Here is a 55,502-nt window from a genome sequence, read left to right on the forward strand (position 1 = left end):
GCCCTACCCTTCGATTCTGGATTTTGTCGCTGATGAGGAGAGCTTGTCGATGACCATTTGGACATTTGCTGCGCAGATTTGCTCGTCGGCCTGATCAAGTTCCTGCAGTATGTCGACAAGCTTTTCGATGATTTTTTCCGACATTTTTCGACCCTTCGTGATGACGGCGAATGTTACCACCAACAAACAGATTTACCGGGTCGATCATTGATCGCCCGGTGACCGAATGTCGCCAGCATATCGCTTTTTCGCAGCTGAACGCAAGCTGCGTCATTCGGTACAAGGTTGCTGATAAATCGACCTTGGGGCGGACAAGCCCGAACCGGCTCATTCACGATCATTGCAGGCCGCTGGTCTGAGCCCTAACGTGACCCCCAGGCGAGCACGGCATTGCTAGTGAGCTCGGTGCCGTTATCGCTGACGATCATCCCCGGCTTGCCCCGCTGGGCGATCAGCCAGCTCAACTCGCGCACGACACGGTGACCCGAGATCGAGGTGTCCGGCACCGCTGCCGGGCACTCTCTGGTCACATCATCGACCACGTTGAGCACCCGGAACCGTCTGCCAGAAGCCATCTGATCGTGAACGAAGTCGAGGCTCCAGCGCTGGTTCGGAAGTGCCAGCACTGGAGCAGGTGCCCAAGTGCCGACAGCACGCTTGCGGCTGCGTCGTCGCCTCACCGCCAGACCTTCCTGCTTGTAGAGCCGCTGAGTCTTCTTGCGGTTGGCCCCAAGCCTCTGAGCCGTCAGTGCCGCGAAACGCGATGCGAGCTTAGTGAGCGGCGAGGCCAGTTCCGCTTCCGTTTTGCGGATCATGTCGTGAAGCGCTTCGATGCTCACAATTGCAGGCCGCTTGCGTCCGCGTGGTACTGGCTTGAGGGCTTTGCCCACCACAGCGGCAGGATCCCTCGCCGAAAGCCCTTCAGCAATCGCCTGCACGAAAACGGCTGACATGCGTTGGCGTACGCGATGAGCCGTCTCGATGGCCCCTCGCTTTTCAATCTTCCTGAGCACGGAAAGCACTGTCGGTTCATCAAGCTCGGCGATCGGCAAGGCGCCGATCCACGGAAACACCTCTTTTTCCAAGCTAGCGATTACGTCCCTTGCATGGACAGGCGTCCACCGGTCTTCCTAAAGTGAAAACCAGTTACGCGCCACAACCTCGAAGGTGTTCGACGCTGCCATGGCTCGCGCAATGGCTGCCTTCTTTGCTTCGAAACCGGGGTCTCTCCCTTCTGCAAGCAGCTTTCGAGCATCACACTTCCTGTCACGCGCTTCCTTCAGCGACAACTCGGGATAGGCACCCAGGATCAGCCGTCGCTCCTTCCCCGCAAATCGGTACTTTAGACGCCAGCTTCGACGGCCAGATTTGGCCACAAACAGATAGAGCCCTTCGGAATCGGAGAGCTTGTAATCCTTGTCCTTCGCCTTCGCTTGCCGGACTGCCATTTCGCTGAGCATCTGTGCCCCCAAAGCCGCGTTTCGATGCCCCCAGATATGCCCCCAATCGTTGCGGATGCATGCGGAAATATCGAAACAAATGCAGAACACTCTTTAGCACGAAATGGCTAGAAATCAAGGAAAACAGATGTTTTTTCGACGCTTGTGGAAGGGCCACTGGCGGAGAGGGTGTCCGACTTTGTACTAAGAAAACGTAATTTATATCAGCAATTTAAAAGACCATTGTAATTCTTTACCCACATTTTTCCCAACGCTCGGCACGGATCAGCTCAGCCACCTAGTGTTCGACCGCCTCCGACTTAGCAATACTGGCGTTGGCACGTCCAGCCAGAGTCCCGTTCGGATCAAAGCGGGCTGCTTGCGCGTTCAGCAGGGTCTTCAAGATGCCCAGTCATGCCTGGCGGCTATTCCGGCATGAACGTCCTTGGCAGAGACGGTGCGTCCCGCCTCGGCATCGCCAAGCCCACGTTTCGCGCGCTCTTCTCCCTCGGTCCAGATATCGTCAAGCGACCGCTCGCTTAGGCCACTGTCGATCCCTTCGTTCATTGCCTTGCGCAGTTCAGCGAGTTTGCCCTGCTCCTCCTGATCGCGGCGCACGAGATGACGGATATACTCGCTGTCGCTGGTAAATAGCCCCCGTGCAATCTGAGCCTTGATCCAGATATCCTGCGCGTGGCTCAGCGTGATGGTTTTGCGGACGGTCGACATATTTTGCTCCTCGTGACGAAGGTATCATATGGTTGGAGCAGGAGGAAACGGACCGGGACGGAATGAAACGTCGGGATAGACGGAGCGTGATCGGATCTCACCGGGCAAACTTGGCGCGTCCTGCCGCGGCAGGACAGCTCATCATCGCTGTATCCGATTTCCCTGCGCCAAGCGCCGGTTTGCCTCGATTTCGTGCGGCGAATACACCATCTCGCGCCAAGGAGACTCAGTACCATGCATGACCCCAAAAGCCCGGATGTAATTGACAGAGGATCGATAAATCCGCGCGCATTGGCCCAGCAGCTGAACATTTCGCTCGCCGAGCTGGCTAGAATGGTCGGCGTGAGCCGCAGCACCTTGGCGGCAGAGCCGCTTGGCAGAAAGGGTCACGACGCTTTGGCACCGCTGGTCCGCCTGCTGGCTTTCGCAACCGAAATGGCCGGCTCGCTTGAAGGTGCCGTGGATTGGTTCAAAAACACACCAATCGTATCGATGGGCACCAAGACAGCAATGGAGCACGTCAAGGACGGCAAAGTTGAATGGGTCTATCATTACCTTGAGGGCGTCTATAACGGGGCTTATGCATAACCAAGCGAGGCACCGAAGCATACCTTGGCGTGATTGTTCGATCCGTCTGTCAACCTGACACAGCGCGCCGCAGACCGACGGCAGCCCGGTTGCTTTAAGAATTCAGATGGCAGCTTGAAGCGATAGCCAGGAGGGACACGGGCTTCACGTAAAGCTCGTATCGGGACGAAATGATCCGGCACAACCTTATGATATATATAACAATAATCATCGATATCGATAAGATAATAAACATTATGTAAATTCCGATACCTTAACTGTCCATGTAAACTGTGTCCAGTGTGATGCTATGGCGCTTACCGTCATCCCTGTCTTCCAACAGCACCAGCGAGCGTAATCTGCGCAGCGTCAATGCCGAAATAGAGTTGTTGCTGCGCGAAGCACTGACACTGCGCGCGCTGAAGGTGGAACGCAGCGGAACGACGCGCCGCAATCATCTGTCGGGTGCCAATTCACAATGCGTGAGTCCGGGCGTAACCCGCAGCGCGGCAGCTAACCTCTGCTAATGTGATAGACGCGCGCAGCATCGCACGGCGCATTGAGCTGGGTCATCCGGCAGGTGCAATCGCCCGCCACCAGTCGGCAGTAAAGCCGGGTGAAGACCGCCGCATACCAGTGGAACAGGCTATCGGGCGGCATCATCGGATCGCCTGCCCTGCTCCAGTCAATGGTGAAACGCCTTGCGCTATGCGGTACAAACGTTCCCACGCCGATGAAGGTCCAGGCGTGCTTGCGGATCGCCGCCATCAGCAGCGGCGCGGCGGCCGCTGCAGGCAGGTGCAGCAGCAGCCACACGGCGGGGCGCGGAATGCGGTGGGCGATGATGTAGTCGGCAGTGCGCGCGCCCGCTTCCTCGGCGATGGCGAAGCTGCCGAGGGGCTGGTGCAGCGCCAGCCAGCGGTGCAGCCGCAGGGCCTGCACCTCGGGGATCATCGCCTCGCCCGAAGGCAAGGCAGCGATCTGGGCTGCATCAAGGATCGTGCGGGTCTCCGCCTGCCCCAGCCGCGCCTCCATCGCTGCCGCGCCTCCATCGCTGCCGCGGTCTGGAGCACTGCGTTGGGCCCGATCAATGCGGCAGGATCACCCCCCGCAGAAGACCCATGCACGGCTACAGCTCCAGCCGGTCTTTGGCGCGCTCTTGCGCGCGTTCCTTCATCTGCTCGCGCACCGCTTCGCGCCGAGCCTTGGCCTGCGCGGCCTTGTCGGCGTTGGTCTCCCAGTCGGTCGCGGCATCGGCAGCGGCGAGGCGGCTTTCGTCGAAGTGCCAGTCGAGCTGCTTCTTGGTCTGCGGGCCCCAGTATCCCGCCTTGCCGAGATCGTAGAAGGTCCGCTTGAAACCCGCACGCAAAAACGCCCACAGGCAGCCGAGCAGATAGCGTCGCCGGAACCCCGTGCCGCGCCAGGGATAATGGAACAGCGCCTTCCTCATGTAAAAGCGCCGGTAATTCTTCATCACCCCGTCGAGCAGCTCCCCGCGTTCCATCGCGGCGGGTTTCATGATCGGGGTGACGAAATTGTATTTCGAGAAGTCGTGGACCTCGACCTTGTCCTTCAGCGTCTCGAACAGCGGGGTGTAGGGCCAGGGCGTGTACATCGCCCAGTTGGCAAGATCGGGCTGCCAGTCCCAGGCCATCTGGAAGGTGTCCTCCAGCGTTTCGGGCGTTTCATTGTCGAGCCCGACGATGAACTGCGCTTCCACGAAAATGTCCGCCTCGCGCAGCAGCTTGATCGCCTGCTTGTTCTCCTCGACCTTGGTTTCCTTGTTGAACCGGTCGAGCTTCATCTGCGCGGCCGCCTCGGTGCCGAGGCTGACATGGACGAGGCCCGCCTTGCGGTAGAAGGGCAGCAGGTCGCGGTCGCGGTAGATATCGGTGACGCGGGTGTTGATCCCCCACTTCACCTTGTCGGGCAGGCCGCGATCAATCAGCTCCTGACAGAACTTGACGAAGGTCTTGCGGTTGATGCTGGGTTCCTCGTCGGCGAGGATGAAGAAGCCGACGCCGTGTTTCTCGTGGAGCTCCTCGATTTCGTCGACGACGTCCTTGGGATCGCGCACGCGGTAGTCGCGCCAGAACTTCCACTGCGAACAGAAGGAACAGGTGAAGGGGCAACCCCGCGCGAGGTTGGGGATCGCGACGCGGGTGCCGAGGGGGATGTAGGTGTACTGGCTCCAGTCGAGCACATCCCAATCGGGCCTGATCGACGCCATGTCCTTGATCGTGGGCGCGGCCTCGGTGGCGATCACCTGCTCGCCCTCGCGGAAGGCGAGGCCCTTGATGCTCCGCGCGTTGGCGGGCCAGCGGCCTTCCTTGATCGCCGTGAAGAGTTCGACCGCGATCTCCTCCCCCTCGCCGCGCACGATCACATCGATATGCGGGGCCTCGGCGAGGACCTGCTGGTACATGAAGGTCGCATGGATCCCGCCCAGCACCCGCACCGCCTGCGGCACATGCAGCGCGGCGATTTCCAGCACGCGTTCGGCGGCGTAGATCGAGGGGGTGATGGCGGTGGTGCCGACCACATCGGGCTGAAGCGCGGTCATGCGCTGGCGCAGCTCGTCGTCCGACAGCCCCTCGGTCATCGCGTCGATGAAGGTGATGTCGTCGAACCCGGCGCGCTTCAGCGGGCCGGACAGGTAGGCGACCCATGCGGGCGGCCATGTCCCGGCAATCTCGGCCCCGCCGGAACGGTAATTGGGATGAACGAACAGAATGCGCATGGGCCGACTCCCCCCTCTGGATGCTGCCAAGGTGAGGGAGATGCGGCGCGGGGGCTTTGTGCTCGGTCAAATGCCGTCGTCGAAAGCTAACAAATCGCCGACCCTGCCTGACGGGCGCCGATCCAATGTTCACACATGGGATGCGAAGAGACATCGACAGCCCGAAATCCAGTACGCCAAGACAAAGGGAATGCCCAAATCAGGCCCAAATTGCTTTTGGACGAGGCCGATGATCACTGTTTTGACAGAATTGATTTTCCTTATGCCAATACTGCAATGATCACCGAGACAGCGATTCCGAACATTGCCACCGCTACCGGAACGACCAGGATCTGTCCGAATACGGCACCGCGCGACATTGGGCCGAAGGCAGTTTGCAGGGAGGCACCCTGCCGTTCGAGCTGGCTTGCTGCCTGACGCGGGCTTTGGCGTGCGACGGCACGGGCGGTGCCGAAGAACATGACCACATAGACTGCCGAGACAGCTATGGCGAAACCTGCTCGCCCCGCGCCCGTCGCGGCAAGGAGCGCCGCGAGAAAGACCACGTAACAGGCGATCATGCCGATCCAGATTAAGCGCGGCAGCTCAAAGGTCCGCCGCTCTCCAACCCGCGCTGGATCTGCGTGATTATCATTGGCCTCGTGCCGCGTAGCCACAGCGGACTGCGCAGTTTGATCAGTCTCAGGATCGACAGGACCATGGACAACATGGTCGGCAAGGAAATGCGGGTTGGAGGCATCAAGCATGGGGCAGGTCCTTTCCTGCGCGCCCTCCGGCCAATCCGGAGCGTCGCATTTCGATGGCGGTGAACAGGCTGTCGGCGATCATCCGCGCCCGGCCCGCGACCAGTCCGGTCGCTTCAGGATGGCGTTCAAGCTGCCGCAAGGTCGCATAAAACAGATCGAGCCAGCGGGTGAAGTGCGCGAGTTCCAGACCCGGAATGGCCAGATGCTTGAGCATCGGGTTGCCCGAAAACTCGCCACTATTGTGCAGCACCGATCGCCAGAACGCCTTCATACGGGCGAGGTGCTCGGGCCAATCATCCACACGCTCGGCAAAGATCGGGGCGAGCAGATCATCGGTGCGGATCGCGGCGTAGAAGGTCTCGACCATGGCGTCGATGAAGCCGGCATCGACCCCGATTTCCTCTGCAGCCGCCCGCTTTTCCGCGCGCTTGGCCAGCACATGGCGGCGGGCGTCGCTTGGCGGGGGTGACGGCGATGTGTACGCGTCGATCATGGTCGATCCGTTTAATAGGCAAGTGATATGCCCATTATGGCGCGTTGCAGGGAAAAGCAATATCTGATATACATATTTTCATGCAGCTCAGCCTTCACACCGATTATGCCCTGCGCGTGCTCATGACCCTTGCGACCGCCGACCGGCACCTGTCGGTCGACGAGATTGCCCAGCGCTTCCGGATTTCGCGCAACCACCTCGCCAAGGTGGTGCAGGGCCTGCAGGCCGCCGGGCTGGTCGAGACCTTTCGCGGCCGCGGCGGCGGGATGCGTCTGGCGCGGCCGGCGGAGACCATCACCGTGGGCGAGGTGGTGCGCCGGTTCGAGAACCTCGACGCCTTCGTGTCCTGCTTTGCCGCCGGATCGGGCTGCGTCATCAACGGCATGTGCGGATTGAAGCCGCTGCTGAGCGAGGCCATGGAGGATTTCCTCACGCGGCTCGACCAGCGCCGCATCAGCGAACTTGTGCCCCATGTGAGCGCTTTCCGCGAGCGCCTGTTGCGGGACCCCCAGCCCAGCCCTGCCTGATGCGCCGACGCCTGCGTTATCGCATAAAGGAGAACAGCCTATGGCCTTGCATCATGCCAGTTCAGGCGAAGTGATCGATCTTGCCGTCTCGTCTGACCAGCCCGGTACCAGAGCCATCGTCAAGACCGACAAGTTCGAAACCATCCGCCTTGTGCTGAGACAGGGAGACACGATCCCCGCCCACCGGCTTGCCTCCCAGATTACGCTCCATTGCCTCAAAGGCTCGGTCGCTGTTCAGATCGCCGGCGGCACGCTGATGCTAGACACGGATCAATGGGTGTTCTTCGATGAAGACGCGGTGCACGGGTTTGATGCAACGACCGACGCCGTACTGCTCATGACCATCATGTTGCCAATAGACACGCCCACCTAGACCGTCGGCGTGACTGCGCCCGCCAGCACGGTCTGATGCGCCAGCACGGCCAGCAGATCGGAACGGGTAACGATTCCCACCAACCGGTCGCCATCCACCACCGGAGCGGCCTGAACCCCGCCATCGGCGAGCAGCTGAACCAGCACCCCCACACCGTCATTCGGCTCTACGGTCTTTAACAGCGTCGTCATGATGTCGCTGGCGCAAAGCGCACGATTCGCCGGATGGACCAGGGCGCGCAGGCTACCCACAAACCCGCCTGCGGTCGGCAACGCCAGCGTGCGAGCGCGCTGGATCAGATCATTTTGCGAAATGATCCCCTCAAGCCGCCCCCCATCGCCCACTACCGGCAGGGTCTTGAAATGGTGCTTGCGAAACAGATCGGCCACCATGCCCAGATCAGCCTCCGGTCCTACCGAGACAATATCGCGCGACATGACCTCGCCGCAGGTCAGCCCGCCAAAGTGGCGGCGCGCCGCTTCGGCCTCGGCTGCGGCGAAGATGCGGCCAAAATCCTCGGCACCGATATTCGCTCCGAGATTGAAGCGCTCGAGCACGCGCTCCAACTCGTCGGGCGTCAGGCCGAGACGCCGGTCGGGCGCGGCATCGCCGGTCTTGTGCCCGCCTTCTTCCCCCGGCTGCCGAAACGGATAGTGGCGACCGGTCAGGCGATTGTAGCCAATCGCCAGCAGCACCAGTAACGCAGTATCGAGCAGCACAGGCGACACGGCGAAACCGATGCCGATGTCACCGCCCTCGAACGCGACCAGCACCGTTGCCAGCGCCACCGCACCACCGGGCGGGTGCATCGCGCGCAGGCTCGCCATGGCGATGATCGCGGCGCCCACCGCCAATCCCACACTGATTTCCGCAGGGAGGGCGAATTGCAGCACCGCTAAAGCCGCCAGGGCCGAAGCCGTGTTGCCGACGACTGCCGACCATGGCTGGGCCAGCGGGGAATTGGGGATGGCAAACAGCAGAAACGCGCTCGCGCCAAGCGGAGCGATCAACAGGAAGCTCGCGATATCGCCGCGCCAGGCACTGAGCACCACGAGCAGCCCGGCACTAAGCGAGAGCGCCAGCCCCGCACCCAAAGCCGCCCGCAGCGCTTCGTGCGGACGCTGACGCGGCATCGCCGGTCCGACTGCCCGCAGCGCCTGGCGCAGGCGCACATGCACGCGGATCAGGCCGGAAAGCGACAGCGGAGCCGAAGTGTCGCCTTTTTGAAGCAAGGCGTTACTGCCCGTCGGTTTGTGTGTTTTCGGCGTCATCGGCGTTCTTTCTGGCATCATGAGCGGCAATTCGCCTGCCGTTCAGGCATAACGCACCAGGCACGATCGCGCGCCGGACAAAGCCGATAGAAATTCTTTGCGGGTGAGCAGCGCGTAAGCAACCCCCCGCTCATTCGCAAGTTCAGGGCGCGTTTCCGATCACAGGATCGGACTGACCCCGAACAACAGCGGATGGATCAGAATTAGGACAAGGTAAAGCGCCCCGGCCGCTACCAGACGCAGCGGCTGTCCAAACATCACCGCCCCCGCGCCGGGCCGCACGATAACACGGTGCAGCCGCTGCCACTCGGGCCCCATCTCGCGCTGACGGCGACGGTCGATCAACCGTCCTCCCAGCAGCGCGAAGGCGGCGAAAATGCCGAACATAACGACATGGGCGAGTGTCCCGTTGGCGAAGGCATGCGCCCCCGCCCACAGCGCGAGCGCGGCCAGCAAGGGGTGGCGCATCCAACCGACGATACCCGGCCGAGCGGGGGCGAACGCGGCAGCGTTCGCGCCGCCGAAGGAAAACGGATTGGGTCTGCCTATGGCGAGCACAAGGATCAGGCAGACAACTGCCATTACCGCCAGCACCAGATGGTTGTGCCAAGGCTCCCAAGCCCACAGCATGACAAAGGGCGCCCGGCCAGCCGCCGTAATCAACCAGGCCAGCAGCGCCAGCGACAACAGCGAATAGGCGATGGTAAAGCCGCGCTGACCCACCAGGCCTACCAGCCAGGGCTTTACCGGGGGGCGTACCGGAACGGCATGCGAGAGAAGAAACGTACCGAGCGCGGCGGCAAATTCGGTCCAGCCCATGGCTCAACCCGCCGCCTGACGCGGGCGCAGGAGCATCGGGCCATAAAGCGCCGCGAAGCCGGCAAACGCCCCGATCCAGCACATGCCGGACAGGCTGTGCAATGCGTCCGCAGCCTCGGGCCAGGCGCCGGCCGCAATCCGTGCCAACACCGCAACGACTACCGCCGCATAGATGGCCATTGTCCCGCGCCCCGCGGTCAAGGCGCGGCCCGTGTGGCCCAAAGTCGCACGCGTCATCACCGCCAGCGTCATCAATCCCAAGCCACCCGCCGTCCACAAATGCTGCGCGCTGCCTGGGCCAATCCAGCCATATCCGAGAATCTCCACCGCCCCCACCAGCGCCCCCAGCGGCACAAAGGCATAGCCGACATGCAGCACCGTAACGAGCGGCTCGGCGAAGGTGCGATCCCCCGCCCAACGCGCCATACGCGCCAAATGCAGGCCCCCGGCAAGCGCCAGCGCCATGCCGGTGAAGGCCGCGAAAGGCGCCGCCACCCATGCCAGCAGGGCCGCCAGCAGCACGCCGAGCGCGGCGAGATCGAAGCTCTGCATCGGCGGAGTCGGCAGGCGGCCCTCGCCCTGCTTGGCAAGCCAGTTACGGGTGAAGGACGGCACAATCCGCCCGCCGATCACCGCGATCATCATCAACACGGCGGCCAAGCCAAGCCGCAGGCCCATTCCTTGCGCTGCAAAAGCGCCGCTCGCTGCCTCCCAATGGTACAGCGCATTGGCGCAGCCGAACACCACCAGCAGGCCGACGACCGGCAGGTTGCGCCAGTTCTTGCCGACCACGATCTCCCGGCCCAGCAGCGCGGCGAGTGCGACTGTCAGCGCAAGATCGGCAAGCGCCACAGCCAGCGGCGAGAGCTCTTGCGAAAGAGTCACCGACACCCGCCCGGCCAGCCATGCCGCGACCAGCCCCGCGAGCGGCCAACCGGTCACCGGCAAGCGCCCGGTCCAATTGGGAACGGCGGTCAGCAGGAACCCGGCGATGATCGCGCCGAGATAGCCGAACAGGAATTCATGCGCGTGCCAGCTTACCGGATCAAACGCGGTCGGCAGCGTCAGCTTGCCCGCCAGCATCGCCACCCACAGCGCCATCGCCAGCGCCGCCCACAGCGCGCCGAGCAGAAAGAACGGCCGGAACCCGAAACTCAGCAGCGCCGGGCCGCGCCAGGCGCGGTGGCGCTGCATCGTGGTGGTGGTGGCGGTCATGGGCAGTCTCCTTGAGGGGAATTTGTGGCGCGGCGGCCCACGGGTTTGCAAGCCGGACGATCCGGCCTATCGCGGCGGCTATCGCAACGCCGGATGTCGCCCACCGCATGATCGCTCCTCCTGCCCATGCCCCTGCCCCTGCTATTGTCATCGCAGCCGGAGGCGAAGGCCAGCGGATCGGTGGTGACAAGCCGCTGCGCCTGCTCGGTGGCAAGCCGCTGCTCGACTATGCGATGGGTTGCGCCAGCGCGCAGTCGGACTGTGTGGCATTGGCGGTGCGCGAACAGGGCCAGTTCGCGGCGGACGGATGGCCGCTGCTGTGCGACGCGGCACCGGGACGCGGGCCGATCAGCGCGCTTGCCAGCGCCTTCGGCTTTGCCGCCGCGCAGGGCCGGCCCGAGGTGCTGCTGATCGGCTGCGACCAGCCCTTCCTGCCGCACGATCTCGCGGCGCGGCTCGGTGCGGCGCTGGGCGCGAACAAGGTCGCCATGCCGGTCAGCCGCGGCAAGTATCAACCCCTGGCGGCGCTGTGGCGTGTGGATGAGGCGGCGCTGGCCGATTACATCGCGGCAGGCGGTGCGTCGCTGTGGCGCTTCGCCGCCGTGCAGGGCGTGGTTCATGTCGCATGGCCCGAGACCGGCGCGCTCGATCCCTTCGCCAATATTAACGATCCCGCTGCTCTGGCCGAGGCGGAAGCGCATCTCAGCCGCCTTGCTCGAAAGCCAGCGCGCTGACCGGCGCACCTGCCGCTAGGGCAGGTGCGTCGGGCGCGCGGCGGATCAACCAATCCGCTCGGGCGAGCGGACCTTGCGCGCCGCTGTCCTGATTGGTGAGCGGCACCAGCCCCTCATTCTCCCAAGCCGCGCGCACGAAGCTTTCCCGCCCGCCATTTGCAGGTAAGGGCGCGGCCAGCGGCAGGCGCCGCCAGCGCAACACGTCGCGGATCGACTGGCCTTGCAGAGCGCCGAGCAGCGGCGTCAGGAACAATCGCGCCGTGACCACCGCCGAAGTCGGATTGCCCGGCAGGCCCAGCACCCATTTGTCCCCGGCCATCCCCAGCCACACCGGCTTGCCGGGCTTGATCGCGACCTTGGAGAACACGAGGTTGAGCCCGTGGCATTCGAACATCGGCTTGGCGAGATCGTGCTCCCCGACCGAGGCGCCACCGGTGACGATCACGAGGTCGGCCTCCGCCAGCGCCGCTCCTGCAAGCTTTTCCAGATCGGGCAGGCAATCCCCGCCGATCGACTGCCGCACGATCCGCGCCCCGGCCTGTTCGGCCATCGCCACCACGCCGAAGCTGACGCTTTCGGGGATGGTGTCGGCAGCCAGATGCGCTTCGCCAGGAGCTGCCAGTTCATCGCCGGTGGCAATGATCGCCGTCCGTGGCCGCCGCGCCACGGCTATGCGCGCTCGGTCCGCCGCCGCCGCTGCAATCATTGCCCGGGCAGTGAGCCGCGTTCCGGCCTCCAGCAGCACTGCTCCGGCGGCAAAATCGCTTGCGGCGGCGCGCACGTGCCAGCCGGGGCCGTATCCTTCGGCAAAGCGCACAGTCTTGCCCTTGCGGGTGGCATATTCCTGCATGATGCAGCGATCCGCGCCGACGGGCAGGGGAGCGCCGGTGAAGATCCGCACCGCCTCGCCCGCGCCAAGCGTGCCGGAAAAACCCGCCCCGGCACGCGCTTCGCCGACCACCTTCATTGCCTCTCCGGGCCGGGTGCCTGCATCCAGCACCGCATAGCCATCCATCGCGGCGACGGCGACACGCGGGCCATCGCTGCGGGCGGTGAGCGGCTCTGCCAAAACCCGCCCGGCTGCTCCGGCTAGCGGCACTTCCTCTGCCCCCAGCCGCAAGGCCGAGGCTTCAAGCAGCGCCAGAGCCTCGTCGAAACTGATCACGCACACACATCCCTCAGACGTGGCAGCGCCCCGGCGATCGAGCACGGCTTGTGGCGGCTATCAAACTCCAGCTCCAGCAGCCCGTCCCACGCATCGCGGCATGCGCCAGTCGATCCCGGCACGCAGAAGATGAAGGCATCGCCCGCCTGCCCGGCAAAGGCCCGCGACTGCATCGAGGCAATCCCGACGCTGGTGAGGCTTTTCTGGTGAAAGGCGACAGAAAACCCGTCCATCTCGCGCCGCATCAGCGGTTTGACCGCTTCGGGCGTGTTGTCACGCGGGGAAAAGCCGGTGCCGCCGGTGGTGAGGATGATCTCGATCTCGGGCCGCGCGAGCCACGCCTGCAACTGCGCGCGAATCTCGGCGATCTCGTCACGCACGATGGCGCGGTCGTGCAGGTGGTGCCCGGCTCCCTGCAACCGCTCGCACAGCAATGCGCCCGAGGTATCGGTTTCAAGGTTGCGGGTATCCGAGATGGTCAGCACCGCCATGCCCAGCGGGTAAAAGGTCAGGCTTTGGTCAATTCCCGGCATTGTCATTCACCTTGTCGCGCCAACGCTGCGCGTCTTCCCGGTCCCGCGCGGTCGGCTCGATCCAGGTCGAGATGCCATCATGCTCCTCGCGTTTCCAGAACACTGCCTCAGTCTTGAGCCGGTCCATGAGGTAGTCCGCCGCCTCGAAGGCCGCCCTGCGGTGGCGTGCAGCAGTGGCGACGAAAACGATGGGTTCGCCCGGCGCGATCGGGCCTGCGCGGTGGATGACGATACTGGCGGTAATCGCGAACCGGCTTTGCGCGTCGGCCGCGATCGCTTTCATCGATTGGAGGGTAACGCCGCGATAGCACTCCAGCACCAGCGAGGAGACCGCCGCACCATCCGCGCCGCGCCCCCGGGCCCGCCCCGTGAAGCTGACAACCGCGCCTTCATCCTCGAGCGCCGCGGAAAACGCGGCCAGCCGCAGCGACGGTTCGAAGGGGGCCTGCGCCAATTCGACCTGCATCGTCATCCTCCCGACACCGGCGGAAAGAGCGCGACCCGATCTCCGGGGCGCACCATCGCATCATTGGCGACGATGGTTTCATTGATGCAGGCCCTGATGCGGATGCTACGAAGCGCCTCGCCAAGTGCCGGGTAGGCGCTGGCCAGATCGTCCAGCATCGCTGTCACCTGCAGTCCGTTCTCCGGGACGGCGAGCCCCAGCACCGGCCCGCAGGCGTCGGCGAGGCGCCCGCACAGTTCGATGTCGAGTTGCGCTTGTTTCATGATCATCCTCCGATGGACGCGAGATGCGGAGTTGCGCCGCTATTGCCCGAATGCAGCCGATGCGCGGGGGCCTTGGTGCCCACCATTGCGCGGATGCGGGTGATGAGAGGCGCGGGGTCATCAGCGGCGAGCAACGGGCGCAGATCGATCCCGCCATCGCCGAACAGGCACAAATGCAGCTTACCATCCGACGACATGCGCAACCGGTTGCAGCTGGCGCAGAAATCCCGTGAATAGGGCGCGATGATGCCGATCCGGCCCGTGGCGTGGGGATGGCCGAGTTCCACCGCCGGCCCCGCCCCAGCCGCGCGCGACAGTCGCTGCCAGCCCGCGGCTTCCAACCGGTCGATCACGCTTTGGCCAGCGACATGGTGACGGTCAAAGAAAGCAGCGTTGTCATTGGTGCGCATCACCTCGATGAAGCGCAGCGACAGATCGCGGGTGGTGACGAATTGGACCATCGCCGCGAGTTCATCATCATTGACCCCGCGCATCAGCACGGCGTTCAGCTTGATACTCTCAAACCCCGCATCCCGCGCTGCCTCGATCCCGCGCAGCACTTCGCCCAGGCGGTCATGTCCGGTGATCGCGGCAAAGCGCGCCGGATCGAGCGAATCGACGCTGATATTGATCGCATTCACCCCGCAATCGCGCCACGCCTGCGCCCGCTCGGCGAGGCGATAGCCATTAGTGGTCATCGCCACACGGCGGATGCCGGGCACGCTGGAGACCGCGCTGGCGACATTCTCGAAATCGCGCCGCAACGTCGGCTCGCCGCCGGTCAGCCGCACCTTCCACAACCCCAGCTGCGCGAAAGCCGTCACCGCGCGGCGAATTTCCTCAACCGTCAGTTCCGCGGGACGCTGGCACGGCTTCTGGTAGCCTTCGGGGAGGCAATAGGTGCAGCGGAAGTTGCACACCTCGGTCAGCGAAAGGCGCAGGTATTCGAACCGGCGACCGATCGCGTCAGACAGCGGCAGGACATCGGGGGAGCGAGGGATGGTCACTGCACCAGCGGCCCGTCCGCAATCGGCAGGTCAACCCCTTCGATGGTGGTCTGGCTGGCGAGGATCGACAGGTATTGCGCCACCGCCTTGCGGGTGGTGGTTTCCTCCAGATAGTCGCGGATGGTCGCCTCCACGGCTTCGAACGGCAATTGCTGCCCCTCGGCCCGGCGTCCGGCGCGGATCACGTGCACGCCAAAGCGGGTGCGCACCGGCTCTGGGCACAGCTCGCCTTCGCCAAGGTCGAACAGCGCGGCTTCGAATTCGGCGACGGTCTGCCCCTTGCCGATCTGGCCGAGATTGCCGCCCTGTCCCTTCGACGGGCAGGCCGATTTGGCTCGCGCCAGCTCGCCGAAACAGGCCGGATCAGCTTGCAGCGCCCGGATCGCCATGCGCGCATCGCCGACCGCAAGGCTATAGGCGAATTCATCCGCCGGGTTGGCCGAGAACAGGATGTGCTCGGCCTCGACCAACGTTTCGGAGGTGAAGCGTTCGCGGTGGCGATCATAGAAGCGCCGCGCCTCGGCCTCGGTAGCCTCGGGCACGCGAACTTCGCTCTCCAGCAGCGCGTCGATCTTCGCATCATCCGCGGCGAGCGCGCGGCCCTGCGCGTCCTCGCGTTCGCCAGGATCGATCCCGAGCCGCTCGGCTTCGGCCAGCAGCAATTGCCGGATGGCGAGCGCCTCGGCGGCTTCGGTCCACGCCGTGGCGGCATCAGGCGCGGGGTGGTTCTGCGCTTCGGCGGCGATGGCGGTGGCGGGGATTTCCACACCGCCGACCCGCACTGCAGCCCGTTCGATCACCTCATCCATGGCTGAGGCTCCGGCGCGAGCGCACGATCTGATAGCCGCTGCGCCACAGGTAGCGCACCGGCGCGCTCAGCATGTGCACCAGCCGGGTGAAGGGGAACAGCAGGAAGATCGTCAGCCCCAAAAACAGGTGCAGTTTGAAGATGATATGCACATCGGCAATGTGGCTTGCCGCACCGCTACGGAAGGTGAAGATGCTCTGTGCCCAGGTCATGAACTTGACCATCTCGTGCCCGTCGAGATGCCCCGCCGACAGCGGGATCGTGGCGAGGCCCAGCGCCAGTTGCACCCACAGGATGAGGATGATGGCATTGTCGCTGAAGTTCGAGGCGGCCCGCACGCGCGGGTCGAAGAAGCGGCGATGGATCAGCAGGCTTGCGCCGATGATCGCGGCCACGCCCGCAATCCCGCCAGCGACGATCGCCAGCAATTGCTTGGCCCCGTGGCTGATGCCCAGCGCATCGAATAACGCAATCGGGGTTAAGAGCCCGACAAGGTGGCCGACAAAGATGAACAGCACGCCGACATGGAACAGCACCGATCCCACCATCAGCTGCTTGCGCCGCAAGAGCTGGCTGGAACCCGAACGCCAGCTGTAGGGCTCGCGGTCGAAGCGGATGATCGAACCCAGCGCCAGCACCGCCAGCGCGATATAGGGATAGATGCCGAACAGCAGATTGTGGAGGAAGTCGGCCATGGTTCAGCTCCTTTTCGCAGGGGTTTCGGGCAGGGGTGCGCGCATCCGGTCAAGCATGGCGCTGACCTGCGGGCAGGCGGCGGTGGGATCGGGCGCGGCATCGGCGGTGAAGCGGATTTCCTCCTCCTCCCACTGCGCGTCGAGTTCTTCGAGGGTTTCGGGGTCTTCGGCGGGCGGCAGCGCGTTCGCCGCCGCTTCGTCCATTTCCAGCCCGGCGATCTCGCACAGCAGCGCGAATACAGGGGCATAGTCCGATCCCTTGTCCGCCAGCCGCGCTGCCAGCGCGATCAGCACCACGCCGGGCTCGGCCAGCGTGTCGCGAGCCAGCGGATCGGGCAGGGTCGAACAGTAGTCGAGGAACAGCGGCAGGTAATCGGGCAGCTCATTGCCCGCCGGCTCCAGCCCTGCATCAAGGTAACGGGCGCGCAGATCGACCATTGCCTGCCCCCGGTCGCGGCTTTCGCCGTGAACGTGTTCGAACAGGTGCAGGCTGTGCGCCCGGCCCCGGTCGAACAGATCGACATAGGCTTCCTGCACATCATAGATGTCAGCTGTGGCAAGCCGGGTCAGCAGCGGTTCGCACGCGGCGACGGCGGCTTGCGGCAGGGCCGGATCGGTGCTGAGCCGCTGGCGGATTTCACCTGCCACCGCCTGCAATTCAAGCGAGGGATATTGCAGCAGCAGCGAAATGAGATGAAGGCTGTGCATCAGAACACCTCCGAAGGGGTCTGGAGTTTCTTGCGGACCGGCGGGGCGCCGAACAGGTTGGTCTCGTTCGACCCGCCCGAACAGCCATTGCCGAAGCTGAAGCCGCAGGAACCGCGTTCCTCGAACATGTCCTCGGCATCCTCGCGGTGGCCGGTGGGGATCACGAAGCGATCCTCGTAATCGGCCAGCGCCATCACCTTGTACATCTCCTCGATCTGGGCGCCGGTGAGGCCCACGTTCGTGGCGATGGCCTCGTTGTGCACGCCTTCGATCGATTTGGCGCGCATGTAGCCGCGCATCGCCAGCATCCGTTCAAGGCACAGGGCAATTGGCTCCTCGTCGCCTGCCGTCAGCAGATTGGCGAGATACTTCAGCGGGATGCGAAGCGAGCGCACATCGGGCATGTTGTTGTTAACGCTGATCTGCCCGGCGCTGGCCGCGGCATTGATCGGCGAGAGCGGCGGGACGTACCACACCATCGGCAGGGTGCGGTATTCGGGGTGGAGCGGGAAGGCGACCTTCCATTCCATCGCCATCTTGTAGACGGGCGAGTGACGCGCGGCCTCCAGCCAGGCTTCGGGCACGCCGTCCTTTCGCGCCTGTTCGATTACCGCCGGGTCATTGGGATCAAGGAAGATATCGAGCTGCGCCTGATAGAGGTCCTCGACATTCTCGGCCGATGCGGCTTCCTCGATGCGGTCGGCATCATAGAGCATAACGCCAAGGTAGCGGATGCGCCCGACGCAGGTCTCGCTGCACACCGTCGGCTGGCCCGCTTCGATGCGCGGATAGCAGAAGATGCACTTTTCCGATTTGCCGGTTTTCCAGTTGAAATAGATCTTCTTGTAAGGGCAGCCCGACACGCACATGCGCCAGCCGCGGCAGGCTTCCTGATCGATCAGGACGATGCCGTCTTCCTCACGCTTGTAGATCGCGCCGGACGGGCAGGCGGCGACGCAGGTCGGGTTGAGGCAATGTTCGCACAGCCGGGGGAGATACATCATGAAGGTGTTCTCGAACTGGCCGTAGATTTCCTTCTGCACCCCTTCGAAGTTGTAATCCTCCGACCGCTTGGCGAATTCGCCGCCGAGGATTTCCTCCCAGTTCGGCCCCCATTCGATCTTCTCCATGCGCTCGCCCGAAATCAGGCTGCGCGGGCGGGCGGTGGGGAAGGCCTTGCTCTCGCCCGCCTTTTGCAGGTGGGCGTAATCAAAGGTGAAGGGTTCGTAATAGTCGTCGATCTCGGGCAGATCGGGGTTGGCGAAGATCTTCGCCAGCAGCCGCCACTTGCCGCCCATCTTGGGCCGGATCGAGCCACCGGCGGTCCGCACCCAGCCGCCGTTCCAGCGTTTCTGGTTCTCCCAGTCCTTGGGATAGCCGATGCCGGGCTTGGTCTCGACATTGTTGAACCAGGCATATTCCATGCCTTCGCGGCTGGTCCACACGTTCTTGCACGTCACCGAGCAGGTGTGGCAGCCGATGCACTTGTCAAGGTTCAGGACCTTGCCGATCTGTGCGCGGATTTTCATGCTGCGGTCTCCCCTTCAGCGAGGGCCCCTTCGAGCCAGTCGACCTTTGTAAGCTTGCGGACGATCACATATTCGTCGCGGTTGGACCCGACGGTGCCGTAGTAGTTGAACCCGTAGGCGAGCTGGACATAGCCGCCGATCATGTGAGTGGGCTTCAGCACGGCGCGGGTGACGGAGTTGTGGATGCCCCCGCGCTGCCCGGTCAAAGGTGATCCGGGCATGTTCGTGATCTTCTCCTGCGCGTGATACATGAACAGCGTGCCTTCCTTCATCCGCTGCGACACGACCACGCGGGCCACCAGCGCGCCGTTGGAATTGAAGGTTTCCACCCAGTCATTGTCGACCAGCCCCGCCTTGGCGGCGTCCACCTCGCTCATCCACACGATCGGCCCGCCACGCGACAGTGTCAGCATCAGCAGGTTGTCGGTATAGGTCGAATGGATGCCCCATTTCTGGTGCGGGGTGATGAAGTTGAGGATCACGTGCGGCGCGCCCTTGGCCTCATCGAGCATCGGCTGCACCGCCTTTGTGTCGATCGGCGGGCGATAGACGCAGAAGCCCTCGCCGAACGCGCGCATCCACTTGTGATCCTGATAGAGCTGCTGACGCCCGGTCAGCGTGCGCCAGGGGATCAGTTCGTGGACGTTGGTGTAGCCTGCGTTGTAGCACACGTGCTCACTTTCCAGCCCCGACCAGGTGGGCGAGGAGATGATCTTCCTCGGCTGGGCCTGAATGTCGCGGAAGCGAATTTTCTCCTCTTCCTTGGGCAGCGCCAGATGGGTGTGATCGAGCCCGGTCTTCCTGCCCAGATCGGCCCAGGCCTTGACCGCGACCTCGCCATTGGTTTCAGGCGCGAGCATCAGGATCATCTCAGCGGCATCGATCGCGGTTTCGATCTGCGCCAGGCCCTTGGTCGGGCCATCCTTCAGCACCGGGCCGTTGAGCTTGCGCAGCGCCTCGACCTCGTGATCGGTGTTCCAGCCGATCCCCTTGCCGCCATTTCCGAGCTTTTCCATCAGCGGGCCAAGCGCGGTGAAGCGGTTGTAGAGATTGGGATAATCCCGCTCGACCAGCGCGACATTGGCCATGGTCTTGCCGGGGATCGGCTCGGCCTGACCCAGCCCCCAATCGACCACGTCATAGGGCTGTGCGATCTCGTTCGGGCTGTCGTGCTGGATCGGGGTGAGCACCACGTCATGCTCGACGCCGAGCACCTCAGGCGCGACTTCGGAGAACTTCTTGGCGATCCCCTTGTAGATGTCCCAGTCGCTGCGCGATTCCCACACCGGGTCCACTGCCGCCGAGAGCGGGTGGATGAAGGGGTGCATGTCCGAGGTGTTGAGATCGTCCTTCTCGTACCAGCTCGCTGTCGGCAGGACGATGTCGGAATAGACGCAGGTGGTCGACATGCGGAAGTCGAGCGTCACCAGCAGATCAAGCTTCCCCTTGGGCGCTTCATCGTGCCACTTGACTTCCTTGGGCTTGACCGCGCCGGTTTCGCCCAGGTCCTTACCCTGCACGCCGTGGGCGGTGCCGAGCAGGTGCTTGAGGAAATATTCGTGGCCCTTGCCCGACGACCCGAGCAGGTTCGACCGCCACACGAACATGTTGCGCGGCCAGTTGGCCGGATCATCGGGATCAAAGCACGACATTTCCAGCGTGCCCGCCTTGAAGCCTTCGGCGACATATTCGCCCGGGGTCTTGCCGCTGGCCTTGATCGCCTTGCCCAGCTCGAGCGGGTTGGTCTTCAATTGCGGCGCAGATGGCAGCCAGCCCATGCGTTCGGCGCGAGCGTTGTAGTCGATAAGGCTCGCGTCCCAGTCGCCATCGGGCGCGGTAGGCGAGAGGATTTCCTCCACCGCCAGCGTCTCGTACCGCCACTGATCGGTGTGGGCGTAGAAGAAGCTCGTTGAATTCATGTGCCGCGGCGGGCGGTTCCAGTCGAGCGCGAAGGCGAGCGCGGTCCACCCGGTCTGCGGGCGCAGCTTTTCCTGCCCGACATAGTGCGACCAGCCGCCGCCCGATTGGCCCACACAGCCGCACATCACCAAGAGGTTGATGATGCCGCGGTAGTTCATGTCCATGTGATACCAGTGGTTGAGCCCCGCGCCCAGGATCACCATCGACTTGCCCTTGGTCACCTCGGCATTGGAGGCGAATTCGCGGGCCACGGTGATGATGTGATCAGCCGGCACCCCGGTGATCTTTTCCGCCCATGCCGGGGTGTAAGGCTCCATCGCGGCGTAATCGCGGGCGACATGCTCGCCGCCGAGGCCACGGTCGAGGCCGTAATTGGCGCAGAACAGATCGAACACGGTGGCGACGAAGGCCTTGCCGTCCTTCAATTGCACCTGCCGCACCGGGACGCGGCGCTTGAGCACGCTGGGGTGATCGGTGCCCTGGAAGTGATCGTGCTCAAGATTGCCGAAATAGGGGAACGCGACCTCGATCACCTCGTCATGCTGGCCATCAAGGATATTGGTCAGCCGCAGCCGGGTGGCATTGCCGCGACCGTCCTTTTCCTGAAGGTTCCACTTGCCTTCCTCGCCCCAACGGAACCCCGCCGAGCCCGACGGCACCACCACCTCGTCGGTCGCCTCGTCAATGGCGACGGTTTTCCAGTCGGGATTGTTGGCTTCGGCCAGCCCATCAAGGAAATCGGCGGCGCGCAGCAGGTTTTCAGGCACCCATGCGCCGTCCTTTTCCACCAGCTTCACCAGCATCGGCATGTCGGAATATTTGCGGCAGTAATCCTCGAAATATTCGGCCTGCCGGTCGAGGTGATATTCGCGCAGGATCACATGGCCCATCGCCAGCGCCAGCGCGGCATCGGTGCCCTGCTTGGGGTTCAGCCACAGATCGGCAAACTTGGTCGCCTCGGCATAGTCGGGGCTGACCACGGCGACCTTGGTGCCGCGATAACGCGCCTCGGTCATGAAGTGCGCGTCGGGCGTGCGGGTCTGGGGGACGTTCGAGCCCCACATCATCAGGAACCCGGCATTGTACCAGTCGGCGCTTTCGGGCACGTCGGTCTGTTCGCCCCAGGTCTGTGGGGAAGAGGGCGGCAGGTCGCAATACCAGTCGTAGAAACTCATGCAGGTGCCGCCGAGCAGCGAGAGATAACGTGATCCGGCCGCATAGCTCACCATCGACATCGCCGGGATGGGCGAGAAGCCGATGATCCGGTCAGGGCCGTAAGTCTTGGCGGTGTAGGCATTGGCAGCCGCGATGATCTCGTTCACCTCGTCCCAGGTCGAACGCACCATGCCGCCGTGGCCGCGGATCGCGGTGTAGCTTTTGCGCTTGGCCGGATCCTCGACGATCGAGGCCCATGCCGCTACCGGCGTGCGCAGCACCCGGGCCTCACGCCACAGTTTCAGCAGGCGCGAACGCACCATCGGATATTTCAGGCGCTGGGCGGAATAGATGTACCAGCTGTAGCTTGCCCCACGCGGGCAGCCGCGCGGTTCGTGGTTGGGAAGGTCAGGCCGGGTGCGCGGATAATCGGTCTGCTGGGTTTCCCAGGTGATGATCCCGCCCTTGACGTAGATCTTCCAGCTGCACGATCCGGTGCAGTTCACCCCGTGGGTGCTGCGCACAATTTTGTCGTGCTGCCAGCGCTTGCGATAGCTGTCCTCCCAGTCGCGGTTCTGGTTGGTGGTGACGCCGTGCCCGCCGGCGAAGGCCTGCTTGGGCTGGCGGAAGAAGGTCAGGCGGTCGAGAAGCTGGCTCATGCAGCGGCTCCTTTCAGGGGTGCAGGTTGGACGGCGGGAGCAGGCGTGCGCCCGCGTTCGATATCGTGCAGCAGGCCGCCGCGGCGGGTGTAGACGAACCAAGTCAGCGCGGCGCAACTGGCATAGAAGATCAGGAAGCCCCACAAGGCCGCCATCGGCGATCCGGTTGCGGCAATCGCGCTGCCGAAGCTCTTGGGGATGAAGAAGGCGCCGTAGGCCGCAATCGCCGAGGTGAAGCCGACAATCGCCGCCGATTCCTTCTCTGCCTGCTTGAGCGCCGCATCGGGGGTGAGTTCCGGCATCAGGCGCGGAACTTCCTGCCGCATGATATTGGGGATCATCTGGAAGGTCGAAGCATTGCCCACCCCGGTCATGAAGAACATGAAGATGAACATGCCCAGGAAGCCCCACCAGCTGGCGGCCTGGATGAAATACATCACCCCCAGCACGCCGAGCATCATCAGCACGAAAACCCAGAAGGTGACCCGCGCCCCGCCCCACTTGTCCGACACCCAGCCGGTCGCCGCCCGGCTCAGCGCGCCGACGAGCGGGCCGAGGAACACGAATTGCAGCACGTCCACTTGCGGAAACTGCTGCTTGGCGAGCAGCGGCAGGCCAGCCGAAAAGCCGATGAAACTGCCGAAGGTGCCGGTATAGAGCCAGCACATCAGCCAGTTGTGCTTGCGCTGGAAGATCACCGCCTGTTCGGCAAAGCTGGCCTTGGCGTCGGCGATGTCGTTCATCCCGAACCATGCGAGCAGGCTACTGCCGATGATGAACGGCACCCACACGAACCCGGCGTTCTGGAGCCACAGCTGGCCGCCATCCGCCGTCTGCTGTGCAGCCCCGCCGAGCGCGCCGAACACACCTGCAGTGATGATCAGTGGCACGGCGAACTGCATCACCGACACCCCGAGGTTGCCGAGGCCCGCATTGAGCGCCATCGCATTGCCCTTCCGCGCCTTGGGGAAGAAGAAGCTGATGTTAGACATCGAAGAGGCGAAATTGCCCCCGCCGAACCCGCACAGCAGCGCCAGCACCAGGAAGATAATGTAGGGCGTCTGCGGGTTCTGGACCGCATAGCCGATGCCGAAGGCCGGGATCAGCAGCGAAGCGGTGGAAAGCGTGGTCCACAGCCGTCCGCCGAAGATCGGCACCATAAAGCTGTAGAAAATGCGGAAGGTGGCCCCCGAAAGGCCCGGCAAGGCCGCCAGCCAGAACAGCTGATCGGTGGTATAGTCGAACCCGACCTGCGGAAGCTTCGCAACCACCACCGACCACACCATCCACACCGCAAAGGCGAGCAGCAGCGCGGGGATCGAGATATACAGATTGCGCCGGGCGATGCGTTCGCCCTGCGCCTGCCAGAAGGCGGGGTCTTCGGGCTTCCACTCGGCCAGCACCTTGCTCGGCTGGGCAGCAGCGTGGCGGGCTTCATCATGGAGACCCGCCATTTCCGGGAATTGCGGCAGGCTACGCGCGTCGATCCCGCTCGCCTTCTGCTCCATCTGGCGGATGGCGATGTGCATCCATGCCAGCGCCACGCCGACCAGCGCGAACAGCACCATGAAGCAGCTGGTCCAGATGCCGGTAAGATCGCTCACCGCGCCGAACACGATCGGCAGCACGAATCCGCCAAGCCCACCGACCAGGCCCACCAGCCCGCCGACCGCACCGACATGGTTGGGGTAATAGACCGGAATGTGCTTGAATACCGCCGCCTTGCCCAGCGACATGAAAAAGCCGAGCACGAACACCGTGATCACGAAGGGCACCAAACCCATCGAGGTCGAAAACGCGATGTCGCCTTCAATCCCATGGATCACGTAATCAGTCGCCGGGTAGGACAGCATGAACAGGCAGACGAGCGACACGCCGAAGGTCGCATACATGATCCGCCGCGCACCATATTTGTCCGACAGCATCCCGCCATAGGCGCGGAACAGACTGGCCGAGAGCGAGAAGGTGGCAGCCAGCATGCCTGCCACTTTCACATCGACGCCGTAAAGCCCGACCATGTATTGCGGCAGCCACAGCGCCAGAGCGACGAAGGCCCCGAATACGAAAAAATAATACAGCGAGAAACGCCAAACCTGCTCGTTGCGCAGCGGTTCGAGCTGGTCTTTCAGGCTGCGCGGCGCGATCCCGCCGACCTTGCGCGCGGCATATTCGGGATCATCCTTGGCTAAGAGGTAGAACGCCACCGCGACCACAGCGAGCACGCCGGCCCAAACCTGCGCCACACCCTGCCAGCCGATCGCCACCATTACCCATGGGGCAAGAAACTTGGTCACCGCCGCGCCGACATTGCCCATTCCGAAAAAGCCCAGCGCAGAGCCCTGCTTCTCGAGCGGATAGAACTTGGAGACATAGGCCACGCCCACCGCAAATCCGCCGCCCGCCAGGCCAAGGCCGAGCGCGGCCAGCAGCATCAGGTAGTAGTTGTCGCTATAGGACAGCAGGAAAGTCGATGCTGCCGAAGCCAGCATGGTCAGCGGAAAGACGATCCGCCCGCCAAACTGGTCGGTCCAGATGCCGAGCATCAGCCGCACCAGCGATCCTGTGAGGATCGGGGTGCCGATCAGCAGCCCGAACTGGGTGTCGTTGAGGCCGAGTTCCGCCTTGATCTCGATCCCGATGATCGCGAAGATCGTCCACACCGCAAAGCAGATGGTGAAGGCAAAGGTGCTCAGCCCCAGTGCGAGGCCTTGCTCACTTTGCGTTGCCGCATCCCCCGGTCCCATGTGCAACTCCCGTTCCCGATCCAAAGTCCGGGTTGCAGGTGCAGGGTCTCATGCGCTGACTGTTTGACCAAGATCAAAAGCGCGCTGGGACTACGGGCAAAATCGTTTCGGCCTGATCGATGCCGTGAGCAGCGCCGATCAATGTCAAGTCAGTGATTGATGTGTATCAATTCATTCACTAGCCTAGCCGCTTAACCAGACGGTCATGAGCCTTATGAGAATCGGCGAGAAGCCAGAGATTGCCCGCCTTCCGCTATTCCGCGACATGGATGACGCCATGCGCGAGCGCGTGCTGTCGGGATCGTTCCTGCAGGTCTTCCCGCCGCAGCTGACCCTGTTCGAACGCGGACAGCAGGCCGATTTCCTGCACGTGCTGGTGGATGGTCTGGTGGAACTTTATGTTTCTGGCACCGGACGCGACACCACGATGAAAATCGTCGAGCCGGTGACCAGCTTTATCCTCGCCGCGGTGATGACCGATCTGCCCTATCTGATGTCGGCGCGCACGCTGACCTCTTCGCGGGTGTTGCTGGTGCCGGCAGCTTTGATGCGCGAGGTCATCCGCAAGGATACCGCGCTGATGCAGGCGACGATGCATGAACTGGCGCTGGGCTACCGCGACATGGTGCGCGCGCTCACCGACATGAAGCTGCGCCAGTCAGCCGAGCGGCTCGCCAACCATCTGCTCGAATTCAGCGCCCAGCGCGGCAACGCCTGGGACTTCGAACTGAGTGGCGAAAAGCGTGTGCTCGCCTCGCTACTGGGGATGACGCCTGAAAACCTCAGCCGCGCCTTTGGCACCCTCAAGGAGCACGGAGTGAACATAAGCGGCGCGCGGGTGCGGATCGAAGATCGCGCCGCGCTGGCCGCCTTTGCCCGGCCCGATCCGGTGCCGGCTGACCGCTGAGCCTCGCCAGGAATGAGCGCGCCGCCCGAAACCCGGCTTGCTGTCAGCGCCAAGGAGGCGGCTCGTATCCGCACAGCGGTGCGCATGGCGGATGTGTCGTTGCTCGGCCCCGGCTACCGGGTCGCCGACGAGGGCGATGTGCCCGCTCTGATCGACCTGCTGTCCGATCCGCGCGTGTCCGATCCGATCTATGATCTGCCGCGCCCCTTTACTCATGAAAATATCGCCGGATGGGTCCGCGAGGCACGCGACCGCCAGCACCGCGGTGAGGCGGTGCTCGCCGTGCTCCCCGGTGACGGCGGCGGCATAGCCAGCTATTCCTATTTCACCATCTGGCCCGAGAATTCCGCCGCCGAGATCGGCGGAGCCTATCGCGCCGCTGCCCAGAGCCGCGGCACCGGCAAGGCTGGCGCGGCGCGCAGTTTCGGCTGGATGTTCGATCACCTCGGCGTGCGGTTGATCGGCCTGACCGCCGCGCTCGACAATCACCGCTCGGCCCGCGTGATCGAGGCGGCCGGCTTCCGCTTCATTGGTGAGCGCGACAGCATCCGCCCGGATGGCAGCCTGCGCCGCTCACGCTACTGGGAACTCACTCGCGAGGAATGGCACCGGCGGCAAGCCCTCAGAAGCTGAATTGCAGCGACAGCCAGCCCTTGGTGGTATCGGCACCAAAGCCGTCTGCCGCGTAGTGCGCAAACTTGCCGAGCAGAACGAGATTGGTGCGGACCGGGTAGACCGCCAGCAGATCAAGCTCCTGCCCGTAAGCCGCATCGCGCCGCGTCGCGGCAAAATCATGCACGATCGCACGCAGGGTTAGGCCCTTCAAAGCGCCGCCTGCAAACTTGTAGCCGACCTCGCCATACAGATCGCGCAGGCCATCCGGCGGGGTGACGAGGAACTTGTCGGCCCAGCCGTTGAAGGCGTGGAGCGTCGCCAGCGGGGTCTGCAAGGCCGCCGCGCCATTGCCCTCCAGCCGCTCCAGCCCCGCCTTCACCGCCCAACCGCCGAATGCCACGCTCGGCTCGATCAGCAGGTAATCGAGCGCGAAATTGGCGGGATTGGCCGCATGATCGGATTGCCGTGCATATTCGGCGGCGTAGAGCAGCTTTGCGCCCTTGGCCAAGGGTTGATCGCCGATCAGCCGCACTCCCATGGTGCGAGACGAACTGCCGGGGTGCGACGGAATGTCGAGCCAGAAGCCATAGGCCGACACCGTGCCGATCGGGCTGCCCGAATAGGCGATCCGCGCTGCATTGATATCGGTATCGCGGAACACCCCTTGCGGCGAATCCTCGCCGAAGATCCGGTCGACCCGCCAGGCGTTGAAATAGTCGATCGCCACGCCCTTGGCCGGGCGCAGTGTCACTTGCGCCAGATCCAGCGTCTGGTCGTTCTGGCGCCAATCGACCGAGCCGATCCAGCGCTGGTTATCGAGATTGACCGCCCGCCGCCCCGCAGCGAGCTCGACGGCGGCATGGGGCTTCCACCGGACGAACACCTGATTGAGCTGCACCGATTCCGGATCGGCGACCACCGGAAAGGCGACCTTGCCGTTGACCGTATCGTTGTAATCCTCCGGCCCGACCCGCACGATCCCCTCGCCTTCGACCTGCAGGCTGAAGCCGTGCCAGTCGCCCAGCCTGAACCCGGCCCGGATTCGCAGTGTCGAAGCGGCGGCATCTTCCGGCAACCCGTCCTGATCGACCAATTCGATCCGGTATCGCAGATCGCCATAGGGATCGAGGGTGACGGCATCGGCTTCAGGCGGCGGCGCGGTTTCGGCTTGCGCGGCAACCGGCAGCGCCAGAGTGACGATGAGGGCGAGCAGGGGGAGCGATGCTTGATTCATGCTGCGTGAAATACCCCTGCGTCCGCCAGCGTAATTGACCTGCATCAAGGATGGCGCGGCACAGGGCCGCTAGATCATCAGGCATGGACATCGACTGGTTCACTCTCGCCCGCGTGGCGCATGTCGCTTCGGTGGTTGGCTGGATCGGCGGGGTGTGGTTCGTCACTTTCGTGGTGATGCCTGCCATCGCTCGCAGTGAAGCGCCTGCCGCGCGCCTCGCCGCGTTCCACCGGATCGAGCAGGGCTTTGCCCCGCAAGCGCAATTCTGGGTGCTGCTGGCTGGGGCCTCAGGGCTGTGGATGACGTGGGAGGCGGACCTGTGGTGGCGCTTTGCAGATCCGGCGCTGTGGTGGATGCACGCGATGGTGGGGCTGTGGCTGGTATTTGCGCTGATGCTGTTCGTGGCCGAGCCGCTGGTGCTGCACCATCGCATGGCCCATTCGCCCGATCCGGCGGCCGATTGGCAGCGGATGGTGTGGGTGCACCGGGTGCTTTCAGTCGCTGCGCTGATCACGACGCTCGGCGCGATGGCCGGGGCGCACGGGCTGATCTAGGCGCGCTCAGGAAGGCGCAAATGCTGGTTCGGCAGGCTGTATAGCCGTGACAGCTTGGCGCGGTTCGACATTGCCAGCCTGCTCGGCCAGCCGCGCCAGATCATGCAGGATGATGCAGGACCGCCCGCGGGTGTCGATGATCCCGTCCTCTTTCAAATCGGTCAGCTGGCGGCTGACGGTTTCGATGGTCAGGCCGATGCTCTCGCCGATATCGCGGCGCGTCATCGGCAGATCGATGCAGCCGGGCTCGCCATCGGGGCATTCGAGCCGCTCTGCCATGCCCAGCAGAAAGCCCGCGAGCCGTTCACGCGCGGTCTTGCGACCGAGGTTTACGGCCTTGTCTCGGCAGCGGAACAGAGCGGTCTGGGTGCGTTCGAGCAGCGTCCGCATCACCCGCGGGCTGGCCGCCGCGCGGGCATAGAACGCGGCTGCCGGAAACACTGTCAGCGCGCTCTCGCACAGTCCGGTGACCACATGACGATGCAGCCCTACTGGCGGGACCGAGAAGATATCGCCGCCAAAGTGGAACGCGACGATCTGGTGCCGCCCGCGTGATGCCAGCGCGCTCAGCTTGGTCGCGCCTTCGGTCAGAAAAACCAGCGTGGCGGTATCGGGATCGGTTTCGACTTTCTGCCCGCGGGTGATCTGCACCTGCGTAGCCAGTTCGCCCAGACTGCGGGCAAGCTCGCTCCCCGGCTCGATCCCGAAAGTGGCACGCAGGAACAGGTTATACGAGCCGGGATTGGCCATGGCAGCCTCGCGCAGAAATTTCGATGGTGGACTGATGCCCGGCGGGGGCGAAGGTCGCCTTGATATATGTCAATGCCTGCCAGGATGCGAATTGCTTACACGAATGTCAGCAACGCACGGAGTCTTCTGAATGCCGATGATCACCTATGTCGAACACAATGGCACGCCGCACACAGTCGCCAGCCCCGACGGCATCAGCCTGATGGAGGCCGCCACCATGCACAAGGTGCCGGGGATCGAGGGTGATTGCGGCGGCTTTTGCGCCTGCGGCACCTGCCATTGCTACATCGCGGCAGAGGACGCTGCGCGCCTGCCCGCCATGCACGAGCTGGAACGCGCCACACTCGATTTCGCCTATGATGTGGACACTCGCAGCCGCCTGTCGTGCCAGATCCCGGTCACCCCCGCGCTCGACGGCATCATCGTCCACTTGCCCGCGCGCCAATATTGAACACCCGGACACCATAAACGGAGAGAGCGATGGAACAGGTCAAGGAACGCGAACCGGCGATTACCCTGCCGCACTGGCTGAAGGGCAAGGCACCCGACGACATCTATCGCACCCCGTTGGAGATCGCCTGGACCTTCGATTACCTGATGTCGGGCGACAAGATCGAGGACCTGTATCGCCGCGCCAAGCAGGACCAGTGGAACAGCGATGAACGCCTGCCGTGGGATCTGGCGGTCGATCCGTCGAAGCCGCTGATCAATGACGAACAGGACATCTATCACCGGATGCCGTTCTTCCGGAAGCTGTCGAAGTCGCAGCAGGAACGCTTCACCGCCCATTCGACCGCGCAGATGCTGTCGCAATTCCTCCACGGCGAACAAGGCGCGCTGATGACGGCGGCCTGCGTTACCCATTCCGTGCCCGATGCCACGGCCAAGCTTTATGCCGCGACCCAGACGATGGACGAGGCCCGCCATGTCGAGGTGTTCGCAAGGTACTGCGACAAGGTGGCGATGGTCTATCCCATGTCGGGCTGGCTCAAGCAGCTGATCGACGCGACACTGAAGGCCGATCGTTACGAGAAGATCATGATCGGCATGAACATGATCGTCGAGGGCCTCGCGCTGGGCGCCTTCAACAACATGTACCGTTCGACCCAGTGCGAGTTGCTCAAGCAGCTGACCTTCAACGTGATGCGCGACGAATCCCGCCACGTGTCGTTCGGCCACGCCTATCTCGCCCCGGTGATCGGCGCCTTGGCCGAGGACGAGGTGGAAGACCTTGCCGATTTCGCGTTCGGGGCGGTGAAGATCCTCGCCTTTGCCGGGACCGCGGGCACCATCGCCAGCCGGGTCGATCCCGGCTTCATGCTGGTGCTGGAGAACTGCGAGATTGACGCGGATGATTTCTTCACCGGCCTGAATGAGGCCGAGCAGCTCGGCATCACGCGGCAATTGCCGCCGGGGCAGATCCATTCGCTCGAACACCTGATGCTGCCCGCGCTGGCCCGCGTCGGCTTGCTCACGCCGCGGGTGCGTGCGCGGTACGAAGAGGTCGGCATTCCGCTGACCGACGACCCGCGCATCCTCCACGCGATGGAAGGCGGCCACCCGGTCGCTGCCTGACACGCAAAGCTCCGTTCACTCCCGTCCCTCCCGAAGGAGTGACCTTTCCGCCTCCTGGCCCTTGGGTCAGGGGGCGGCCTTGTATGTTGTGCAAAGGTCGCCGCGTCGTAGGAAAAATCGCGTCACGGGTAGCCCAATTGATGAATGTCAATCCATATCCCTGACGCCGCTCTAGAAGGGTTCACCACTAGATGATGTGGTCCAAACACCAATCATGCCACAAAATGTTCGGGAGTAACTTGCCATGCCGTCCACTGCCGTCGCTGATCACATCGCCGCTCTGCGAACCGCGCCTTCCTCCGGCCGCAGCATCGATTGCGGTGCCACAATCGATGAATATATCTCTGGCGCAGACTGGCGGATCAAGGCCAACGCCAATGTCGGCTATTCGCACGCTGGCCTCGTCAGTAATGTCGCGGGCAAGGTCATCGCCAACTACTGGCTAGATCAGGTTTATGCACCCGAAGAAGGCCTCGCCCACCGTCAGGGTGACATCCATATCCACGATCTGGACAGCCTCACCGGCTATTGCGCTGGCTGGTCGCTGAGAGCGCTGCTCAATGACGGGTTCAACGGGGTGGCAGGCCGGGTGTCCTCGCGCCCGCCGCGCCATTTCCGCGAGGCGCTGGGGCAGATGGCCAATTTCCTCGGCATCCTGCAATCCGAATGGGCCGGCGCGCAGGCATTTTCCAGTTTCGACACCTATCTGGCGCCCTATGTCTTCCGCGATAATCTAAGTTTCGGAGACATCAAGAAAGCGATCCGCCAGTTCGTCTACAACCTCAACGTGCCGGCGCGCTGGGGACAGTCGCCGTTCACCAACATCACGCTCGACATCACCGTGCCCGAAGACCTGCGCGATCTCTACCCGACCGCGCACGATCGTCACCTGTTTTCGGGGCTGGACGACACTGCCCTGCTCGACCGCGCCCGCCAGCGCGATCTCGGGCTGCGCAGTCTGGAAGACCTGACCTTTGCTCATTTCGCCCCCGAGATGGAGCAGATTGTGATCGCCTATTACGAGATCATGACCGAGGGCGATGCCACCGGCCAGCCCTTCACCTTCCCGATCCCCACTGTCAACATCACCGAGGATTTCGACTGGGACAGCCGTGTGGCCAGCGCGATCTTCGACAATGCCGCCAAGGTCGGATCGTCATACTTCCAGAACTTCATCGGCAGCCAGTATCTGCGTGATCCGGTCACGGGCGAGCGGCGTCCCAATCCCGAAGCCTATGCGCCGGGCGCAGTGCGTTCCATGTGCTGCCGTTTGCAGCTTGACCTGCGCGAATTGCTCAAGCGCGGGAACGGGTTGTTCGGATCGGCCGAGATGACCGGATCGCTGGGTGTAGTGACCATCAACATGGCGGCGCTTGGCTATCGGTTCAAAGGCGACATTGTTGGGCTGATGGCCGAACTCGACCGGCTGATGGACATCGCCAGTTCTACCCTGGAGAAGAAGCGCGCTTTCGTTCAGGGCCTGTATGATCGTGGGCTCTATCCCTATACCGCGCGCTACCTGCCGTTCTTGCGCAACCATTTCTCGACCATCGGGGTCAATGGCATGAACGAGATGGTGCGCAACTTCACCGGCGATGACGCCGATCTCACCGTGCCTAACGGCATCGAAATGGCGCTCGCAATTCTCGATCATATGCGCGGGCGCCTCGTCGGTTATCAGCAGCAGACCGGCAACCTCTACAACCTCGAAGCCACACCGGCAGAAGGCACCACCTACCGGTTTGCCAAGGAAGACCGCAAACGCTTTCCCGACATACTGCAAGCGGGAGGCGGCGAGAATATCTACTATACCAACAGCTCCCAAATTCCGGTCGATCATACCGAGGATCCGTTCGAAGCGCTGGAATTGCAGAACGATCTGCAATGCAAATACACCGGCGGCACGGTTCTGCACCTATACATGAGCGAGAAGCTGTCGAGCGCCAATGCGGCGCGCGGGTTCCTGCGGACCGTATTGACCCGCTATCGCCTGCCATATGTCACGCTGACCCCGGTGTTTTCGGTTTGCGACACCCACGGCTATCTCGAGGGCGAGCAACCCGAATGCCCTCAATGCGGTACGCAAACCAAGGTTTGGACGCGGGTGATGGGCTATTTCCGACCGGTCGACAGCTTCAACAAGGGCAAGGTCGGCGAACATCGCCAGCGCCGTCACTTTACCGAGGATGCGGCGATGATGGAGGACCTGTTTGGTCACGCTGGCTGAACGCGACGGGCCGGAGCGCAAGCGATCCCGGATGACGCACCCGTTCCATGCGATCACGCCCTTCACCTTGCTCGATTTTCCCGATCGCAGCGCCTGCATACTGTGGGTAGCGGGATGCAACATGCGCTGCGGTTACTGCCACAACCCGGACATTGTGCTGGGCAAGGGAAAGCTGAGTGAAGGCGATGCACTGGCGTTCCTCCGGAGACGGCGGGGGCTTCTGGAGGGGGTGGTGCTGTCGGGCGGTGAGGCGACAACCTGGCCCGGTCTGGGCGACTTTGCGGCCCAAGTGAAAGCGATGGGATTCGCGGTCAAGCTTGATACTAACGGGTTGCGCCCCGATGTAGTCGCGCAGATGCTGGATCGCATGCTGATCGATCATGTCGCACTCGACTACAAGGCACCACCGGAACGGTTCCGCGCTGTCACCGGCACTGTCGCCTTCCCCCGCTTCGCCCGCACGCTCGATCTGCTGTGCCGACAGGATCGCGTTACGTTCGAAGTGCGTACTACCGTCCACGACGCGCTGCTGGACGAAGGTGACGTACTGGCGATCGCAACTGATCTCGAGCGGCGCGGCTATCGTGGGAGGCTGGCGGTGCAGCAAGCCGTTGTCGAACCTGATCGCCCGCTGCTGGGCTCGCTGACGCCTCCAGGTCGTAAGCTTGATCGGCAGTGGCTCGCAGCGCAGACAAGTCTGGCGCTGGACTTCCGATAGGATTGCTCAGTCACCCTGCCGCCGAAACACTCTCGTGCCATCCGTGAATCGAACAGCTTAGGATCAAAGCGGGACACATTGCGCCGACCCTGCCCCACCACTGTGGTGAACACACCCTGAACCTTTGCGACTCGTTCAGGAAGCCCTTCGAAAAGGAGCGGCTCTCGGAGTCGCGCCTCCCGATGGCCGAATCTGGAAGAGTGACTGTGTTTCCGCTTAGACCTTGCTACGGCTTCCTCAGCATTCTAAACCCTCGGTGACGGGGCGAAGCAACCTCCCGTTCAGGCCGAGAAAAGCCCAAGCGTTGCCTCGTAGCCTTGCCGTTGTTGGCGAGGTCTTTTGTGCGAGGTCATCTTGGCGTCATCGGCTCTCACCCATTCCATCACCTTCACCGAGCTGCTGCGGGCGTTCATCCGTATCGGGCTGCTTAGCTTTGGCGGGCCTGCAGGGCAGATCGCGCTGATGCACCGGGAATTGGTGGAAGAGCGCAAATGGGTGGCCGAGGATGATTTCCTCCACGCGCTCAATTTCTGCCACCTGCTTCCCGGCCCAGAAGCACAGCAGCTCGCCACATGGATCGGGTGGCGGCTGCATGGATGGCGCGGCGGGCTGGCCGCGGGGCTGCTCTTTGTCATTCCGGGCGCGGCCATCATTCTGGCGCTGTCGGTGCTCTATGCCATTGCCGCAACTCTCGCATGGGTCGAAGCGCTGTTCCTCGGCGTGAAAGCGGCGGTGCTGGCGATTGTGGTGCAGGCCTTGTTGCGAATTGCCGGACGTGCGCTGGATACGGTGTTGAAGCGTGCGCTGGCGGTGGCCGCGTTCATCGGGCTGTTCCTATTCGACCTCCCGTTTCCGCTAATCGTTTTGGGTTCCGGGGTGATTGGAATGGTAATTGCGGCCTGGCGGCCCGACCTGTTGGCGCTGAAACCCACTACAACTGGCGGTGCTTTACCCGAACGACCGTGGCGCACCACGATCCTGTCGATCGTCCTTTGGGGAGCGGTCTGGGTCGCACCGATGCTGCTGATCGCGCTGACGCTTGGGCAAGATCACGTGCTGTGGGAAATTGGCGCATTCTTCTCGCAGCTCGCCATCGTGACTTTTGGCGGGGCTTATGCGGTGCTGGCCTACATGGCGCAGGAAGCGGTGCAGGGGTTCGGGTGGCTGCGTCCCGGCGAAATGGCCGATGGGCTTGGCCTTGCGGAAACCACGCCGGGGCCGCTGATCCTCGTGACGCAATTTGTCGGCTACCTTGCCGCCTTCCGCGCGCCGGAGCCGTTCTCGCCATTCGTCGCCGGGTTGCTGGGCGCGGGCCTGACGACATGGGTGACCTTTGCGCCGTGCTTCCTGTGGATCTTCGCGCTTGCGCCGTGGATCGACCGGCTTGGTAATGCCGTGCGCCTGAAGGGCGGGCTCGCAGCTGTGACGGCAGCGGTTGTGGGGGTGATCGCTAACCTCACCGCATGGTTTGCGCTGCATGTGCTGTTCGCCGAGGTGGGCCAGCGCCAATTCGGCCCGCTGCGTTTATACTGGCCGGACCCGGCGAGTTTCGATTGGCGCGCGAGCGTGCTGGCGGCAATCGCCTGCGCACTGGTGTTCGGGCTGAAATGGTCGGTGCTGCGGGTTCTGATGGCCGCCGCGCTGGGCGGCATGGTTCTGGTCTTGGCAATCTGAGGAGGACGACATGAGCATCATCACACGCAGGCAAGCCATCGGCACGGCAGCACTGTCGGCCACGGGCATCGCACTGGCAGGAACGGCAAGCGCAGCCTCGGCGCAAGACCCTGCCGCGGCCGCTTCCCGTGCCGCTGCCTTTGCCGGCAAGCACACCCCCAAACCGCTGCGGTTCAACCCGGCCAAGCTCACCGGCCTGTCCGAGCGGCTGATCACCTCGCACTGGGAGAACAATTACCTAGGCTCGGTGCGCGGGCTCAACACCATCGAGAACCGCCTCGCCGCCGCCATGGCCGATCCCGACTTCCCGACGGTCGCCTATGCCGGGCTGAAGCGCGAGGAACTGCACCGCACCGGATCGGTGGTGCTGCACGAATATTACTTCGATGCGCTGGGCGGCAACGGCAATCCGGGAGGATCGATCTACGAGGCGCTCGATGGTTGGTTTGGCAGCTTCGCCGCATGGGAAGCCGAATTCCGCCGCACCGCCATGTCACTGGCAGGCGGATCGGGCTGGTGCATCCTCAGCTACAACCGCCACACCCGGTCGCTGCACAATTACTGGGCCTTCGATCACATGCATGGTGCGGCCACCGGCGCACCGCTGATCGCGCTCGATATGTATGAGCACAGCTTTCACATAGATTACGGTGCGGCGGCAGCGAAGTATGTCGATGCCTTCATGGCAAACCTTGATTGGGAGGTGGTTGACGCAAGGTATCGGGCAGCGATTGCGTGAAGGGGCATTCTGCAAACCGGCTCTTGATCCTTACTTTGTTGGCCCTTGCCGTTGGCGGAGTTTGCCTCGCAGTGCAGGGGCCATTGCCGGGTGACGTCGGGGCCACACGCAGATTGCAATCGCTGTTTGGTAATGCGCCGCGTTGGGCTGAATGGCTGACCGATACAGCCAAGCCGCCAATGGTAATTGCGACCATGGTGGTCGGAGTCGGGCTGGCATGGCTTGCTGCTGGCTGGCGCGCAGTGCTTTCGGTCCCGCTTGCCTTCGGCCTCGCCTGGCTGATCGACAAGGGCTTGCGCGCTGTGATCTTTGCGCCGCGGCCTTCGGCGGATCTGGTTGCCGTTGCCAGCGCCAGCAGTTCGAGCGGGCTGCCATCCACTTTCGGGCTGGTCTATGGCAGTATCTTCGGAGTGGTTGCCTTGGCGGCTGCAACGGGCTGGCCGGCGAATGGGCTGCGCGCTCTCGCGCTCGCTCTGATGTTTGCCGGAGCGGCGGCCCGGGTGGTGCTCGGCGGGCACTGGTTGAGCCAGATGCTCGCCTCGGTTCTGCTGGGTCTGCTGGCGGCGGCTGTGGCACGCGAACTGGCTGATCGATTGCTCGTGAAGGAAGGTGCAAGATGACAGACGAACCGCAGCAGCACTGGGACCGGGTCTATTCCGACTAGGCACCCGGCGAGGTCAGTTGGTTCCAAGCCGAACCGCGCCCTTCGCTCGCCGCACTTGCACGGTTTGATGTGCCCCACACGACACCTTTCGTCGATATCGGAGGGGGCGCCTCCAATCTCGTCGATGCCTTGCTGGCAAACGGGTGGAGCGATGTGACGGTGGTCGATATTGCTGCCCCGGCGCTGGCGGCGGCACAGGCCCGACTGGGAGAGGCGGCAGCGGGCGTCCACTGGGAGGTCGCCGACATAACCCGCTGGAACCCGCCGCGTCGCTACAGGGTATGGCATGACCGGGCCGTCTTCCATTTCCTGACAGAGCCGGAGCAACAAGTGGCCTATCGCCGCGCCCTTCTGGAGGGGACAGCGCCCGATGCACTCGTTATCATTGCCACCTTTGCGCCCGATGGGCCAGAAAAATGCAGCGATCTGCCGGTGCAGCGCCATGATGCCGCAAGCCTCGCCGCTGCACTCGGGAGCGAGTTCACGTTGCTCGACGACTGGCGTGAGGAACACCTCACCCCGTGGGGCGCCGCGCAGAAGTTCATCTGGTGTGTGTTCCGGCGAGACAGCGACTAATCAGGTCTCTGCCTGTTCGGCGTGGCCAAACTCGTGATGAGCGACTGCAATGGGGTCGCTTGCTGAATGGCAGCAATTTTCTGGATGGCGGGCAAAGCCGCCATTACCGGACCGATCTGAGCCGTGACGGCTCCCGACCCAGACCCGGTCGTTCAGGGCTGCCAGATTGAACGTCCGCATTCGCCTAAAGCCGCCATGCAGCTTTCGGGATCACGCACTGGTCACGCTCATAACCGCAGATGGGTGGGGAGCTGAAGGTCGGCTTTCGAGCGACAGAGCCCAATAGCTGCCATCCATCGTCAGCCGAGCAATGCTCCGCCTCTCGGCGAAAAGGCGGTCGCTCGGCCAGAAAGTCACAACTTCGGTTTTCGACCAAAGCCGCCAGGCCATTTTCAACCCAAGCCAATACCCGACTTCGCCCTGTCCCATCGCACGTTTCGAGACCGGATAGGCCAGTCGGTTTACACTGCCCGCGCGACGCTCATGATCGCGCGTTCAAATGCCGGCGCTGCACAGGATCATGGGAGTGCGAGCCCGGTCGGCAAGCATCGCCTCGCGCAGGGTTCGCAGCTGATCGGGGGTAGTTCCCGGCGTCGTCTCTCGCAGCCGCCGCAAATAGTGATCGAGCCCCTGGCGCAGTTCGGCTGACGCGCGCTCGGGGCATTTTTGCATGTCGAGTTCACCGACGAGGTCGCCGCCCGGCGTGCTGGCATCGCCGCTGCTTCCCGCCGCGTCGCCGAACCCGCCATCGGTCCCAGCGCTGCCACCCCGCCGACATCGCGCCGGTCAGCAGCGCCATAGACCGCCGAACCGCAAGCGTCCGTCAGCCGCGCCGCCGATGATGCCGGCTGCCATCAGGCCAACCGCCAGAACCGAGGCGGCGGACGGCACCTGCGCGTCCGAACCGGACAGCAGCAGCATGGCGCTCGCTGGAACGATGCCGCCCGCCAGCGCGACGGTCGACCACGCGGGAAGGGGCGGGGCAGGCCGGTGGGCTGAAGGGGAAAATGTCATGAGCCCAGCATTGGGCAAAGCGTGCCCGATCGTCGAGGAGCGACCGCCGGAGGCGCGCAGACGCTTATCCCTCTGGCCTCTTGACCGGCCTGGCGCTGCCCAGTCCGGCGAGGCGCTGCGCGAGTGTGCTGCAATTTGCGGCCATGTTCGCCAAGCCAGCGGTGTTGGCGGCCACATCGGACGCAACGCCCTCGAGTTGTTGGGTGGTAAGTTTCGAAACGCACGTATCGAGTATGATCGAAATCTGCCGCAATTCGACCGCCAGGCCGGTTAGCTGCGAGGTGCCCAAGCCAGCGGCCACTCCGTCCGACTGGGTGAATGGTCCGCTGGCATTGAGTAACCGGCCCAGCGCCTCGACCATCCCATCAGCGAGGTTTTCGGCCGTTGTCGTGCCTGCGGGGAAGAAGAGAACGGTATTCTCCCACAGGCTCATGGTGTCGGCCATCTCGATCGAACCTGTCATGTTGAGCGTTGCCCTCGCGGTACCGTTCGCGCGTCGGAGCGTGCGGTCGAGCTGGCTTGCAGTTTGCGCATCCGCTTGCGGGACCGGAGCTTCGTTCAGCGGCGGGACGATAGGGCGGGGCTGTTTCGCGCGTGGCCGAGGCTGGCCCAGCGTGGGCGCGGCCGAGGCGACGGCGGCAAGGCCAATGCCACCTGCAAGCATGGCCAGAAACTTGCGGCGGTCTTGTTCGGTCATGGCAGGGTTCCATAATGACGACCCACCGTCACCCACGGATGGTGGCTGGCCAGAGTGCGAGATATGGGTCTTATCGCGGCAGTGCGGGTAGCGATGACGGGGGGCGTATGTATCCGCGGTTGACCATCACTTCGACGCTGCGCTCAAGCCCGACCGCGCCGTAGAATTGTGCAATATTGCAGACCGCCGTTCCGCTCTCCGGCATCAGCATGACGGCGTAGCCCTCCGAAGCGCCCTGAAGCGTCTTGCCGACCGTATCGCTGATGAACCGTCTCGCACCGGTGACGGACGGCTTGGCCGCTTGGTAGGCCGATGCACTTTGCACTGGGGGTATCACCCAGTCGGTGAAGTCGGTAAAGATCGACGGATCGACCGTGCAGCCCGAATGCATCAGCCGCACCCTGCCCTCGGTGAGGGCGAAAGGGCGGGACACCCAGCACGCCACTTCGACGCCGTGCATTGCGCTGATGATCAGGCGCCCCGAGGCTCCGGCGGCCCCGGCTGTGGTCAGGATCAGGCGTTCCTGCATCTGACCGAACAGCGCCCGGCCCGTGAGGCTGCTGCGCCCCTCGAAGGTCACCATGGTCTCGATCCGGCCTGTCGGGGGCGGGGCGATAATGCGCGGCTCGCCGGGGACAGGCTTTTTCTGGAGCTGAGCAAGCGCGGGCACAGCCGATGCGGCGGCGGCAAGGCCGAAGCCGCCTGCAAGGCCTGCCAGAACAGCGCGGCGATCAAGGTGTGTCATGTGACGCTCCTTCCCGAGAATGTGGCAGCCCCGCCGGGATGCGGCGGGCCTCCGAGTCAGTCGATGATCTTGCCGAGCAGGCCGCGCACAGTGCGGTCGACTGCGCGGTTGGCTTCGTCCTCGGCCGCTGTCCCGGCCGTATCGCCGAGGCGGCGGAAGACCCGGTTGATCGCGGCGTCCCCGGCTGTGCCGCCCGATGACGGCGCGCCCTTGATCCCCGAGATGCAGCATTCGCTCTGCGAGGCTTCGGGCACGGGGGCCTTGAGGAAGCATTCGCCATGCTCGGTCCGGCCCGGCGGGACATAGGTCCACGCCTGGCACTGGCCATCGCCGTCGCAGGCGGCCTTGCAGGTCCGCCAGTCATTGCCCGCCGAGGCAAAGACGATCTCGCGGTAGTCGTTGCCGAAGAGGTCGACATTGATCATCGGCCGCCAGTCATCTTCTGCCTGCGCAGGCGCGGCGATCGGCGCGGGCGAGGAGGGGGCAGGCGCGGTCGACACCGCGACCTGCTTGCTCGGACCGAGATAGCGCACCGAACTGATCGACCCGCCCTTGTCGCCGAGCGAGGCCATCGCGCCGTCCACCACCATGCAGGCGGTCTTGAAGTCGGCATCCATGCACACCTGCCACTGCCCCTCGGTCCGGAGGGAATAGGCGTAGTCGTTGGCGGTAGAATCGAACCCTTCCTCTGCCGGGATATCCTGCAGGTTGCGCACGTCCCGAGTGATCGTCACGCCTGCGCCGCCCATGTCCTCGGCATTGTAGAGCGTGATAGAACGCGGCGGCTCGCCCTGCGCGGCGATGGCGGTGGCAAGAAAGGGCGTCGTGGCGAAGGCTGCCAGCGCCAGAGACAAAGCGGCTTTGCGGAACATCGGAAGGTCTCCCCAATCACAGGTCGCGAGGCGCAGGGCCTGCGCCGTCATGGGGGGAGAACAGGAACCATCGCCAAAACCGGACAGGGCGCGGTGCGTCAATTTTTCGGCACAGGCCTGTCCGGTTGCGCGGCCGTTTGCGGTTTTCCCCGCTGAAGGGAGACTGATGATGCGTGCACTGGTGCTGATGATCGCGCTGACCGGACTGGCGGCGTGCGGGGGCGAGACGGGGAGCGGGGGCGCCGCTGCCGAAGCGGGGGGCGAAGCCGTCACGGGCGTCGCTGGGATGGCAGCCGAGGGCGCCGCACAGGGCGAAGCGCCGATCACCGCCACCCGCGCCGAAGTCGAACAGGCGTGGGGCTGCCGCGGCGTGATGAGCGCAGCCTTTGCCGCCCGCACCGTGATCAAGGACGGCCTGCCCGCCGAAGTCGCCGGGATCACCAGCGACACGGCCATGTACTGGACCAATCGCGCCGCCCGGATGCGCGCGCCCGACATGACCGAAGAAGAGCTCGACGCGCTGACCGCCAGTTCGGTGCGGGTGCTCGCCACTCAGCAGGCGATCGAGAACGCCCTGCCGCAAATCCGCGAATGCCTCGCCGCCCAGACCAAGGGCTGACGCCGGCCCACTCAGGAAAGGACATGCCATGCCCATTTCACGCCGCAAGTTCATCGTCGCCACCACCTTCGTTGCTGCGGGCCTCGCCACCGGCACCGCGGCGCTGGGGGCTGAGGGCGATGTCATCGAAATCAGCATCGCCAATCCGGGCGCGCTCAAGGGGCTGACGGGCGACAAGCTGCGCGCCGCGCTGCTGCGCTCGGTGCGCCTGCGGGCCCGGCTGGCGGGGCCGGTCAAGGCCCAGTTCCTCGCCGCGCGGGTCGAAAAGGGCGCGATCCAGGAGGTGTTCGCCTCGGATGCCTTCGCGCTGAAACCCGGGCAGGTCGCTTTCCCGGGTGACATGTTCTTTCCGGGGGACATGTTCTTCCCAGGAGACATGTTCTTCCCCGGCGACATGTTCTTCCCCGGCGACATGTTCTTCCCCGGGGACATGTTCATGCCGCAGGATGCCGTCGCCCGCGCGCTGGAGCCTGTCGCCAAGGACACGCTCGGGCGCGGGGATGCGGCCAATGGTCTGGTTTTCTTCGTGATGGTCGATGCCAAAGGCGCGCGCGGGCGCGGGCTCGGTGTGCCGACGGCGCAAGCCTGAGCACGCCCGTGCCGCAGCGAGCGCTGATCGTGGGAGACGGGATCGCCGGGCTGGGCGCTGCGATCATGCTCGCCCGTGCGGGCTGGCGGGTGGACGTCGCCGCTGCCCGCGCCGGCAAATCCGCCAGCCACCGCCAGCACGCCCATCTCACCAGCGCGGCGGTGATGGCGCAGCTCGAAGCAAACCTTGGCGGCGCGCTCAGCGGCTGGGCGATGGGCTCAGCGGTGGTGTGGGACGAGGCCGGACGGCGCGACGAAGGCGAGCGCCCGATCCTGTGCGCCGAGGCACTCCGCCGCAGCCTCGCAGGGCACGCCGCCCGATCGGGGATGAGTTGGCATGACGCCATGGCGGTCACCCCGCTCACCGACGCCGCAGGCTGGCACTGGCGCGCGGGCGCGATGGCGGGGATCGCCGATGTGCTGTTCGATGCCACAGGCAGCGGGCACTGGCTCGGGCGGATGGCGGGAATCGCGGTGACGATCGAGGAGCTTGCCGGGCGCGACCGCTGCTGGAGCTGGTGCGGGCTCAATGACGGGCTGCACCAGCCATGGCTGATCGCCGCCAGAGGCACGGCCCATTCTGCCGTGCTGCTCAGAGCAGCCGACGGGACGCTGCGCCTGACTCTGCGCCAGCCGGGCACGGACACGCCCGATCCGGTCGCCACGCTCGATGGCTTGCTGATCGGAGCCGGAGCAGGCTGGGCCGGACGGATCGGCACTATCGCGCTTGAACCGCGCGCGCTGCGCCACGACAGCCCGCTCGCCCGCCGCACGCTGGTGAGCGCATCCGCGCCGCTGCCCCCGCTCGTCCGGCTGGGCGACGGCCTGATCCAGACCGCGCCGCGGCTGGGACAGGGCATCGCCCAGATCGCCGAACAGCTGGAGGCGCTCGCCGATGCACTGGCGGCGTGCCTCCCACCCCCCGAATGGCAGCGCGGCCTCGATCGCCTCGCCCAGCAGCGCTGGGCAGGGCTGATGCTCGGTGCCGGTCTGGGGAGGATCGCCGCATGAGGCATGCGAGCCTTGCCGCCTCCACGCTCCTCGCGCTCGCCACTGCGGGCAGCGCGCGTGACGTCATCCCCGGGCCCTTTCACGGCAGCTGGCGCATGGCCGCCGCGGACGACCGCGGCGACCACGGCCTGATGGCGATCACCATTCACCTCAGCCGCCACGAGCGTCGGGGCAGCGGCGATTACGCCATGCACCAGCCGATGTGCAGCTTTCTCGACGGTGGCCCGATCCGCGGCGACGGCGACTGCGAACTGACCGGCGGCCGCTTCATCGAAGTGCGGCGCGAAGGCCGACGCCTTGTCCTCATTCTTGCGCCCACCGCCGATGGCACACCACACCGCATGACACTCGGCCGGCGGGGCGAGAGCCTCGTCGGAACCTATCGCGCTGGTGGCTTTCTGCGCGAAGTGATCCTTGAACCTGCGCCCTGAAGGAGAACCGCATGCGCCTTGCCATTACCATTACGTCCCTCGTCCTGCTGGCCGCGTGCAGCAATACCGACGAGCATACGCTCACCGATCCCGAGAGCGGCGATAGCGTTACCCTTCGCACGGCAGAAGACGCCGAAGCCGGCATTGCTCCGCCCGCAAACCTACCCACTTTTGCGCCGGTCTATCCCGGCGCCACGGTCACCGCGTCGGTCACCGGTAATGTTGACGAGTCCAAGGGCATGGTCAGCTTCACCACGACGGACAGCGCAGACGCAGTGATTGCCTTCTACCGCAACAAGGCCGTGGCCGCCGGGCTCGCCGAGCAGGCCGAGATGAACATGAGCGGCACCCGCATTCTGGCGATGGGTGCATCGGGCAGCAGCGAAGCCGCAGTGCAGGTCACGGTCTCGCCAATGGAAGGGGAAGACAAGCGGCAAATCACCCTAGTCTATGCTGCGCAAAACCCGTGACAATCGTGAGTGCCGGCGGTAGAATCGGTCCGTCTACAGGGGGCGCAGGTCATGGAGCAAGGCGAGGCTAATGCAGCGCTGATCGAGGCGCTCTATCCGCAACTCAAGCGCATCGCGCGCGATCTGTGCTGGCGGTACGGTGCGGGTGAAACCATGCGTTCGACCGCGCTGGTCAACGAATGCTATCTCAAGCTGCGCCGCGCCCACGATTTCGCTGATGAAGCGCATTTCCTGCGTACAGCCGCCCGCGCAATGCGGCAGGTGCTGGTCAATCATGCGGCCGCGCGTCTTGCCGCCAAGCGCGGCGGCGGCAAGGCGGCGGAAAGCTTCGAGGATGATCTGCCGGTGATCTACTGGGAAAGCGATGATCGCCTGCTGGCCATCAACGGCGCGCTTGAACGGTTGGCTGGTTACGCTCCCAGACTGGCGCAGATTGTCGAATTGCGTTTCTTTGGCGGATATTCCGAGCAGGAAATCGCAGTGCTGAACAACTGCAACGAACGCACGGTGCGGCGCGACTGGGTAAAGGCCAAGGCGCTCCTGCTGGCCGACATGCAGGGCGATGGACTCGACGAGGCGGCAGCGGCCTAAAGTCCGGCGCTCACCGCTTTGGCCGCTTCCGCCATGCGCGCAGCTGCCGGGCCAAGGCTGGGCACCATGGCATCGAAGGCCTTGAGCGATTGCCGCGCGCCGGCGGCATCACCGTTCGCCTTCTGCGCCCTGGCGAGCGACAGCAAGGCCATCGCTCTGGCAGGCGGCGGCGATTTACCAAGATCCGCTGCAGCCAGCCCCTGACGCGCCACCGACAACGCATCGGGCGCACCGCTTGCGACCCGGGCATCGGCGAGCCCGGCAAGCGCAGCCACGTGCTGCATCGATCCCTTGCCGGCGAACTGCGCGGCCATTGGCGCTGCCTCGGCGAGCAGCTTTTCCGCTTCGGCCACGCGCCCGAGTTGCAGCAGCACCTTGCCGTGATTGCTCAGCAGCGCCGCTGTCCCGCCCGATGCACCGTAAAGCTGCCGGCGCAGCTTCACCGCTTCGGCGAACAGGGGCTCGGCAGCGGCCGGGCGACCGCCGAGCATCTCCAGCGACGCAAGATTGTTCGCGGTGTTGAGCGCATCGGGGGTGTCGGTGAGCCCGGTCGCCTGCCAGATTGCCTGCGCCTTTTTCAGCGCGGCTGTCGCCCCGGCAAGGTCGCCCGCCGCCTGCAGGGTCACCCCCAAATTGTTCTGGAACACGCCCGCCTGCCGATTTAAGGTGCCGAACAGCGCGGCATGATCGGCGGTTGCCTTTCTGAGCATCGCTGCCGCCGCTACCGGATCGCTGGCGCGCAGGATTTGCGCCTCGACCAGTCGGCTGTCGACGAGACGGGCGCGCCATTTGGCAGAATCGCGCTGCCAGAAGCCCTGTGCCTGGGCGAGCATCGGTTTGGCCGCGTCCACTTCGCCCAGCCGCACCATTGCTTGCGCCATGTCATACCGCGCCGCTGCCAACACATCGCCTGGCGCCGCGCCTTCGCCCCGCGTCACCAGAGGGGCAAGCACGGTCTTGGCGGCGGCATAGTCGCCCAAATAGAAATGCAATTCGCCCAGCGCATGCAGCACGCGGGCGGATTCCCCGGGATCGCGCGCAAATTGCGTCATGATCCTGCGCGTCGCCTGATCCAGCACATTGCGCGCATTGCCTGCATCGCCAGCTGCCTCGACGCTTTCGGCCAGCAGCAGATAAAGCGACTGTCGGACCGCATCGCTGCGTTGTTCCTCCGCCAGTGCGGCATCGCGCGCGGCCAGGGCTTCTCGCCGTTGGACTTCGGTACTGATAAGGCCCGCCACCAACACCGCCATGATCGCGCCCACTGCCGCAATCGGCCAGCGCGCCCGCCATGCAGCCCGCCGTAAGCGATAGGCACGGTCGCCTGAGCGCGCGGTCACGGGCCTGCCATCAAGCGCGCGGCGCAGATCGTCGGCCAGCGCTTCGAGACTGGCATAGCGATCCGCCGCCTCCTTGCGCAGCGCCTTGGCAAGAATCGCGTCGATATCGGCCACAAGGCTCTGCGGTGCACTCGCGAGCACCGGCACCGCCGGGCGCAGACCCACAAGCCGGGCCGGGATGCTGTCGAGCACCCGCCCAATGCCCAGCGCCACCGGCACACCCGCCAGATCAACCGGAGGCCGTCCCGAGGCCAGTTCGTATAGCACGGCCGCTGCCCCGTAGACATCCACTGGCGGTCCGAGCGGTGCGCCGGTCAGCAGCTCCGGAGCAGCATAGGGTGCCGATAGCGGCAGGATATCCTGCGTCTGATCCGGGCCGTCCATCCGCTTGGCAATCCCGAAGTCGATCACCCGCACCCGGCCCGCGTCATCGACCAGCACGTTGCCGGGCTTCAGATCGCGGTGCAGCACCAGCATCCGGTGCGCCGCACCCACTGCATTGATCACGTCGAGGGTAAGGGCAACGCGGTCCGCCAGAGATGACTTGCGCTCGGCGCACCAGACATCGATTGGCGCGCCCTCCACCCGTTCCATGACCATCCATGGCTGCCCGCCTTCGCTTATTCCGCCATCCAGAAGGCGGGCGATGCCTGGGTGATCAAGCTGCGCGAGCAATTGCCGCTCTGTTTCGAAGCGCGCCGCGTCAATCGGCGCATCATCGCGCATCAGCTTCAGCGCGCCGATCTGTTCGAAGCCACCCTCGGCCCGGCGAGCGACGTAGACCGCCCCCATGCCCCCCTTTCCGATCATCTCTCCGATCGACCACACGCCGATCCGCGACTGGGGGGGCGGCGACGTTGCCGGGTCGTCATCCTTTTGCTCAGGCAGCTCGAGAAAGGTCTCGGCCTGCTCCATCTGATCGATGATCCGACGCGCCTTCAGCAATTCCTCCGGACGGTCGGCAAGTCGAGTCTCAAGAAATGCGGCGCGTCTCTCGGGCGGCATCGCCAATGCCTCATCAATGACTTTTTCGAGCAGTTCCCAATCATCAGGTCGCATTTACCCCCCCTTCTGCATCAGCCTGCCCGCGACACACATAGATGTCGAAGTTAACGGGGAAGCGGTGAGTCTAGCCATACGGCTTATGCGACACTCACCGCAATTTCTCATTACTCTTTGCCGTGCAGAGCGACACCATTTGGCGGCAAATGCACATCTGCCGCTCAGCATGCTCTTTATGTCCGCTCCCAGGAAATCGCAGGTCGCAACCGAACGACCGGCTTGGGGTCGTTTCCTGAATATCGCGTTTCGGCGGGATATGCGTCGAATCTGCCAGGCAGTTTTATGGGGGCGCAAGTCCCAGAGGATCGCCCAAGGGTCGGATCGGCCGACGACCGCCCTTCCCTCGCCGGCTGAGCATCATCGAATAGCAACGACCTTGGTTTTGACGGCATCGGCGATCGCCTTCCAGCTCTGATCACTGGTCCATGCCGGTAGACCGTCACGCTGCGCTAGCGCAAGACAGAAGCGGTCGCCGAGCGATAGCCCGTGATCGGCAGTGACCGCCCGCAATCGCCCGGCCATTTGCGCCAAGGCCTTGTCGGTCGGCACAATCGTCATTGGCAGTGGGTTGAGCATCGCGTCGACCTCACGCTCGGGCATGCCAAGATGGATGAAGTGGGTGACCACCTCGGCGTAGTTGATCGTGCAGATCCGGGCGTCTGCTATCGCGGCGGCGACCTTGTCGGCGCCCTTCTCCCCTTTCAGCATGGCAATGAGGGCGGACGCGTCCAGTACGATCTCGCTCACTCTCCGCTGTCCTCGCGGCGCTTGGCCAGGAACGCCTCGACCGACGCTTCTGGGTTTCCTTCAGTGTACTGCTTCGCCAAAGCCTGAGCGCGGGCCACTGCCTGAGCGGCTGTTCGCAGAACCAGACCGTCCGGCGTCTCATCCAGATAGACCGCGCCGCCGCCGACGAGCCCGAGCCGCTTGCGGATGTCCGCCGGGAGGCTCATCCGACCATTGGGGGTGATGTTGACCTGAACTGTCATGCGGGCTCCGACTCCTGCTGAATTGGTCGAGGGCAACACTCTAGCCGGAGAGCCCCTGAAATTCAACAAAATGCAAACTTAGGCACAAGTGAGCAAATTAGCCACATGGGCGCCTGCATGGCATAGCTACGTCAATGCGTCTCAACGAGCGGTTGCCGCATCAGAAGCACCCCTCTGCAACAGTAATGGAGCTTTGCCGATGGTTGCCCGAAAAGGATCGCTCAACGGACACTTTTTGAGACCGATAGCGCGTTCCTGATGCAGAGATCAAAGGCTGCCCGGCATGGCGCTCGAAACGCAATTAATTGCCGAACGGGAATGGCCAGATCTGGGACTTTCCTGCCACTTCGGATCGCGTGGCAAAAAGGCAGCTTTTGATCAATTGCGACGGAAGGTGTTTGCTCGATTGTCCCCGCCCTCACCTCGCTGCCTCGTACCAGCGCGACTTGGCGGGCAGTTGGGCTGCAGTACAAAGCTGGTGCTTCTCGCTTGCTCCCCAGGACGTGCCGACCACGCCAACAAACGTGAACGATTGCGGACCTGTGATGAGGTATTCGTTGATGGAGACGCCCGGGCTCCATCGGCCATCTTCATCGCGGTTGCGATAGGAAATGCGGAAGCGGTCTCTGCCGGCCATCTCCCATGCAACAGCCTGGCTTGTGTGCTCGTGCTTCGGGTCAGTGAAGTCAGTTTCCTCCCAGAAGCGCGTACCATCGAAGTACCAGGGCGTGATCACAGGATTGGCGCAAGTCGAGAATGTACCCTCGACATAGGCATAGTAGCCCACCGCCAGCGGGATGCGTGCTGCGGTTGCAGCGCTGGCAGGCGTTCCGGCGGATAGGTCAGATGGCTTCAGAGCCGTTCCCGCCGCCGCAATCGTTGGATTCGGCCGGTTGGCAGCGGGACATTGTGTCTGCAGCGATCGCAACGCCTTTGTGGATCCCGCGAGCGAGAAGTAGGCCAGTTCCTGCCATTCCGCCCCGCCATCAATGCTGACGAGGAGAGTGAGTCCGTCATCGCGACCCCCGAGCAGGGCTTCCAGTTCCGGCGCGAGGGGTCCGCTCCAGTCAGTTTTCCCTGGCACCTTCGCCAATGGCTGGTCGGCAACGGTTCCGTCCATCGAACCTTCGAACCACAGCATCATGGGCTGACCGGCGGGCGGGAAAGGCTTCGTGGTCTGTGTAGGCGTAACGGTCAGATCAATCCCCCCGCCCGGCCGGCACGTCAGGCTCAGTCTTCCCAGTTCGGGGTGATCGCGGACTTCGGCCACGGCGCTGCTCGCGCGGCCACTGAACGCCCATTTCGCCTCGTGATCGCGGAACGCCTCGGCCGGAGGCAGTGCGGCCTGGCGTCGCTGGTCGGCCTCGTAGTCGGCATCAGTCCAGCGGTAGCGCTTGACGAGCGCCCATTTCTTGCCATTCCACACCAAGGTTTCGATACAGACCTCTGCGCCCGACCCGCCGCAGGCGGTTCCATGTACCGACGTCTCGATCCCCTTGCGCCCGCCGCCAAGATCAACAGGCGTCAAATCGCGCAGGATGCCTTCGAAGATCGGTGCAAGGCCCTTCCGACCCGAGCCCAGAATGGTGATCTGGCATCCCGCCGTGCCGCAAAACCCCGAACCGGTGTCCGGAACGTTCCCTGCATCCATCTGGGCCTGGGAGACCTTGCAGGCGAACGCGCTGTGCTCGACGACCCAGTCGGGCTTCCCGTCGCCCGTCACCTCGATCTGACGCGCGAAGCTCGCGCGATCGGGCACGAACTTGCCGCCTGCCTGCTGGCATTGCGATTTGTACCCGTCAAAGACAGCCTGAACCTCTTTCGGCCAGGGCGCGGCAGCAGTCGAACTCTGGGCGAGCACGCTGAGAGGCAGTGTGAAAGGCAATATGGCCATTGCAGTGTGACGGATCATCGGACGCTGTTCCTTGACTGGCGGCAGAAGGCTGTCGTGCGGAGCCGGTGCGGCTGCTCAGAAATCCGGACGGTTGCTGCGTGAACGCTGCGCATCGGCCTTGCCGCGCTCCTCACTGACGAGACGTGTGGTGTGGAACAGGGCATCGTGTCCCGCCCTGAAATCGACGATCCGGATGTATAGCCGGTGCAGCTTTCCCCGGGTTTGCGACAGCTCCGCCTCCATCATCAGCGCGCAGTTTCCCTTTCGCGCCAGCAGGAAAGGTTCAGGGTTGATCGCGGCGGCATTGCCGCTTCCGCCGCCCGTCCCCTTGCCTGGCGGGACGGCAGCCTTGGCGAAGGCCACCTGGCAGTTGTCACGGGTTTCAAGCAGCCCCCTGGACCAGCGCGACCGCGAGACATCAGGATATCGATAGAGGCCGCCATTGCTGTCCCAGACCCACACCATCGACAGGCTGGAGCCGCGATTGGAAGGATCGGTCAGGTTTCCGCTCTCATAGGTCGAGGGACCATATCGGGTCCGGATTTCGGCGAGAATGTCGGACGCTAGTGGAGCGGCGGCACTCGGCTGGAACCAGTCGCCAAATCTCTGTTCGAGACCTGCTGCCCATATCCGTGCCTCGTTCGGCGGCGCGGTCATATGGAAGTTGAAGCTCTCCTCCTTGCCAGGCTGATCGCGCCAGCCATGAAGTGCACTGACAAAGCGTGTTCCGGGCAAGTTCTCGATCGTGATCGGGGCTTCGCAGAACCGGCCATTGTCACAATAGTCGGGACGCGTTTGCCGCGAATATCCCCGCGCCGCCAGGATCGATTCTGCCGAAGCAAGGTCCGCTCCCATCGGAATCCCGAGCAGCTCGATCTTCCTGTCGCCCGGGGCCGTGCCGCTCAGCGCGGCAGCGCCAATGAGCAGCGCCGCAAGCCTCAGCCTCATCATGGCGACACCGTAAAGGTTTCACGCGCGGCGCGGCTGTATTCCGGCGGTTCGAGATCGAAGCTGACGATCTCTGCTTCGATCGCGCCGCCATTCCCGCTCGGCCGGGCCGCGACCAGACGGGCGCGGATGATGAGGCTGGCGCTGCTCCACCAGCTGTCAGCGCGAAGCGCGTCGGCGCGATCGGGCGTCATCTTCCACACCCGTGCAGCACCGGCGTTGCGGAACGTCAGGCTGACCGGCGTGGTGTTCTCGCCGACGGGAAAATAGGCATCGGGGGCGAAGGCGCCAAACGGGATCCCGCCAAGGCCGGCATCATATTCGCCCGGATCGGCCCCGGTGCGCAGTGTGATGCAGCGGGTATCCTTCATGGCTGTCCATTGTGCATCGACCTGGGCATTGGCGCGCTTCCACGCCTCTTCCGCGCCGAGCGAACGGTCGATCGACACGAGTGCTTCGTCGGCCCATTGTTCGCGCGGCGGGGCAAGACCAGTCATACCGTAATAGACCACCGCCCAGTCGCGCTGAGTCAGATTGTCGGAAAACCGATCGCAGTTCACGGGTGCCGGCGCCGGTGCAGCCGAAGCGCTCGCCGCAGTGTCAGCCGTGGATGCTCCACTTCCGTCTTCAGTGGCGGTGCCTTCGGTAACCGGGGCGCTGTTGTTACAGGCTGCGAGCATGAGCGAGCCAGCGGTCATGGCCAGCCATCGCGTCCGTATCATGCCGGGCGTCATAGTTCAGCCCCCTTGTTGGCATTTGCCTGTCCGGCCTGCCCCGCACGCAAGGCGTCGCGTTCGGCAGGGAAGCGATTGACCTCGTAGTCGTAGTAGGCTGCAGCATCGATCATCGCGACCTGCACCGATTGGGCGAGTTGCGGATTGTCGTAGGCGGTATCGACCTGGGCCACGATCGTGAGGCCGCAATCCGGGCGCCAGTTCATCTGCGTGCCATAGATGGCGATACCATTGCTGCACTGCCGCAGCTTTTCGCGGTCGAACTCGGGCAGGCGTTTGCCGTCAGGCCCATACAGCCAGAACAGCTCGCCGCGATCCCCGGAGAGGCTGGGCTTGCCATACTTGCCTTCGAGCGCGGCAACCTGCGATGCGATCGTCGGCTGTTCGCCTTGTGCAAAGGGCTGGACGAGCCACAAGGCATAGACCTTTTCCTGCCCGGGCATGCCGTCTGCGTAAAGGCTCCACTGCGCATCAACGGTTTCGAGTTTCGTACGGGGATCGTAGTTGAGCACATCGGTCGCACCCCAGCGCGGCTTGTGCGTACCGGTGGCAATGCGAACGAAGCTGCGGATCTTCAGCCCGGCCTGATCGCGGCGCAGGGTGGGACCGTCCCCTTCCAGCATGACGCTGTCCGCCTGCTCGCCCTTGGGACATTGGGCAAAACGGATCGCGGTTTCGAGCGGGACCCCCAGCCGCAATCCCCGCAGGTCGTCAACCGGCCTTCCATCGGGACGGGGCGGGATGGCGACACTGTCGCAGTCGACCTCAATCTTCTTGCCGTAATAGGTCATTGCCCCATTCGGACCCTCGTCGGCGGCGAGATCGCGCTCCGGCGGCGGCGCGGCGGGATCGGAACTCGCGCTGTTGCAGGCTGCAAGCACACCAAGTATAGCGGCAGAAAGCAGGTGTCTGCGAACCATCATCATTCTCCTTTCGCGAACGGATTGCGGACTTTGCCGAGGCCTGCGGCAATCAGCGCCCCGCCGAGAAGGAAGAGCAGCCATACGCCGAAGCCGAGGCTGATGCCGGCGGCGAGTTGTTCGCGCAGGAAATCAGGCGCCATCGACAGGATCGCCGATCGCAGTCCTACCACCAGCAGTGCCGCGAGGATCGCCGCAGCGCCGGCTGCCAGCATCGGCAGCTTCTCACTTTTGCCCCGCCATGCGGCACTGATCAGCCACAATGCCGCAAGCGGTGCTGCAAAGCGCAGGAAGAGCAGCGCCTCCATCGTCCCCATGCCTGATGTATCGGCGCCCATCATCCCGCCTGCGGCCGACGCCATCGAAAGCTGATCGACGATTTGTCCAAGCCCGAGCAGCGTGGCGCTTTGAACGGGTGACGACAGCGCGGTCATGAAGCAGGCAAGCAGCACCCCCAGTGCCAGCGGCGTTGCCAGCGAGCTGGTGAACAAGGCGACAACCCTGGTTCCTTCCGGGCTCGCCGTGATGCCGGAAAGGTCGACCTTGATACTGTCCAGCGCGACGCCACCGACCGGATAGATGTCCCTGGCGGTGCCGCTCTCGCTTTCGAAGTCGACCGCCATGCCCGCCGCGGGTGGCTTTTCACCGCGCCAGTCCTCGGTCAGGAACCGGTGCCGCGAACCATCTTCGGCAGTGATCGCACCGGATCCCTCGCTCTGGTTGAAACCCAGTATCTTGCCTTTCATCGTGTGGTTCCCCCTGATTATATTGCTCCGTTCAGATCTGACCGCCACACAGCTGGCGGGTCTGCGCGTTCATGGTCTGCATCCGCTCCCTGAATTCCTGGCGGATCGATCGCACCGCCTGCGGATCTGCCGGGTCCACCCCGGCGGAGCGCAGCAGTGCTCCGTTCACCGCTTCACGGTCTTCGGGGCGAGGCTTGAGCTCCCATCGAAGCGCGGGGAATGCGGTCTTGAGGTGATCAGGAAGTCCGTCATCGAGGGTTTTGGCAATGCACGAGCAGTCGCCGTTCTGACCGCTCGACAGGCATTCGCCCTCGATCATCGCCGCGAACTCGGACTGGCCGCACGCGGCAAGCGCAAAGCTGGTCACGCCCAGTCCGATCGCAGCCAGATGCCTTCGCCCAACTTGTGCCATGGCCATTCTCCTTCGCCTCGCGACTGATTTACCTCGGAAACTGGGTACGCATGCCGGGCGAGTGGGTCTTGAAGGGCATCTCAAGAATTTCTAAAGTCCGGCCAGACACAGGGGGGAGGCGCATGGCAGCAAGCCGTTCTGCATCACGGCGCCGTCGGCGACTTTGGAAGTTTTCCGGTGCCGAGTTCGACGAGGCCGGCTGGGAGCTGCGGGTCGAGGGGCGGCCGGTAACGCTCGAGAGCAAACCGCTCGAAGTCCTGCACGAGCTGTTGCTGCGCGCAGGCGAGGTCGTGACCAAGGACGAGATCCTCGATGCGGTTTGGCCCGAAGTTACGGTTGTCGAGGGGTCGCTTCCGACAGCAATCTCCAAACTCCGCAAGGCATTCGGGGAGCGCGAGGACAGCATAATCGAGACAGTGCCGCGCGTGGGCTATCGCCTGATCGCGAAGGTTGAGGTTGATACCATCGATGCTCCGTTGCTGCCGCGCTTTAACTTCGCGCCGGGCGATGCGGTGCCGGGACGGCGGCAATGGCGCCTCATGCGCGCGCTGGGTGATAGCGGCGGCGAGGATGTGTGGCTCGCTGGCCACGACAAGACCCGCGAGCAGCGGGTGTTCAAGTTCGCCGATGCGCCCGACCGACTGCGCGCGCTAAAGCGAGAGGCGGCGCTGTCGCGTGTCGTCTTTGCTGGCCTTGGCCCTGCCGCGCCGCTTCCTGCGCTGCTCGAATGGAATTTCGAAACCTCACCCTATTTCCTCGAATATGCCCATGGGGGACGCGATCTTCTGCAATGGGCACACGATGCCGGTGGGCTGCCCGCCATTGCCCTTGATCGACGCCTCGCCGTGGCGACACGGATCGCGCGCGCGCTGGCGGCGGTGCATGCCCTGGGGGTGCTGCACAAGGATCTCAAACCCGCCAATATCCTGATCGATGCCGGGGAGACCGGCATGATCGTCAGGCTGGCCGATTTCGGTAGCGGGCGACTGCTCGACGGGGCGCTACTCGACCAGTTCGGGATCACCAATCCGGGGCTTCTGGAGGTCGGTCTCGACACGGACAACGTGCGTTCGGGTACTCTGGCCTATCGTGCGCCCGAGCTTGTCGGCGATGCGACGCCGACAATCCGCAGCGATATCTATGCGCTGGGCCTGATCCTCTATCAGATGGTGGTGGGCGACTTCGATCGAGCGCTGGCACCGGGCTGGGAGGCTGACGTGGCCGATCCGCTTCTGCGCGCGGATATCGCTGGGGCGGCGAGGGGCGATCCCCAGCTGCGTTTCGCGAGCGCGGATGAACTGGCGTTACGGCTGGAACGATTGGCTGAGCGCCGTGAAGAGGCCACTGCCTTAGAGCGTCAGGCTGCTCAATTTGCCGCTCAGCAGGAAGCGGAGGCGCGAAGACTGCAACGCCGGCCCTGGGTGCAGGCGGCCGTAGGCAGTCTGGCCATGGGCCTGATCGCAAGCAGTGCATTCGGCGCCTATGCCTGGTCCCAGCGCAATCAGGCTATCGCCGCCCGTAGCCTGGCGGACACCAGCTACAGTTTTGTGGCCGAAGATGTTCTGGGCAGTGTCGATCCTGCGCGCGCTGGCGGTGCCGGTGAGACAGTCGTCGAGGCAATCAGCCGTGCCAGTGCGAATATCGACCGACGCTATGCTGACAAGCCCGGGGTTGCGGCACGTCTGCACCTGGCGCTTGCGCGCGCCTTCTACGGCAGGGCAGATTTCGACAACGCACGTGCCGAGTTTGCGAGGAGCGAGGCGTTATTCGCGCGGGCGAAAGAGACCGAAAGCGAGGATGCAGCGCTCGGGCGGCTGGCACTGATCCATATGAACAGCGTTTCGGGTCAGCCTGACCGGCTTGAAGAAGCGGGGCGCTTGT

At 64.1% G+C, this 55,502-nt stretch carries 57 protein-coding genes and 2 pseudogenes (1 of these 59 running past the window's edge); 22 read left to right on the forward strand and 37 right to left on the reverse strand.

What is annotated here, in order from left to right; translation table 11 throughout:
- Positions 1-374 precede the first annotated feature (374 nt).
- The 4 genes and pseudogenes from ACU0AG_RS06245 to ACU0AG_RS06260 all read right to left on the reverse strand — a co-directional run.
- Positions 375-728, reverse strand: a pseudogene (locus ACU0AG_RS06245) (DDE-type integrase/transposase/recombinase); the annotation flags it as partial.
- A gap of 168 nt (positions 729-896) precedes the next feature.
- A pseudogene (locus tag ACU0AG_RS06250) lies at positions 897-1,115 on the reverse strand (phage integrase central domain-containing protein); the annotation flags it as partial.
- A 15-nt stretch (positions 1,116-1,130) separates the two neighbouring features.
- Positions 1,131-1,460 (reverse strand): Arm DNA-binding domain-containing protein, encoded by a 330-nt coding sequence (locus ACU0AG_RS06255; RefSeq protein ID WP_482781407.1) that lies wholly within the window; start codon positions 1,458-1,460, stop codon positions 1,131-1,133.
- 378 nt (positions 1,461-1,838) lie between these two features.
- On the reverse strand, positions 1,839-2,168 hold the full coding sequence (locus ACU0AG_RS06260) for a type II toxin-antitoxin system ParD family antitoxin (protein ID WP_482781408.1): 330 nt from the start codon (positions 2,166-2,168) through the stop codon (positions 1,839-1,841).
- 234 nt (positions 2,169-2,402) lie between these two features.
- Here ACU0AG_RS06260 and ACU0AG_RS06265 point away from each other — a divergent pair, with 234 nt between their 5' ends.
- Positions 2,403-2,756, forward strand: a complete 354-nt coding sequence (locus tag ACU0AG_RS06265) for a helix-turn-helix domain-containing protein (RefSeq protein WP_482781409.1) — start codon at positions 2,403-2,405, stop codon at positions 2,754-2,756.
- A gap of 492 nt (positions 2,757-3,248) precedes the next feature.
- Here ACU0AG_RS06265 and bchJ read toward each other — a convergent pair whose 3' ends face one another.
- From bchJ to ACU0AG_RS06285, 4 genes are all read right to left on the reverse strand, one after another.
- Positions 3,249-3,770: a bacteriochlorophyll 4-vinyl reductase gene (bchJ, locus tag ACU0AG_RS06270; protein WP_101794602.1), complete on the reverse strand. Its 522-nt coding sequence runs from the start codon at positions 3,768-3,770 to the stop codon at positions 3,249-3,251.
- Positions 3,771-3,864: 94 nt separating this feature from the next.
- Positions 3,865-5,475, reverse strand: a complete 1,611-nt coding sequence (bchE, locus tag ACU0AG_RS06275) for a magnesium-protoporphyrin IX monomethyl ester anaerobic oxidative cyclase (protein WP_482781410.1) — start codon at positions 5,473-5,475, stop codon at positions 3,865-3,867.
- Between the two features lie 260 nt (positions 5,476-5,735).
- Positions 5,736-6,221, reverse strand: a complete 486-nt coding sequence (locus ACU0AG_RS06280; protein ID WP_482781411.1) for a hypothetical protein — start codon at positions 6,219-6,221, stop codon at positions 5,736-5,738.
- Positions 6,214-6,714 carry a group III truncated hemoglobin gene (locus ACU0AG_RS06285; RefSeq protein WP_482781412.1) on the reverse strand — a complete coding sequence of 167 codons (501 nt, stop codon included), beginning with the start codon at positions 6,712-6,714 and terminating at the stop codon, positions 6,214-6,216. The genes ACU0AG_RS06280 and ACU0AG_RS06285 overlap by 8 nt, the downstream gene beginning before the upstream one ends.
- An 80-nt stretch (positions 6,715-6,794) precedes the next feature.
- Between ACU0AG_RS06285 and ACU0AG_RS06290 the strand changes: the two genes are divergently transcribed.
- Positions 6,795-7,241, forward strand: coding sequence for an RrF2 family transcriptional regulator (locus ACU0AG_RS06290; RefSeq protein ID WP_482781413.1), 447 nt, complete (start codon positions 6,795-6,797; stop codon positions 7,239-7,241).
- Positions 7,242-7,281: 40 nt separating this feature from the next.
- The gene (locus ACU0AG_RS06295; protein WP_101794598.1) at positions 7,282-7,614 is read left to right on the forward strand and encodes a cupin domain-containing protein; all 333 of its coding nucleotides are present in this window, start codon (positions 7,282-7,284) and stop codon (positions 7,612-7,614) included.
- Here the strand turns inward: ACU0AG_RS06295 and ACU0AG_RS06300 are convergent.
- The 3 genes from ACU0AG_RS06300 to ACU0AG_RS06310 all read right to left on the reverse strand — a co-directional run bounded on the left by ACU0AG_RS06300 (position 7,611) and on the right by ACU0AG_RS06310 (position 10,919).
- On the reverse strand, positions 7,611-8,906 hold the full coding sequence (locus ACU0AG_RS06300) for an HPP family protein (protein ID WP_482781640.1): 1,296 nt from the start codon (positions 8,904-8,906) through the stop codon (positions 7,611-7,613). The genes ACU0AG_RS06295 and ACU0AG_RS06300 overlap by 4 nt on opposite strands.
- A 138-nt stretch (positions 8,907-9,044) precedes the next feature.
- Positions 9,045-9,704 (reverse strand): NnrU family protein, encoded by a 660-nt coding sequence (locus ACU0AG_RS06305; protein ID WP_482781414.1) that lies wholly within the window; start codon positions 9,702-9,704, stop codon positions 9,045-9,047.
- A 3-nt stretch (positions 9,705-9,707) separates the two neighbouring features.
- Entirely contained in the window at positions 9,708-10,919 is a 1,212-nt protein-coding gene (locus tag ACU0AG_RS06310) for an NnrS family protein (protein WP_482781415.1), read from the reverse strand.
- A gap of 107 nt (positions 10,920-11,026) precedes the next feature.
- On the opposite strand from ACU0AG_RS06310, the gene mobA reads away from it, so the two are divergent.
- Complete coding sequence (gene mobA / locus ACU0AG_RS06315; protein WP_482781416.1) at positions 11,027-11,653, forward strand: molybdenum cofactor guanylyltransferase; 627 nt, start codon at positions 11,027-11,029, stop codon at positions 11,651-11,653.
- On the opposite strand, the gene ACU0AG_RS06320 is transcribed toward mobA, so the two are convergent.
- From ACU0AG_RS06320 to ACU0AG_RS06370, 11 genes are read right to left on the reverse strand one after another with little or no spacing between them, the layout of a single operon-like run.
- The gene (locus ACU0AG_RS06320; protein WP_482781417.1) at positions 11,622-12,818 is read right to left on the reverse strand and encodes a molybdopterin molybdotransferase MoeA; all 1,197 of its coding nucleotides are present in this window, start codon (positions 12,816-12,818) and stop codon (positions 11,622-11,624) included. The genes mobA and ACU0AG_RS06320 overlap by 32 nt on opposite strands.
- Positions 12,815-13,351 (reverse strand): molybdopterin-binding protein, encoded by a 537-nt coding sequence (locus ACU0AG_RS06325; RefSeq protein WP_482781418.1) that lies wholly within the window; start codon positions 13,349-13,351, stop codon positions 12,815-12,817. Before ACU0AG_RS06325 ends, ACU0AG_RS06320 begins: the two co-directional genes overlap by 4 nt.
- Entirely contained in the window at positions 13,338-13,823 is a 486-nt protein-coding gene (locus ACU0AG_RS06330) for a molybdenum cofactor biosynthesis protein MoaE (RefSeq protein ID WP_482781419.1), read from the reverse strand. The genes ACU0AG_RS06325 and ACU0AG_RS06330 overlap by 14 nt, the downstream gene beginning before the upstream one ends.
- Positions 13,820-14,080: a MoaD/ThiS family protein gene (locus ACU0AG_RS06335; protein WP_482781420.1), complete on the reverse strand. Its 261-nt coding sequence runs from the start codon at positions 14,078-14,080 to the stop codon at positions 13,820-13,822. The genes ACU0AG_RS06330 and ACU0AG_RS06335 overlap by 4 nt, the downstream gene beginning before the upstream one ends.
- 2 nt (positions 14,081-14,082) lie before the next feature.
- On the reverse strand, positions 14,083-15,087 hold the full coding sequence (gene moaA / locus ACU0AG_RS06340) for a GTP 3',8-cyclase MoaA (RefSeq protein WP_482781421.1): 1,005 nt from the start codon (positions 15,085-15,087) through the stop codon (positions 14,083-14,085).
- Positions 15,084-15,896 (reverse strand): peptidylprolyl isomerase, encoded by an 813-nt coding sequence (locus ACU0AG_RS06345; RefSeq protein ID WP_482781422.1) that lies wholly within the window; start codon positions 15,894-15,896, stop codon positions 15,084-15,086. Before ACU0AG_RS06345 ends, moaA begins: the two co-directional genes overlap by 4 nt.
- Positions 15,889-16,590: a respiratory nitrate reductase subunit gamma gene (gene narI, locus ACU0AG_RS06350; protein ID WP_101794589.1), complete on the reverse strand. Its 702-nt coding sequence runs from the start codon at positions 16,588-16,590 to the stop codon at positions 15,889-15,891. Before narI ends, ACU0AG_RS06345 begins: the two co-directional genes overlap by 8 nt.
- A gap of 3 nt (positions 16,591-16,593) precedes the next feature.
- Positions 16,594-17,298, reverse strand: coding sequence for a nitrate reductase molybdenum cofactor assembly chaperone (gene narJ / locus ACU0AG_RS06355; RefSeq protein ID WP_482781423.1), 705 nt, complete (start codon positions 17,296-17,298; stop codon positions 16,594-16,596).
- On the reverse strand, positions 17,298-18,827 hold the full coding sequence (gene narH / locus ACU0AG_RS06360) for a nitrate reductase subunit beta (RefSeq protein WP_482781424.1): 1,530 nt from the start codon (positions 18,825-18,827) through the stop codon (positions 17,298-17,300). Before narH ends, narJ begins: the two co-directional genes overlap by 1 nt.
- On the reverse strand, positions 18,824-22,561 hold the full coding sequence (locus ACU0AG_RS06365; protein WP_482781425.1) for a nitrate reductase subunit alpha: 3,738 nt from the start codon (positions 22,559-22,561) through the stop codon (positions 18,824-18,826). The genes narH and ACU0AG_RS06365 overlap by 4 nt, the downstream gene beginning before the upstream one ends.
- On the reverse strand, positions 22,558-25,305 hold the full coding sequence (locus tag ACU0AG_RS06370) for a nitrate/nitrite transporter (RefSeq protein ID WP_482781426.1): 2,748 nt from the start codon (positions 25,303-25,305) through the stop codon (positions 22,558-22,560). The genes ACU0AG_RS06365 and ACU0AG_RS06370 overlap by 4 nt, the downstream gene beginning before the upstream one ends.
- 205 nt (positions 25,306-25,510) lie before the next feature.
- Here ACU0AG_RS06370 and ACU0AG_RS06375 point away from each other — a divergent pair, with 205 nt between their 5' ends.
- Entirely contained in the window at positions 25,511-26,212 is a 702-nt protein-coding gene (locus ACU0AG_RS06375; RefSeq protein ID WP_482781427.1) for a helix-turn-helix domain-containing protein, read from the forward strand.
- 12 nt (positions 26,213-26,224) lie between these two features.
- Entirely contained in the window at positions 26,225-26,845 is a 621-nt protein-coding gene (locus ACU0AG_RS06380) for a GNAT family N-acetyltransferase (protein ID WP_482781428.1), read from the forward strand.
- On the opposite strand, the gene ACU0AG_RS06385 is transcribed toward ACU0AG_RS06380, so the two are convergent.
- Positions 26,835-28,061: an alginate export family protein gene (locus ACU0AG_RS06385; RefSeq protein ID WP_482781429.1), complete on the reverse strand. Its 1,227-nt coding sequence runs from the start codon at positions 28,059-28,061 to the stop codon at positions 26,835-26,837. The two genes, ACU0AG_RS06380 and ACU0AG_RS06385, sit on opposite strands and share 11 nt — an antisense overlap.
- 89 nt (positions 28,062-28,150) lie before the next feature.
- Between ACU0AG_RS06385 and ACU0AG_RS06390 the strand changes: the two genes are divergently transcribed.
- Positions 28,151-28,615 (forward strand): hypothetical protein, encoded by a 465-nt coding sequence (locus tag ACU0AG_RS06390; protein ID WP_482781641.1) that lies wholly within the window; start codon positions 28,151-28,153, stop codon positions 28,613-28,615.
- 6 nt (positions 28,616-28,621) lie between these two features.
- On the opposite strand, the gene ACU0AG_RS06395 is transcribed toward ACU0AG_RS06390, so the two are convergent.
- Entirely contained in the window at positions 28,622-29,365 is a 744-nt protein-coding gene (locus ACU0AG_RS06395; RefSeq protein ID WP_482781430.1) for a helix-turn-helix domain-containing protein, read from the reverse strand.
- Between the two features lie 130 nt (positions 29,366-29,495).
- On the opposite strand from ACU0AG_RS06395, the gene ACU0AG_RS06400 reads away from it, so the two are divergent.
- The 8 genes from ACU0AG_RS06400 to ACU0AG_RS06435 all read left to right on the forward strand — a co-directional run bounded on the left by ACU0AG_RS06400 (position 29,496) and on the right by ACU0AG_RS06435 (position 37,538).
- Entirely contained in the window at positions 29,496-29,816 is a 321-nt protein-coding gene (locus ACU0AG_RS06400) for a 2Fe-2S iron-sulfur cluster-binding protein (protein WP_482781431.1), read from the forward strand.
- Positions 29,817-29,845: 29 nt separating this feature from the next.
- Positions 29,846-30,940 carry a ferritin-like domain-containing protein gene (locus ACU0AG_RS06405; protein WP_482781432.1) on the forward strand — a complete coding sequence of 365 codons (1,095 nt, stop codon included), beginning with the start codon at positions 29,846-29,848 and terminating at the stop codon, positions 30,938-30,940.
- 244 nt (positions 30,941-31,184) lie between these two features.
- Positions 31,185-33,167: a ribonucleoside triphosphate reductase gene (locus ACU0AG_RS06410; RefSeq protein ID WP_482781433.1), complete on the forward strand. Its 1,983-nt coding sequence runs from the start codon at positions 31,185-31,187 to the stop codon at positions 33,165-33,167.
- The gene (locus ACU0AG_RS06415) at positions 33,151-33,885 is read left to right on the forward strand and encodes an anaerobic ribonucleoside-triphosphate reductase activating protein (RefSeq protein ID WP_482781434.1); all 735 of its coding nucleotides are present in this window, start codon (positions 33,151-33,153) and stop codon (positions 33,883-33,885) included. Before ACU0AG_RS06410 ends, ACU0AG_RS06415 begins: the two co-directional genes overlap by 17 nt.
- A gap of 354 nt (positions 33,886-34,239) precedes the next feature.
- Positions 34,240-35,559 carry a chromate efflux transporter gene (gene chrA / locus ACU0AG_RS06420; RefSeq protein WP_482781435.1) on the forward strand — a complete coding sequence of 440 codons (1,320 nt, stop codon included), beginning with the start codon at positions 34,240-34,242 and terminating at the stop codon, positions 35,557-35,559.
- 10 nt (positions 35,560-35,569) lie between these two features.
- Entirely contained in the window at positions 35,570-36,298 is a 729-nt protein-coding gene (locus ACU0AG_RS06425) for a superoxide dismutase (RefSeq protein ID WP_482781436.1), read from the forward strand.
- Between the two features lie 113 nt (positions 36,299-36,411).
- Positions 36,412-36,918 carry a phosphatase PAP2 family protein gene (locus tag ACU0AG_RS06430; protein WP_482781437.1) on the forward strand — a complete coding sequence of 169 codons (507 nt, stop codon included), beginning with the start codon at positions 36,412-36,414 and terminating at the stop codon, positions 36,916-36,918.
- A 113-nt stretch (positions 36,919-37,031) separates the two neighbouring features.
- The gene (locus tag ACU0AG_RS06435) at positions 37,032-37,538 is read left to right on the forward strand and encodes a class I SAM-dependent methyltransferase (RefSeq protein ID WP_482781438.1); all 507 of its coding nucleotides are present in this window, start codon (positions 37,032-37,034) and stop codon (positions 37,536-37,538) included.
- Positions 37,539-38,324: 786 nt separating this feature from the next.
- Here the strand turns inward: ACU0AG_RS06435 and ACU0AG_RS06440 are convergent.
- The 4 genes from ACU0AG_RS06440 to ACU0AG_RS06455 all read right to left on the reverse strand — a co-directional run bounded on the left by ACU0AG_RS06440 (position 38,325) and on the right by ACU0AG_RS06455 (position 40,866).
- Entirely contained in the window at positions 38,325-38,552 is a 228-nt protein-coding gene (locus ACU0AG_RS06440) for a hypothetical protein (RefSeq protein WP_482781439.1), read from the reverse strand.
- Positions 38,553-38,616: 64 nt separating this feature from the next.
- Entirely contained in the window at positions 38,617-39,249 is a 633-nt protein-coding gene (locus tag ACU0AG_RS06445; protein WP_482781440.1) for a hypothetical protein, read from the reverse strand.
- Between the two features lie 70 nt (positions 39,250-39,319).
- Positions 39,320-39,994 (reverse strand): hypothetical protein, encoded by a 675-nt coding sequence (locus ACU0AG_RS06450; RefSeq protein WP_482781441.1) that lies wholly within the window; start codon positions 39,992-39,994, stop codon positions 39,320-39,322.
- Between the two features lie 56 nt (positions 39,995-40,050).
- Positions 40,051-40,866 (reverse strand): PAN domain-containing protein, encoded by an 816-nt coding sequence (locus tag ACU0AG_RS06455; protein WP_482781442.1) that lies wholly within the window; start codon positions 40,864-40,866, stop codon positions 40,051-40,053.
- A 166-nt stretch (positions 40,867-41,032) separates the two neighbouring features.
- On the opposite strand from ACU0AG_RS06455, the gene ACU0AG_RS06460 reads away from it, so the two are divergent.
- Genes ACU0AG_RS06460 through ACU0AG_RS06485 form a run of 6 tightly spaced genes read left to right on the forward strand, consistent with a single transcriptional unit; the run spans position 41,033 to position 44,576 of the window.
- Positions 41,033-41,485, forward strand: a complete 453-nt coding sequence (locus ACU0AG_RS06460; protein ID WP_482781443.1) for a hypothetical protein — start codon at positions 41,033-41,035, stop codon at positions 41,483-41,485.
- A gap of 28 nt (positions 41,486-41,513) precedes the next feature.
- Positions 41,514-42,074, forward strand: a complete 561-nt coding sequence (locus ACU0AG_RS06465; RefSeq protein ID WP_482781444.1) for a hypothetical protein — start codon at positions 41,514-41,516, stop codon at positions 42,072-42,074.
- A gap of 8 nt (positions 42,075-42,082) precedes the next feature.
- Positions 42,083-43,084: a hypothetical protein gene (locus ACU0AG_RS06470; protein WP_482781445.1), complete on the forward strand. Its 1,002-nt coding sequence runs from the start codon at positions 42,083-42,085 to the stop codon at positions 43,082-43,084.
- Entirely contained in the window at positions 43,081-43,515 is a 435-nt protein-coding gene (locus ACU0AG_RS06475) for a hypothetical protein (protein ID WP_482781446.1), read from the forward strand. Before ACU0AG_RS06470 ends, ACU0AG_RS06475 begins: the two co-directional genes overlap by 4 nt.
- A gap of 11 nt (positions 43,516-43,526) precedes the next feature.
- Positions 43,527-43,985, forward strand: coding sequence for a hypothetical protein (locus ACU0AG_RS06480; protein ID WP_482781447.1), 459 nt, complete (start codon positions 43,527-43,529; stop codon positions 43,983-43,985).
- Positions 43,986-44,036: 51 nt separating this feature from the next.
- A complete protein-coding gene (locus ACU0AG_RS06485) occupies positions 44,037-44,576 on the forward strand; it encodes an ECF-type sigma factor (RefSeq protein WP_482781448.1) in 540 nt (179 codons plus the stop codon).
- Here ACU0AG_RS06485 and ACU0AG_RS06490 read toward each other — a convergent pair.
- From ACU0AG_RS06490 to ACU0AG_RS06530, 9 genes are all read right to left on the reverse strand, one after another.
- On the reverse strand, positions 44,573-46,975 hold the full coding sequence (locus tag ACU0AG_RS06490; RefSeq protein ID WP_482781449.1) for a serine/threonine-protein kinase: 2,403 nt from the start codon (positions 46,973-46,975) through the stop codon (positions 44,573-44,575). The genes ACU0AG_RS06485 and ACU0AG_RS06490 overlap by 4 nt on opposite strands.
- A gap of 360 nt (positions 46,976-47,335) precedes the next feature.
- The gene (locus ACU0AG_RS06495; RefSeq protein ID WP_482781450.1) at positions 47,336-47,725 is read right to left on the reverse strand and encodes a type II toxin-antitoxin system VapC family toxin; all 390 of its coding nucleotides are present in this window, start codon (positions 47,723-47,725) and stop codon (positions 47,336-47,338) included.
- Positions 47,722-47,967 carry an AbrB/MazE/SpoVT family DNA-binding domain-containing protein gene (locus ACU0AG_RS06500; protein ID WP_101794840.1) on the reverse strand — a complete coding sequence of 82 codons (246 nt, stop codon included), beginning with the start codon at positions 47,965-47,967 and terminating at the stop codon, positions 47,722-47,724. Before ACU0AG_RS06500 ends, ACU0AG_RS06495 begins: the two co-directional genes overlap by 4 nt.
- A 418-nt stretch (positions 47,968-48,385) precedes the next feature.
- On the reverse strand, positions 48,386-49,879 hold the full coding sequence (locus ACU0AG_RS06505; protein WP_482781451.1) for a hypothetical protein: 1,494 nt from the start codon (positions 49,877-49,879) through the stop codon (positions 48,386-48,388).
- Between the two features lie 57 nt (positions 49,880-49,936).
- Positions 49,937-50,812 carry a hypothetical protein gene (locus ACU0AG_RS06510; RefSeq protein WP_482781452.1) on the reverse strand — a complete coding sequence of 292 codons (876 nt, stop codon included), beginning with the start codon at positions 50,810-50,812 and terminating at the stop codon, positions 49,937-49,939.
- On the reverse strand, positions 50,809-51,507 hold the full coding sequence (locus ACU0AG_RS06515; RefSeq protein ID WP_482781453.1) for a hypothetical protein: 699 nt from the start codon (positions 51,505-51,507) through the stop codon (positions 50,809-50,811). Before ACU0AG_RS06515 ends, ACU0AG_RS06510 begins: the two co-directional genes overlap by 4 nt.
- A 32-nt stretch (positions 51,508-51,539) precedes the next feature.
- Entirely contained in the window at positions 51,540-52,466 is a 927-nt protein-coding gene (locus tag ACU0AG_RS06520; protein WP_482781454.1) for a hypothetical protein, read from the reverse strand.
- Positions 52,466-53,257 carry a S1 domain-containing protein gene (locus tag ACU0AG_RS06525; protein ID WP_482781455.1) on the reverse strand — a complete coding sequence of 264 codons (792 nt, stop codon included), beginning with the start codon at positions 53,255-53,257 and terminating at the stop codon, positions 52,466-52,468. Before ACU0AG_RS06525 ends, ACU0AG_RS06520 begins: the two co-directional genes overlap by 1 nt.
- Positions 53,241-53,627, reverse strand: coding sequence for a hypothetical protein (locus ACU0AG_RS06530; protein ID WP_482781456.1), 387 nt, complete (start codon positions 53,625-53,627; stop codon positions 53,241-53,243). The genes ACU0AG_RS06525 and ACU0AG_RS06530 overlap by 17 nt, the downstream gene beginning before the upstream one ends.
- Before the next feature lie 116 nt (positions 53,628-53,743).
- Here ACU0AG_RS06530 and ACU0AG_RS06535 point away from each other — a divergent pair, with 116 nt between their 5' ends.
- Positions 53,744-55,502 carry the 5' portion of a protein kinase domain-containing protein gene (locus ACU0AG_RS06535; protein WP_482781457.1) on the forward strand. It continues 968 nt past the right edge of the window, so the window shows 1,759 of its 2,727 coding nt (coding positions 1-1,759); it begins with the start codon at positions 53,744-53,746; the stop codon falls past the right edge of the window.

It is taken from the genome of Erythrobacter sp. RANMB8, from assembly GCF_056848235.1.

Coding starts and splice junctions, on each gene's coding strand:
- ACU0AG_RS06290 (WP_482781413.1), top strand. CDS start 6,795: ATGCAGCTCAGCCTTCACACCGATTATGCCCTGCGCGTGCTCATGACC.
- ACU0AG_RS06345 (WP_482781422.1), bottom strand. CDS start 15,896: ATGGATGAGGTGATCGAACGGGCTGCAGTGCGGGTCGGCGGTGTGGAA.
- ACU0AG_RS06380 (WP_482781428.1), top strand. CDS start 26,225: ATGAGCGCGCCGCCCGAAACCCGGCTTGCTGTCAGCGCCAAGGAGGCG.
- ACU0AG_RS06460 (WP_482781443.1), top strand. CDS start 41,033: ATGATGCGTGCACTGGTGCTGATGATCGCGCTGACCGGACTGGCGGCG.
- ACU0AG_RS06500 (WP_101794840.1), bottom strand. CDS start 47,967: ATGACAGTTCAGGTCAACATCACCCCCAATGGTCGGATGAGCCTCCCG.
- bchE (WP_482781410.1), bottom strand. CDS start 5,475: ATGCGCATTCTGTTCGTTCATCCCAATTACCGTTCCGGCGGGGCCGAG.
- ACU0AG_RS06425 (WP_482781436.1), top strand. CDS start 35,570: ATGAGCATCATCACACGCAGGCAAGCCATCGGCACGGCAGCACTGTCG.
- ACU0AG_RS06375 (WP_482781427.1), top strand. CDS start 25,511: ATGAGCCTTATGAGAATCGGCGAGAAGCCAGAGATTGCCCGCCTTCCG.
- ACU0AG_RS06480 (WP_482781447.1), top strand. CDS start 43,527: ATGCGCCTTGCCATTACCATTACGTCCCTCGTCCTGCTGGCCGCGTGC.
- ACU0AG_RS06255 (WP_482781407.1), bottom strand. CDS start 1,460: ATGCTCAGCGAAATGGCAGTCCGGCAAGCGAAGGCGAAGGACAAGGAT.
- ACU0AG_RS06295 (WP_101794598.1), top strand. CDS start 7,282: ATGGCCTTGCATCATGCCAGTTCAGGCGAAGTGATCGATCTTGCCGTC.
- ACU0AG_RS06385 (WP_482781429.1), bottom strand. CDS start 28,061: ATGAATCAAGCATCGCTCCCCCTGCTCGCCCTCATCGTCACTCTGGCG.
- narJ (WP_482781423.1), bottom strand. CDS start 17,298: ATGCACAGCCTTCATCTCATTTCGCTGCTGCTGCAATATCCCTCGCTT.
- ACU0AG_RS06400 (WP_482781431.1), top strand. CDS start 29,496: ATGCCGATGATCACCTATGTCGAACACAATGGCACGCCGCACACAGTC.
- ACU0AG_RS06475 (WP_482781446.1), top strand. CDS start 43,081: ATGAGGCATGCGAGCCTTGCCGCCTCCACGCTCCTCGCGCTCGCCACT.
- ACU0AG_RS06280 (WP_482781411.1), bottom strand. CDS start 6,221: ATGCTTGATGCCTCCAACCCGCATTTCCTTGCCGACCATGTTGTCCAT.
- ACU0AG_RS06465 (WP_482781444.1), top strand. CDS start 41,514: ATGCCCATTTCACGCCGCAAGTTCATCGTCGCCACCACCTTCGTTGCT.
- ACU0AG_RS06505 (WP_482781451.1), bottom strand. CDS start 49,879: ATGATCCGTCACACTGCAATGGCCATATTGCCTTTCACACTGCCTCTC.
- ACU0AG_RS06300 (WP_482781640.1), bottom strand. CDS start 8,906: ATGATGCCAGAAAGAACGCCGATGACGCCGAAAACACACAAACCGACG.
- ACU0AG_RS06490 (WP_482781449.1), bottom strand. CDS start 46,975: ATGCGACCTGATGATTGGGAACTGCTCGAAAAAGTCATTGATGAGGCA.
- ACU0AG_RS06405 (WP_482781432.1), top strand. CDS start 29,846: ATGGAACAGGTCAAGGAACGCGAACCGGCGATTACCCTGCCGCACTGG.
- ACU0AG_RS06530 (WP_482781456.1), bottom strand. CDS start 53,627: ATGGCCATGGCACAAGTTGGGCGAAGGCATCTGGCTGCGATCGGACTG.
- ACU0AG_RS06335 (WP_482781420.1), bottom strand. CDS start 14,080: ATGAAACAAGCGCAACTCGACATCGAACTGTGCGGGCGCCTCGCCGAC.
- ACU0AG_RS06370 (WP_482781426.1), bottom strand. CDS start 25,305: ATGGGACCGGGGGATGCGGCAACGCAAAGTGAGCAAGGCCTCGCACTG.
- ACU0AG_RS06520 (WP_482781454.1), bottom strand. CDS start 52,466: ATGATGGTTCGCAGACACCTGCTTTCTGCCGCTATACTTGGTGTGCTT.
- bchJ (WP_101794602.1), bottom strand. CDS start 3,770: ATGGAGGCGCGGCTGGGGCAGGCGGAGACCCGCACGATCCTTGATGCA.
- ACU0AG_RS06265 (WP_482781409.1), top strand. CDS start 2,403: ATGCATGACCCCAAAAGCCCGGATGTAATTGACAGAGGATCGATAAAT.
- ACU0AG_RS06515 (WP_482781453.1), bottom strand. CDS start 51,507: ATGACCGCTGGCTCGCTCATGCTCGCAGCCTGTAACAACAGCGCCCCG.
- ACU0AG_RS06410 (WP_482781433.1), top strand. CDS start 31,185: ATGCCGTCCACTGCCGTCGCTGATCACATCGCCGCTCTGCGAACCGCG.
- ACU0AG_RS06440 (WP_482781439.1), bottom strand. CDS start 38,552: ATGACATTTTCCCCTTCAGCCCACCGGCCTGCCCCGCCCCTTCCCGCG.
- narH (WP_482781424.1), bottom strand. CDS start 18,827: ATGAAAATCCGCGCACAGATCGGCAAGGTCCTGAACCTTGACAAGTGC.
- ACU0AG_RS06260 (WP_482781408.1), bottom strand. CDS start 2,168: ATGTCGACCGTCCGCAAAACCATCACGCTGAGCCACGCGCAGGATATC.
- ACU0AG_RS06325 (WP_482781418.1), bottom strand. CDS start 13,351: ATGCCGGGAATTGACCAAAGCCTGACCTTTTACCCGCTGGGCATGGCG.
- mobA (WP_482781416.1), top strand. CDS start 11,027: ATGATCGCTCCTCCTGCCCATGCCCCTGCCCCTGCTATTGTCATCGCA.
- ACU0AG_RS06330 (WP_482781419.1), bottom strand. CDS start 13,823: ATGACGATGCAGGTCGAATTGGCGCAGGCCCCCTTCGAACCGTCGCTG.
- ACU0AG_RS06365 (WP_482781425.1), bottom strand. CDS start 22,561: ATGAGCCAGCTTCTCGACCGCCTGACCTTCTTCCGCCAGCCCAAGCAG.
- ACU0AG_RS06310 (WP_482781415.1), bottom strand. CDS start 10,919: ATGACCGCCACCACCACCACGATGCAGCGCCACCGCGCCTGGCGCGGC.
- ACU0AG_RS06305 (WP_482781414.1), bottom strand. CDS start 9,704: ATGGGCTGGACCGAATTTGCCGCCGCGCTCGGTACGTTTCTTCTCTCG.
- ACU0AG_RS06510 (WP_482781452.1), bottom strand. CDS start 50,812: ATGATGAGGCTGAGGCTTGCGGCGCTGCTCATTGGCGCTGCCGCGCTG.
- ACU0AG_RS06455 (WP_482781442.1), bottom strand. CDS start 40,866: ATGTTCCGCAAAGCCGCTTTGTCTCTGGCGCTGGCAGCCTTCGCCACG.
- ACU0AG_RS06285 (WP_482781412.1), bottom strand. CDS start 6,714: ATGATCGACGCGTACACATCGCCGTCACCCCCGCCAAGCGACGCCCGC.
- ACU0AG_RS06445 (WP_482781440.1), bottom strand. CDS start 39,249: ATGACCGAACAAGACCGCCGCAAGTTTCTGGCCATGCTTGCAGGTGGC.
- ACU0AG_RS06395 (WP_482781430.1), bottom strand. CDS start 29,365: ATGGCCAATCCCGGCTCGTATAACCTGTTCCTGCGTGCCACTTTCGGG.
- ACU0AG_RS06485 (WP_482781448.1), top strand. CDS start 44,037: ATGGAGCAAGGCGAGGCTAATGCAGCGCTGATCGAGGCGCTCTATCCG.
- ACU0AG_RS06450 (WP_482781441.1), bottom strand. CDS start 39,994: ATGACACACCTTGATCGCCGCGCTGTTCTGGCAGGCCTTGCAGGCGGC.
- narI (WP_101794589.1), bottom strand. CDS start 16,590: ATGGCCGACTTCCTCCACAATCTGCTGTTCGGCATCTATCCCTATATC.